Here is a 57,299-nt window from a genome sequence, read left to right as displayed (position 1 = left end):
TGAGCACCAGCAGGACCGTGCCCAGCAGCACCGCGTTGGCCGCCCCACTCGGGGAGGTCAGGGCCGGATCCTCGCCGATCACCTGGAACCCGGACCAGATCGACGGCAGCACCACCTGCAGTGCGATCGCCGCGGCCGAGGCGGTGACGATCTGGGCCAGGATCATGAACCAGCCGCCGAACCAGCCGATCACCTCGCCGCCCATCCGCCGGGACCATTGGTAGATGGCCCCCGAGATCGGATAGCGCGCGGCCAGTTCGGCGAAGCACAGCGCGACGAGGAACTGGCCGAGGAACACCGCGGGCCAGGTCCAGAAGAAGGCGGGGCCGCCGAAACCGAACCCGAGTCCGAACAACTGGAAGATCGTGGTCAGAATGGACACGAAGGAGAAGCCCGCGGCGAAGGATTCGAACTTGCCGAGCCGGCGGTGCAACTGCTGGTCATAACCGAACTCGGCCAGGTCGTCGTGGTCGCCCGAACTGTCGGACACATCACGTCCCGCCGCGGTAGCGCTGCTGGTCATAGGCGTTTTCTCTCAGGCTCGGGGGCGATGCCGCCAGCTCCTTAACTGTCACTTGATAGATAAGCGCCTCGGCGTGTCCGAGCTGTCACCCACGTGTTTCGTTCGTGTAGCCAGCGGTAAGCATTGCGTTGCCGAATCCTCACCGGACCCGTCGCCTGTCACAATCGCCGACATGGCTGTTGCTCCGTTGGACGACGCTCACCGGCGCATGGCGTCGGCGGCCGGCGAGAGCGACCTGGTGGCGGCCGCCGCGGCAGCCCACGATGCGGTGAAGTCCGTGATCGACACCCGTGTCGGTGCCGCCTCCGTCGCCGAGGCCTGGTCGGCCGTGGCCCGCGCCGCGCTGTCCACCGCGGCGCGGCTGGTGGCCCCCGGCATCGCCTGGTACGCCTCGGGCAGCATCGGCCGCGGGGACGCCCTCCCCGGATCGGACCTGGAAACGCTGGTGGTCCGCGGCCCCGATGTCACCTCGGAGTCGGCCCTGCATCAGGCCGCGCACGTCCACGATCTTCTGGCCTGTTGCGGATTCCGGGCCGACGACAACGGCGCGGTCGCCTCCCGGGTGCGGTTCAACCGCACGGCTCAGGACTGGGCGGTCGGCATCGGCCGGTGGGCCGCCGACCCCACGGCCGATCGGGGCGTGGTGATGATCGGCCTGCTGGCCGACGCCGTCCCCGTCGGTGACGGACCCGATATCCGCGATCAGGCCGGTATCGCGGCCCGGGCGCAGCCCGCCGCGCTGGCGGCGATGCTGCAGGACTCCACCTTCGCCCGCGCCTACGTCCCGTCCCGGCTGCGCGTACTGACGTCCAGTGACAGTCGCATCGACATCAAGCTCGCAGCCGTCGACCCGGTGGTCCGCATCGCGCGCTGGGCCGCACTCAGTTGCGGATCCGACGCACTGCCCACCGCCGACCGGATCGCCGCGGCGGCCGGCACCCGCTACCTCGACGCCGACGATGCCCGGGTGCTCGCGAAATGTCACGCCATCGGGTCCAGCATCCGCTGGCGGGTGCGGGCCGCGCGCTGGCCGGCCGCCGGCGGCGACTCGGCCGGTTTCCCCGAGCGGGTCGAACTGTCAGAACTCTCACCGCAGGACCGCACCGCCCTGCGCAGCATCGGCCGCGAACTCACCGGGGTCCGGCGCAAACTCGACTACCTGGCGTCGACATCGACGTTTTCGACATGGTGACCGAGCCCGACGAAGCCGAGCGTCATGCCCTGGCCCAGACTGTTGCCGCCGAGACACGATGATGCTGAGCACTCGTCGTACCGGCGAGAGTCCAAACACTTCTGACGCGAAGTATCCGTTGGTATTTCTTGACACCGAGACCACCGGCCTACACCGGGACCGGCGGCCGTGGGAGATCGCGATAATCCGTCGGGTAGAAGATAGTCACTCACGCCTACTGCTATGTGTCGACATCGATGATCTGGATATTCAGAATGCTGACCCAGTTGGCTTGAGGATCAGCGGATTTCAGAAGCGCCATCCGCAAGTTCGGCTTCGACCACGACATTTCCCGAGGGTGTACCGAGCAGGTGACGCTGCAAGAATCGTGCAACACTGGACGGAGGGCGCGACGGTCGTCGGTGTGGTGCCAAGATTCGACACAATATGTCTGGCGGACATGCTCAGCCGTAGCGGCCTCGAGCCTTCCTGGCGACCGGACCTCGTAGATGTGATTACTCTCGCCAGAGCTGCCGTTGAGGCGAGCGGGCAGCAACCCAATCCCGACTTCGACTGTCTCTCAAGACAGTGCGGAGTGAAACCGCCGACATTCACCCAGCGCCACACCGCGCTGGCCGATGCTCGCTGGGCTATGCGTTGGTACGACAAACTCGCATCGTCCTGACTGCGGACGTTCACCGTGACGCAGGAGTCCGTTACCGAAACACTCTGACTGACGCAGAATCACCCTCGATATGCGGCTCGTCGCCGGAGCCTTCTTGCAACGGTTCCCAGCTAGCCAGCCTCCTCAGTCTCACAGCCGACCTTCGTTGGGTTTGACGCTTCACGGTTTGGAGCGCAATACCAGTGCGATCGTTCAGGCTGCAATCCACCTGCGCGGCGACTCCGTCGTCAGCCAGTAGTGGCAGAGTCCGGCATCGTTACTTCCTCGAAGTCGTTAGGCCAGTGCCTGTTGCACTCGTCCTAACTGTTGGGCCGCCACCCATTTCACTGCACGTTGCACGAGCGCGGCATCTTCTTCGCAGAAGCATGGCAGGTCGGCACACGCCGCCGTAGCTACTCTTTCGAACCGTCGTCGGCCGGATGCAGCGTCACATCCGAATCGCGGGAATGTGTCTTCATCGCTGGGCCCGCCGAACGGTGCCCAGGTCAGAAAGAAGTGAAGCAGGTGCCGGTCGAACTCGTTAAGTGCCCGGGCTTTCACCTAAACCTCCTCAGCCGCGGTAGTGGCTGCTTCGCTGCGCTCTGCGACTTTGCGGTCAAGCGAGGTGCGCGATCGGTGGTTCCAACGGTCGATGTCGACGGCCTCACGAAATGGGTGACGCTTGACTTCTCCGTGGCTGCCCCGTGGCCATCCGATGACGACGTGGCCGGCGATCACCCAATCATCGGGCACACCGACAGCCTGTCGCAGGAGCTGCTCTCCCCCATAGGCGGCCCAACTGGTAGGGCAGGCACCTAATCCTTGCGCGCGGGCGGCAAGCAGGAAGTTCTGCATAGCCGGGAAGATGGAGCCGCCCAGGAGGAAGTCGCTGGTGGCTGGCAGTTTCTGCTGGACGAAGAGTACCGAGGTGTGTTCACCCGCACGGTCGTGCAGGTCGTATATCGCGCGATAGGACCGAGCACGAGCGCTGCGGTCGGCGGCATCGGGACGGCTCATGCCGTAGACGGGCTCGATAACGGACAGAGCCTGGACCGCCGCACGGGCGACCGCCGCCCTCAGCTCGGGCGACCGCAGCACCACGAAGCGCCAGCACTGCGCGTTGGCACCCGAGGGAGCCCACGTCGCGGCTTCCAGGCACCGGTCCAGTGTGTCCTCATCAACAGGCTCTGAGGTGAACCGGCGGATCGAACGCGCGGTGGCCATGACCTCCCAAATGTCACTACTCATAGGTGGGCTGTCTATTCGGGTAGGCCGATGGTTTTGATGGCCAGATACTCCTGGTAACCGTGTGGCCCGTTGCGGTAGCCCAGGCCGCTCTGTTTGGTGCCGCCGAAGGGACTGGTGATCCCAAAGTGACTCTTGCCGTTGATGGTCACGTTGCCGGTCCGCATCTGCTTGGCGATAGCCATTGCACGATCGGTGTCTGCGCTGCTGACTTCTCCGGAGAGTCCGTAGATTGTGTTGTTGGCGATCGCGACGGCCTCATCGTCAGTGTTGTAAGGCGTGACGGTGAGGACTGGGCCGAAGATTTCTTCCTGGGCGATGTGCGCATCAGGGTTGACATCGGCGAGCAAGGTGGGCTGGGTGTAGTACCCGGCACTCAGACCCTCTGGGATGCCACCGCCGGTGAGCAGGCGCGCACCAGATTCCACGCCCTCCTTGATAAGCCCGAGAACTTTTCGTTGTTGAGCCGCACTGATTTGGGGACCCTGCATGATGCCGGGCATCCAGGGGTCTCCGACAGGAAAGTTCTCCATCGATGTCTTGAGGATCGCCAGGCCTTCGTCGTAGCGGCTGCGTGGCAACAGAATTCGGCTGGGCAAGATGCAGCTTTGTCCTGACATCACGCATGCCATCATCGCGGCCAGTGGCAGTGCCGAGTTGAAGTCGGCGTCATCAAGGACGATGTGGGCCGACTTCCCTCCGAGTTCGAGCAGGGTTTTTTTGACCGTTGGCGCGGCGGCGGCCAGGATGGATCGGCCGGTGGCGGTGGATCCGGTGAACGTGATCATGTCCACCCGCGGGTCAGCAGTCAGCGCGGCGCCCACTTCGTTGGCATTGGAAGTGACGACGTTGAAGACCCCCGGCGGGATATCGGTGTGTTCGGCAACGATGCGTCCCAGTTCGGTTCCCGACCAGGGGGTCAGCTGGGCCGGTTTGAGCACCACCGTGTTGCCCGCCATCAAAGCCGGCACGGTTTCGGCGATGTTGAGGTAGAACGGGACGTTCCAGGGCGTGATCGCTCCGACAACTCCAACCGGTTCGAAGTGCAGTTTGCGCCGAGCGGGGCCGAGATGTGTGTCGTGGATACCCGTGTCTTGCAGGTATTCGAAGGCGCGGCCGTGCTCGGCCCAGTGTTTCACCTCAGCGATCGGGTCTTCGATCTGGCTGCCGGACACCGACACCGGACAACCAACTTCGGTGATCAGGACGCGACGAAGGTGCTCTTTCTCGCGCTCCAGCGCCTCATGGAGCTGGGTCAAGCAGTGATACCGAAAATCGACGTCGCGGGACCAGTCGGTGGTCTCGAACGCATGGGCGGCGGCGGCGACGGCACGGTGCATGTCGGCGACCGACCCGTCGGATACCTGGCCGACGACTTCTCCGGTAGCCGGGTGCTCGACGTCGAACAAGGACTCATCATCAGTGATGTGTAATTCGCCACCGATGAGCATCCTCGGGTCGCCCGCTAAGATCCCGGAGTCAGTGTCAACTGCCATCATTTTTGCCTATCTACCTTGGATTTCGAATTGGCTACCAGCGCGCGGGCGCCGGGGTCTCGATGGTCAACGGGCGCTGGTAGGACAGGTCTGTGCGATCCCGCGTCCCGACTAGGTAGCCCTTTTCCGTGAAGAAGCTTGACTGCAGCACTCTCGCATCCGCCAAAAACATTCCTTCGACCGTCGATCGACGAACAACTATGCGCCACTGGCCATCTCGGCGTTCAAGCCGGTCGATGTATCGACCGGTGATGAATTGTGCGCTCTTGCCGTCGGTTCCGATGAGCACGACGATGACGTAGCTTTCCGCGTGCGCGGTGTCGCCGGCGATTTCGCAGGTGTGCGTGGTGATGTTGTGGGTGTGCACGCGGGAGGTTTCGGCGTGAGTCGCATTGGCCCAGCCTCCATACTCGGGTCCCGCGTTGACAGCATGACCGTGCTCATCGACACCATCGCGGTGGTAGGCGGCGGTGATCAGATCGATGTCGTGGCGGTCGCAGCCGCGAGCATGTCGAGCTACGCAGTCCAGGATCTCGGTGCGATCCAGCAGGTAGCGCACATCGCGCTGCAGCGTGTCCAAGGTGGCATCGATAGTCATCGGACTCCTGGTATGTCGGGTGGCTTATACCGCGCGCCGTGGGTGCGGCGGTGACGATGAAATGAGACTATACGACCGTACAGCAGGAGGCGAGTGTCAAAATGCTTATACCGACCGAACGGGGAGACCATGCCAGCATCGTCGCGACGGGTGGGTGCCGCCACCTCCAAGACCAGGGATAGCTTGTTGGACTGGGTGGAGAAGATGATGCTCACCGAGGGCTATGCGAGCGTGAGCTATCGCGCACTGGCGACAAAAGCCGGGGTCACGCCCAGTCTGGTGCAGTACTACTTCCCGACTTTGGACGACATCTTCATCGCCGCGATCCGGCGGTATTCCGACCGTGGCATCGCCCATCTTGGCGCCTTGCTTGACCAGCGTGCCGAGGATCCGCTGCGCGCGGTTTGGGAGTACAGCTGGGAGGAGGCCAGCGGCGCCTTGATCACCGAGTTCATGGCTCTGGGCAACCATCGCAAGTCGATCCGGGCTGAGATCGCCAAGGTCACCGAGACGGTACGCACAATGCAACTGGAGGCACTGGTCGCCAAGTTTGGCGCTGATGCCCGACCGGTCGGTGATCTGTCGCTGCCTGCGCTGCAGATTCTGTTGTCCGGCCTTCCCAAGTTCCTCAATCTCGAGGAAGGTATCGGCGTGAAGTCGGCGCACGCCGAGGTTACTGAAGCCTTTGAGCGCTACTTGGACGCGGTGGAGCCGCGAGTGGCACCTCCGAAGAAGAAGGCCTCGCCGCGGCGGCGTAAGGCTCCAGCTGCGGGATAGCAGGTCGATCACCTACTCGCGCGGAAGACCCAACACTCGTTGGGCAATGATGTTGCGCTGAATCTCTGAGGTTCCTCCTGCGATCGTCGCACCGAAACTGCGCAGATACCGGGTGAACCAGCTGGTCGTGTAACTCTCCAGATGATACGGCGAGAACGGGCTTGTCATGGCGGGATCACGCAGCGCCTCGGCCCCGTGCCCGTTGAAAGCCGCATCGGCAGCGGCTTGAATCGCTTCGGATCCCATCAGTTTCAACACTGACATCGTCGAGGGGTCTCCCACTCCTCGCGTTGCGCGTGAGAGTTCTGCCGAACCCATCAGGCGCAGCGCCCAGTCATCCATGACCAACTTCGCATAGGCATCGCGGTCCAGATCGGTGACCGGAACCCAGTCATCGATGAACTCTTTGAGCCGATCAGCGTAGCTGAGCCACAGCAGAGTGCGCTCGTGTCCCAACGACCCGTTGGCAACGAGCCAGCCGCCGTTGAGTTCTCCGACGAGATTCTCGGCGGGCACGTGCACATCGGTGAAGAACACCTCGTTGAAGTCGACGTCGTCGAGTCCGCACGCGGAGGGGAACGGCCGGCGGGTAACGCCGGGCAGATCCGTGGGAATGAGCAACACGCTGATGCCCTTGTGTTTTGGGGCATCCGGGTCGGTCCGAACAAGGGTGAATAGGACATCGGCGTCATGCGCTCCCGATGTCCATACTTTCTGTCCGTTGACCACAAAATGGTCGCCGTCGCGAATTGCGCGTGTACGCAAGGATGCCAGGTCAGACCCCGCACCCGGCTCGCTCATTCCCAATGATGCAGTCATCTCGGCACGAAGGATCGGGATGGCCCAACGGCTCTGTTGATCTGGCGTGCCGAAGTGGATGAGCGAAGCGGCAATGATGCCCACACCTTGCGGATTGAATGTTTGGTAGATGCGCCGCTTGGACAGTTCCTCGAAATAGACATACTGCTCGATGACAGTGGCGTTGCGACCGCCGAACTCGGGTGGGTACCCGGGCTGCAGCCACCCGTGATCGAACATGAGCCGCTGCCATTGACGCGCCCAGCCGGGCACGTGCGAGCTGGACGAGGGCCGCTCTGCGCACGCCAGCAGCGCGTCGGGCAGATGAGCATCCAGGAACTCCGTGAACTCGGCACGGAATTCCTCCACGGTCTGATCGAATTCGAGCTGCACCACGTCTCCTATCGTCGAGAGCTCACCATTGACAACGTTTAGAACGACAACGCTTCACGAGGGGTGCGCTGCCGCGCTCAGGTCGCCAAGCACCTGTCTCAGGTCGGCGAGCAGTACCGGTGGCACCTCGAAAGGCTTGTCCTCCAACGCCTTGGCGGGTATTGACACGTGAACGGTGTCGATGATGCGGGGGCCGGCGATGCTCAACGCCTTTCGCGTGTCGTCGTGGGCCCACACACCGCCGTACTGGCCCAGGGACGTGCCTACTACCGCTGCCGGCTTGCCCTTCAGCGGGCTACGGCCGTACGGGCGCGACAGCCAGTCGATGACATTTTTCAGCCCGCCTGGGATGGTGCCGTTGTATTCGGGGGTCACGACGAGCAGCGCATCGGCGTGCGTGGCCAGTGAGCGCAGTTGCACGACGGCGCCCGCCACCTCGGCGTGGTCGAGATCCTCGTTGTACAGGGGCAATTCGGCGATGTGTTCAAAGGGTTTCATCGTGACGCCGGGCGGTGCGTTCGCGGTCATGGCCTCAGCCAGCCTTCGATTGGTCGACGCCGCACGCAGACTGCCGACCAATACCAGGATCGTGGTGGGGCAAGATTTGGCGGTCATCCGTTGCTGAACATGCCGCGGTAGCCGTACGCCGGGTGACGTTGGCTGATGTCGGCGGTGGGAGATTCGAATAACTTCTCCCGCAGCGTTCCCGGCCGGTACTCGTTCTGCATCAAGCCTTTGTCTTGAAGCACCGGAACCAGGTGTGTGAAGAAGTCGTCGTAGCTTTCGGGCATCAATGCGTTCATCACCTGGACACCGTCGACGCCGGCTTTCTGGTACTCGGACAACCGTTTGGCGATGGTTTCCGGAGAACCCACCACCATCTGGGGCAGCGACAGCGAGGTCAGGAAGTCTTTGATCGTCGGCGTGGCGCCGTCGGGCCAGGCATTGATCACTGACAGGAACGCACCTCGTATACCCGGGATCTCATCGATGATGTCTTCCAGCGCCGTGGCGGGGTCGTAGCGGCCCAGATCTAACCCGCTGAGGCTGGCGAAGTAGGCAGTCTGAGCTTCCGCGCTGCGGAACTCTTCCAGTTCAGCCCATTTGCGATAGGCCTCTTCATCAGTCGATCCGATGATGAACATCATGCCCTGCAAGAAGAGGATGTCGCCGTCTTGTCGGCCACGCTCGCGCGCCAATCCGCGGACCGTATCGACTTGCTGGGTAATGGTTTCCAAAGTCATTGCGGAAAGGAACATCAGTTCAGCGTGGCTGCTGGCGAACTCCAGGCCCGCCGGCGATCCGCCCGCCTGGGCCAGCACCGGGGTGCGCTGGGGCGAGGGCTGCATGAGGTTGAAGCCTTCGACGCTGTATCGCTTGCCCTCATGGTGAATGTCGTGAATTTTTGTCGGGTCTGCGTAGACGCCGGCGTCGGGATCGTTGACGATGGCATCGACATCCCAGGAGCCTTCCCAGAGTTTGTAGGTGACATCGACATACTCCGCGGCCCAGGCATATCGTTCCTCATGCGACGGACTGGTGGGCAATCCCAAGTTGCGGAAGGCTTTTTCGTTGGCTGAGGTGACGATGTTCCATCCGATCCTGCCGTTGCTCAGACTGTCCAGCGTCGACACCGCGCGCGCGAAGACAAACGGGTGATGTTGAATCACCGAACTCGTGTACAGGAAGCCCAGATCGGTGGTCTGTTGGGCCATGGCCGGGATCACCATGGTGCAGTCCCCGATCGGCACGTTCATCGCCATCTCGAAGATCACGTCGCGCGAACCGTTGTATTCACCTTGCACACCGATCACATCGGTGAAGAAGAACGCGTCAACCTTCGCTGCTTCAGCCTTCTTGGCCAGATCGACCCACAGATCGAAGCTGCTGAAGTCTCGGTTCCGGGCGCGTGGGTGGCGCCAAATGCCGTGAAAATTATGGCCGATCGAGTCCATCAGCAACAGGGTGAAGATCATGCGCTTGGGCATGGGTACCTCATTTCCGCGTGAGCAATGAATGGGATGCTGTACGAATGTATGGCATTAGTGGGTGCTGTCTGACGGAAATCTGGGATCTGGGCTCCCGCTACGGCTTCCAGGTTGCGAGCAGCGCCGGGATTTCCCGCGGCGGTGTGGAGCGTTCCAGGGCTCCGGAGGCGGTTTCCTCGCCCCAGCGGTACCGGACACCGGCTTGGTGCAGTGCGGCCAGCGCGTTGTCGGAATGAGGATCGCCGAGGTTGAAAACCGACACGGTGGTCACGCCGTCGATGTTCACTGTTCCCAGCTCTGACTCAAGCACCAGCGACACATCGTCGCCGATCTTCGGTGCAGCTGAAAGCCACGGCGCCCGGACGACGCGTGCCGGAACGAGTTTGCCGTCGCCGTTGAACACATAGCCCTCGTTGTAGGTGCCCGTGCCATCGGGGTTCGGCCGGTAGGCGACATAGCCGAACCCGCGACCGCTGGGAAACGTAGCCGATTGTTGACAGTGCCCCCAGAAGCCGGCCATGTCGCGCGGGCCCTGGCGGCGAACGCGGGTGCCGCTTCCGCTGAAGGCATGCTCCTCGCCATCGACGCGGACATACCCTTCGGCGCGGAAGAGTTGTTCGAACCGATTTCCTCCCATGAATCCGCCTTGTACGGCGGACTTGAGGTGTTCGGCAGCGGCCACCGAAAGCGAACCATTGAGCCAGGGTGGGGCGACCATGGTGGCGCGCAGATGAAATTGCAGATGCGCTGGCCGACCGCCTCGGTCACCGGCCAGCAGCGCCGCCGTGGTGGTGGCCGTCGCCGTGCCGTCGAACGTCGCTGTCGACACCGCGAAGGGTTCGACACAGTGAAACCGCAAGGGGCCGGCGCCCAGAACGCTGGCCGATCCGTCTGCGGCAAGCGGTGAATGTCTTGGGCCGGATTGTCGGACGCGGAAGACTCGCCCGTCAGCGAACGCCAGATTCACCTGGTATTGATGTTCGGCCCATTTCGCGCCGACGGCTTCGATGCCGATCCTGGGCAGTCCGATGAATCCGCTGTCGTCGTAGGCCCAGAAACTGGTGGAATCGCGGATCTCAGGCGCGGGCGGGTCGACGAGAAAGTACTCGCGATCCGCACCCAGGCCGCCGCTGAGATCGATGCTCATGGGCGCGGTTTGGCTGCCGGCGTCGGCCATGGCGCCCGGACAAAAAGTCCGCCATCGAGGTGAATGACTTGGCCGGTGATGATGGAAGCGCGGTCAGACAGCAAGAAGACCACGGCCTCGCCGATCTCCTCGGCAGTCGGCGAGCGTCCGAGGCAATTCAGCTCCGCTGCTGCCGCTCCGACGGGCCCCTCCAGCACAAAGGGCAGCACGGCGTTGGCGCGGATGCCTTCGCGGCCATACTTTCCGGCAATGAAACGGGTCACGGCGTTGAGGCCGGCTTTGGAGACTTGGTAGCCGAATCGGGTGTCTCCGGCCACAATCGAGGCCGCTGACGAGGTAAGCACGAACGATCCGCCGCCACGCTCGATCATGGCGGGCACCGTACGGCGGGCAATGCGCACCGCAGAGTTCAGATTCACCTCCATGGAGGTATCCCAGACGTCGTCATCGATGTCGATGGAGGCTTGCCTGTTGTCGTAGAAGGCAGCGTTGAAGAACACGGTGTCGATGGCGCCCAACTGGGCGCGGGTGGCATCGAGGGCTGCCTGCACCTCGTCGTCGCGGGTGAGATCGCAACGAACGGCGATCGCGTCCCCGCCCGCCGCCCGAACCTCGGCGGCGATCTTCTCGGCAACCTCAATGCTGCGAGCGGCCAGGGCCACCCGCGCGCCTTCGCGTGCGGCGATGTGGGCGGTGGCAGCTCCAATCTGTGGGCCGGCGCCGGCCAGGAAAAGTACACGCCCGCTCAGTATTCCGTCGGTCACAATTCAGTCCAGAGTCTCGGAGGGGATGTCGAAGAATTCTTGGTAGGGGCGGGCGCGCTCGCGCCACTCCTGCGGGTCCAGGCCGGTGGCCGCAAAGGTATAGCGGTGCCCGCCGCGCCTGTCGTGCTGATCTGCGGCCAGAAAGTCGGTGGCGCGGCGGTGCACGTCGTCCGTGAACGGCATTCCCAATTCGTTGTAGACGTGTTCGACGGTGCCGACCTGGTCACGCATGAAATCGGCGAATCGGATGTCCACGACTCGGGAGGGGTCCACCGTGCCATCGCGGCGCGCCATCACCGACCGGTTCAAGCCGTCGATGATGCGCTCAGCCCACTCGCGGGCGATCTCGGTGGGGTCGACGTGATTGCTGGTCGTGCCGCGCAGCGTGGTGTACATCGAGGTCACCGAGGCGATGATGCGCAGCGGATCGCGATGCGTTTGCACTAGCAGCGCACCAGGGTAGGCGGTGTTCAGTTCACCCAGGGTCCAGATGTGACCAGGCGACTTCAACACCCATCTTCTAGCCGGGTGTCGGGATTGCAGATGCTGCAAAAAGGTTCGGTGCCATTCGTAGGCAGGGCGGTGGTCGGCCTCATCGAAGACCCAGTCCGCGTAGCTGGGGACGCGGTACTCGGTGGCGAACAGGATGCTGCGAAAGGCGGAGGTGGTCAGGCACACGCACTCCTGCCCTAGCTGCGCCCCCATGGGGTGCATGCCGAACAGTTCAGGCATCGCCGCTCCGACGGCACCGATGCGTGCGTTGACAGCAGCGATGCGCGGGTCCGTCTCGTAGGTAGCAGATTCCGGTGGCGGACAGGGCCGTTCCACTTCCCATGTGAGAGGCACCCTGGCGGCCGGATCCTGAGCCAACAGGTCATGCAGGATCGTGGTACCGGTGCGCGCCTGACCCACAATGACTACCGGTGGGGTAACTTCGGCCTGCGCGATCTGCGGGTGAGTCTTGCGGTAGGCCACGATGCCCAGGCGTGCGGTGAGCAAGTACTTCAGTTCTTTCTGCGCCGCGAGCACACCGACGGCGTTGAGTGCCGCCTCGTGAGTCAGGGCGTCTACCAGTCGCCGCAGCCCTTCGTGCCAGTCGTCGGAGCCGAAGTCCTCAAATCCGGTCGCCACCATCGCCGCGTCGATCAATCGGTCGACGTCGATCGTCTCCGCACAAACATCCGAGCCCATGCACGGCACTGTACACCCGTACAGCATGGGTGGGAATAGTGTCGGTCTGTCTGGTGAACAGGCGAGGCGCCTGCTCGGCTCGTGGCGACCTTCGAACCAGTGGAGGCGAGCAGCTCAGGGAACTACGACTACCCGCATGCGACCCAGCCCATCGACACCGGTGAATGCTGATTGCGGAGCGTCGTTGCGGTGCAATCTGATTCGCACGGCGGGATAGTAGGTGCCCGGCGTCGAGTAACTGGCGGTGTGAGTCAACAGGTGCTGCCTGTCGACCGCTGTGTCGATGGGGGCGAAGTGGCCGTCTCCAGTTGCATCCCATGCGGCCTCGGTGATCACACCGGCCTCCGGTGGAAGCGTGACGGTGGCATCGAAACGAACTTGCTCACCTACGTGCGCCATCGCGCGGCGGTCGCCCTTGACGGTGAGGTCGACGATCGGTTGCACCCCGCCTCGTTCGTCGGCGCTCGACGGATGCACTTGGCCGTCAGTGACCGTGTAACGGCTGGAGCCAGGGGGCGCAACGCCGTCTTCAGCCCATGCTGCGACGTCGAGCAGCGCGCGTTCGATTACTCCGGTGTAGTCGATGAGCCGCGGTGTGCGTTGTGGTGCAATGTGATCGGCGTCGTCGCTGTACCACAACCGGAAGTTGTCGTCGTAGTTGTCGCCGAGCGCGCTACGGACTTGATGGGCGTACCAGTCGCCGTGCCAGGGAAACGCATCGGTATCGAGCAGGTTGCTCACAGCGATGACCTTGCCGTGAATTGCGCCGGTGTGGGCGCCCCCTTCGCTGACTTGCTGGGAGATGGTCGCTCCGGCCAGTAGTGGGCGCTGCGGGTACCGCGCGCTGCCATCGGGGTTTCGGTATTGGTCATAGGGGGCGAATCCGGCGCTTGCGGCTGGCAGTTGGTGGCGGGGATAGCTTGTTAGTGCCACATACCAACTGTTGTTCAGATGCACCCGCGCTCCGACATGTAGCGCCACGCGAGTGGCTTCGGGAGTGTCTTGGCCGACTATGAGCGTCCGGGCAAGCGGGTCCCACTGACCCATCACCGCGTCTGCCTCCCCTGCCCCGGCCGGCGAAACATCGACGCCGCCTTGATACCCGCGGTCGACAATGCCGTCGACCGACATGAGCGTCCGACCCTCGCGGGTGTCCACCCCGGTGATGGTGACCGTCTGATCGATTCGCGCGTCGCGGATTCGTTTCCCCAGCGCAGAGTTCTCTGTGCCCAGGTATCCGGGCTGGGTCCAGAAGTCGTTGCTGAACCCGGGGTCCATGTGTTTGATCATGGAGGCGAAGCCGAGCAGACCGTCGGGTGCGTCTAGGCCCAGGACGTAGCGGCTGTCCTCCCACGCGCGCAGCGGCACGCCGAGGCTGGTCACCTCGTGGAACGCTGCGCGTTCTGCCTCATCGAGACCGTCGTAGGGATTCCCGTCGCCACCGGGTGCGACCGCGTCAGCGATCTGGGCAGCCTTGTCCCGCAGCAGAAGCCGGGCGTACGAGCGAATGAAGAAGTTGTTCGGAATCGATGTGGGATCCCCGACTATGAACGGCACGCCGCCTGCCCAGACCCCGTCGGTGTTCTCCATCGCGGCGATCGTCTGGTAGGAACCACCACTGCCGCCCCAGATGTAGCCATGGATCGGTGCATCAGTCCCGTAGTAGCTACCGGCGATTGTGCGGGAGAATCTGGCCGCCGCCGCGTCCCCACGGTATCCGGCACTGGCATTGGTCTGCACCGCGTAACCACCACTAGCCTCGGCGAATCGTAGATTGCGCTCGGTGATCTGTTCATCTTCGAGCGGGTAGACATTCTGGAAGAAACGGCCATGCCAGTGGTCACGGGTGGGCAGGTAGACCGCGAACCGAACCTTGGTGCCCTCGAAGTGTCCTTTCACGCGGCGATGGACGATCGGTTCCGTGAGGTCGTCCTCTGCGTCGATCACGGCCGTGGCGAACTGGGGGTCGAGGCAGTCTGAGACGATGCGCATGGCGGTATCCCCTTCCGGTGTCGCGCATTCAGTTAACGCTGTCGACGGGGTCGTACACGCCGCAAGGCACAGGACGATCACCCCGAGCAGCGACGCAAGTTTCATGACAGGAACAGCTCGGAGAGTTCGTCGAGCAAGGCCAGAGTGCGCGCGACGTCACTGCCGGCGGGCAGAGCATCGGCGATGAGCTGCTCCATGGTCATGGTGCGGTCCTGGACCGCCTGCACCAGCTCGGCGCTCGGTGCCACCAAAGTGCGGCGGCGGTCACTGCCATCGACGGTGGTGGTCAGCAAGCCCTGTGCGGCCAACGTGGCCACACATTTAGAGACGTAGCCCTGGGTGAACCCGGTGCGGGCCACGATGTGGCGAATGGTGCTGCCCGGGTAGAGAACGACGTCGGTGAGGATCAATTGCTCCGCCGGGCCCGGCATGTCGTCTCCTGGTTGCGGCTCGACTTGTTTGGACAGCGCAATGAGCCGCTTGCCCAGGCGGTGCAGCTTCTGGCGGTCCACCGCACCAGGATACATTCCTAGAAATGCATTCCTAGTGATGCATCTAGGGCGCTAGCTGCGTGCAAGCTCGCCAAGCAGCGCGAGAGTTCGGCGCGCCGATGCCCGCCGCGCATCACGGTCGGCGCCGACTGCCACCGGCTGGGCCCAAATATCGGTTGCCCCGGCATCGAGCAGACGTTGCAGGCCGTCGCGCACGGTTTCCTCATCACCGACGATGGCCACATCGGCTGCCGAAGATCCGCCGCCGGCTTGGATGATCCGTTGGTAATTGGACATGTTCGCGTAGCCCGACGAGGTCGCGGCCACGGCTCGGCGGGCTTCATCGGCGTCGGTGTGCACTGCCACGGGGAGGCCGGCCACAATGCGGGGGGCCGGCGCCTCGGCGCGGGTGGCAGCTTCGCTGAGCGCAGGTGCAATTCGTTCCTCGATCGCCCTGGCGGCGGCCATCCACAGCACTACGCCGTCGGCGTGCCGACCGGCAATGCGGACCATCTGCGGCCCCAGGGCGGCCACAAGAACCGGGACCCGGTGCTCGGTCTGAGCCATCCGCCCCTGACCGTGCAACGACCAGTGCGCGCCGGTGAAATCGACAGCTTCTCCACGCAACAGCGCGGTAGTGAGGCGCAGATACTCCTCCGTGTTCTCCGCAACGCGGGTATAGGACAAACCGAGCACATCGCGGACCACAGGCGCATGTGACGGGCCGAGCCCCAGAGTCAGTCCCGGCCGTCCCATCGCGTTGGCCGCCGCAGCCACGCGATTAGCTTGCAGCAACGGATGGCACGGGTAGGTCTGCAGCACCGCCGTGCCCAGCTCGATCGATGTGGTGGCCCTCCCGGCCAGAGCCATGGCCACCAAGGGATCTCCTGCTACGCCACTGGCGTACCACAAGGCACTGAAGCCATCTGACTCTGCTTGAACGGCTTGGGCCACGATCTTGTCGACGGTGGCCCCGCCGCCGGTCAACCCGATGCGCACGCAGTTCCCCTCAACGCATCGTATGCGCGTACTGCGTGTGCGGGTGCACACCGAACATGTCGCGGTAGGACGGGGGCTGGCGCCCGTCCTCGTCGACGATCCCATACTTGACCGCCAGTTCGGCCCCGATGAGAGTCTGGCCGCTGACCTGCATCAAGTCCGGGTCGTTGTACAGCGCCCAGATGACATGCCCGGTCAGTTCGGGTGTTTCGGCGGTATCCAAGATATGACCGAACTTTTCGGGCTTGGCAGCGATGATCGCGCGTACCCGGTCGGTCAGAAGTGACCCCATCCAGATGGAGACCGCTGCGATGTCAAATTCACGCAGGTCGAAGGCCATGTCGGCGGCCATCTTGTCGGTGGCAGCTTTCGGGACTCCGTACGCCGGGCCGAAGGCGTAGTGGACTGCACCCGATGATGACGAAAAGGCCACCAGCCCTTTACGTTGCGCGAGCATGAGCGGGGCGGCATAGACGGTGGCGGCGTAGCTGCTGCGCAAGCCCACATCCAAGGTGTCGATGACATTGAGCGGCTCTTCCCAGAACTTCGTGCGGCCCATCATCTCGTCGCGGATGATCGCAGCGTTGTTGACCAGGATGTCGACGCGGCCGTGGTCGCGGCGAATCTGCTCGAACAGCGCCTTGACCTGCTCATCATCGCCGTGGTCGACCGCCACGGCGATGCCGTGCCCGCCCGCGGCGGTGACCCGGGCCGCGGTCTGGTCGATGGTGCCGGCGCGTGGGTCGGCAGAGCCGTCGCGGGTGCGGCCGGTGACATAGACCGTGCATCCATGGCTACCCAGCGCGTGCGCGATTCCGGCGCCGGCGCCGCGGCTGGCGCCGGTGACCACGGCAACGGGCGCGTCCTGTGTGTGCTCGTCGATTCCTGGGGCCATCAGTCGGTGATCTTCGCTGCTTGTTTGGATTCGGTGATCGGTCGCGCCAATCCCTGCTCATCGCAGATGATTTGCAGTTTCTGCACGGTCTCGGCGACGCCGGGTCCCAGCCGTTTGCCCGGGGTGAAGGTGGCCGGCAGGTGCCGCATGCCCTGGATGACGCCGATGGTGTCGTAGTGCACGGTGCCCTCGGCCACGCATTGGTAGTCCGGCATCCGGTCGAGCACGGCGGTGAGCATTGATTTGAACACCGTGCGCGCTACGTTGGAGCCGATGCATCGATGCACACCGAGTCCGAAGCTGAAGTGCCGGTTACCTTTTCGATCCATGACTACCTCATCGGGGTCGGTAAACACGGCCGGATCGCGGTTGGCCATCGCCCAGGACAGCCATAAGCGGTCACCCTCTTTGAGCACAGAGCCGCTGACTGTCATGTCTTCGGCCACCGTCCGCGCGTCGCCCGGCGCGGGGGTGAAGTAGCGCAGGAATTCTTCGGTGGCCGGGTTCAGCAGCTCGGTTCGATTGTCGCTGAGCCGGGTTCGCTGCTCGGGATGCTCTGCCAGCCACTCCAGTGCATGGGCGGTCAGCGCGGTGGTGGTATCGAAACCTCCACCGATGAGCAGGTTGAGCATGCCGAGCAGTTCGATGTCCTCCGGCGCTTCGCCATCGATCCGTAGTCTCGCCAGGGCGTCGATGATGCCCGGGCGGGGCTGTTCACGGATTTCGCCGAGGTTGGCGAACAAGTCCATCCCCATGGCCATATACAGCTCGCGCACTCGGGGCGCATCAGGAGAATCGGGCGGCGTGTACACCGACGCGTGCGCTGGTTCGTTATAGAGCGTCCATTTTTCCAGCCGCACTCCCAGCATGGCCAAGGTGAGCACTGCAGGCACGACGTTGGCCAGGTCGTCGACGAAATCGATGTGCCCGCTTTCGATGTGGTCATCGATGCAGGCCCGCACGATCTCGTCGACGAATGGCTCCCAGCGGCGCACTGCCGCCGGTGACAGATACGGGTTGAGCGCGGTGCGGTAGTAGCGGTGCTCGGGGTCGTCCATCTCCAGCATGCCGCCCCGGAAGTTCTCTGCTTCCACCATCAGCGGTATGGAGATTCCCTTGTAACCCCGGCGCTCGTTGCGCACGTCGTGGTCATTGGAGATGTGGGGGCATCGTGCCAGTTCGAACACCTCCTGGCTGCCCGCCGCGACCCAGTGCCCGTCGTAGGTATCGGTCCACGCGATCGGGCACCGCTGCTGCATCTCATGGGTGATATCAAGGAAGTGTTCGCGGTAATCCGCCGTGTGACGGTCGAAGTGATACCGCGATGGCTCGACAGGGGTCGAGGGGTCCATCGACTGGTCAGAGAGGGTACTCACGTCAAATCCCCGATCGTCGGCCGTGGGCGGCGCGCGCGGAAACCACGCGCTCGACCAGAACTTCAATGGCTTGCTCTGGGCAGGAATGCACTGCTTCGAGCACTTGTTCACGATGCTCGTCGGCAACCTCTTCAGTGACCGCTCGCGCGTGGCCGTCCACATCGTCGAGTTCGAACGACTGCGGCGCGATCATCGCGCACAGCGTGTGCCCCTGACACCGTGCGGGATCTACTCTGACGCGCACATTCACCTCCCACATCGATTGCTGAGCAACGAGATTCCCTGCGGCAGCAGATCTGGACTCATCACACGACAGCCCCGCCGTTGACTCCGATCACCTGTCCGTTCACGTAGCCGGCAGCCTCAGAACATAAGAACGAACACACCGCAGCAACGTCAGCGCCAGCGCCGAGACGACCCGCTGGGATCGCCATGGTGAGGTGCTCAGTCGCGGGCAGTTTGCCCTCCTGCTGCTGCTGACGCAGCATCGGCGAGTCGATGACGAATGGCGGCACAGTGTTGGCTGTGATGCCCTTGCGCGCGTAGTCCAGGGCGAGGGTTTTGGTCATCGCGATGACCCCGCCTTTGGTGGCCGAATAGTGCCCCTGAGCAGGGGCGCCCTGCTGGCCGGCCGCCGAGGAGATCGTCACGATCCGGCCCCAGCCGGTAGCGACCATGTCAGACACTGCGGCGCGGGCACACAGAAACGTCCCAGTGAGATTCACCGCCATATAGCGGTTCCACTCGTCCAGCGTAATTTTGTCGAACCGGGTGAATCCCGCGATCGCAGCACTGGTCACCAAAATTTCGACCGGGCCGAAAGTGTCACGGACAACATTGAATCCGTCGATTACCGACGACTCATCCGATACGTCCACAGCCACCGCGGCCGCCTTACCGCCGGCCGACTGAATCTCGGCGACTACCTTCTCGGCGGCTTCGACGTTGACGTCCATCACCGCCACCCGATGGCCGTCAGCGGCCAGTTGCACACTGATCGCTTGCCCCAAACCGGACCCACCGCCGGTTACCACTGCTGTTCGGCTCAACTCACACCATTCCTCGACTGTGGCCACCATCACTGATGCTGTACGCATGTATAGCGCATGCCGTGACGCCACACAAGCTCGGCTGCACAACGGAGCCGGTTGCGGCAAGCCGCGTGCAGCCCCTCCAGGCGCCGCAAGACTGTTGCCCACGGCACAGTTGGTCCTATACAGTCGTACAGCAGGCGCGTATTGTGCGCATGAATGTCCGCTGCCGAGGAGCCGATGTTGACTGATTTGTACTATGACCCATGGGATTTCGACATCGACCTGGATCCCTACCCCACCTATCGCCGACTGCGCGATGAGTGCCCGGTGTACTACAACGAGCGCCACGATTTCTGGGGCATCAGCCGCTATGCCGATGTGGACGCCGCGCTCAAAGACACCGCCCGGCTCAGCTCGGCCAAGGGCGACATCCTCGAAGTGGTGATGACAGACCCGGTGATGCCACCGGGCATCTTCATCAACGAGGATCCGCCACTGCACACGATCCACCGCGCCATCGTGTCGCGAGCCTTCACGCCGAAGAAGATGCGTGCGGTCGAGGAGAAGATCCGCGCGTTCTGCGTCGCCTGCCTCGATCCGCTGGTCGGCGGGGACCGATTCGACTTTGTCGAGGATCTAGGCGCCGAGCTTCCCATGCGGACCATCGGCATGCTTGCCGGCATTCCAGACGCCGAACAGCCCGCGGTGCGCGAGCACGCCAACAACGTCCTGCGCAACGAGCCGGGCAAGCCTATGGAGATCAAGAAGGACCGGTATTTCACCGGTGAGATGTTCGGCGAGTACGTCGAATGGCGGGAGAAAAACCCGTCCGATGATCTCATCACCGAACTGCTCAATGTCGAGTTTGAGGACGAGAACGGTACAACGCGCAAGCTGACCAAACAGGAACTCATCGTGTTCCTGGCCGTCGTGGCCGGTGCCGGCGTGGAGACGACCGGACGCCTGTTCGGCTGGATGGGCAAGGTGCTCGCCGAGCACCCCGACCAGCGCAAAGAACTCGCCGGCGATCACTCACTGATTCCTACCGCAATCGAAGAGCTGCTCCGATATGAACCGCCCGGGCCCCACGTCGCCCGCTACATCACCACCGACGACGTGAGCTTCCAAGGCCAGATCGTGCCGGCGGGCAAGCCACTGCTGCTGATGCTCGCCTCGGCCAATCGCGACGAACGCCACTTCGACGACCCGGACACGTTCAACATCCATCGCAAGCCCGGAGGCCACCTCACCTTCGGCCGCGGCCCACATTTCTGCGTCGGTTCCCCCCTGGCCCGCCTCGAAGGCAGGGTGGCACTGGAAGAGGTGCTGAAACGGTGGCCCGAATGGGAGATCGATATGTCGGGAGCCCGACGGTCACGCACATCGACGGTGCGCGGCTGGGACAGCATGCCCGCGGTGGTGTCCTGACATGACTGCAGCATCTCGCCGCGTCGCAGTCATTACCGGCGCTGCCCGCGGCCAGGGACGCAGCCACGCAGTGACCCTGGCCGGCGAAGGGTTCGACATCATCGCCGTCGACCGCTGCGCCGACATCGAATCGATCCCCTATCCACTGGCGACCGCCGACGACCTGGACGAGACCGCCCGCTTGGTCACTGAGGCAGGCGGGCGCATCAAGACGGTCGTCGCCGATGTCCGCGACCTGGATGCACTCCAAACCGGAATCGATGCCGGCATCGCTGAATTCGGCGATATCGATGTGGTCGTAGCCAACGCCGGCGTGGTGGGTATGGGATTGTCCGATCCCCTCGATGCCCAGGTGTACCACGACATCGTTGAGACGAACCTCAACGGCGCCTGGCACACGATCGCGACGACAGCGCCCTCGATGATCCGCAAACAGGCCGGCGGGTCGATCATCCTGATCAGCTCGATGCAGGGACTGGTCGGACGCGGCGGCGACGGCAGCGCAGCCACTTTCGCCTACGCGGCGTCCAAACACGGTGTCGTCGGCCTCATGCGCTCAGCTGCCTACGCTTATGCACCGCACCAGATCCGGGTCAACTCGATTCACCCGACCGGGGTGGCCACTCCGATGATCTTCAATGAGCACATGGCCCGCGTGTTCGAGGCCAATCCCGAGTCCAGCGCGATGTCGGGCAATCTGTTGCCCGTCCCGTTCGTCGAGCCTATCGACGTCACCAACGCCGTGTTGTTCCTCATCAGCGACACCGCCCGCTACATCACCGGCATGACGCTTCCCGTCGACGCAGGATTCGCCGTTAAATAGCGGCACACAGCACAAAGAAGGTGGGCCCCGACAGTCACTGTCGGGGCCCAACTTCATGCGTTCATACCCCTGCGGGACCCGGGGCGCCGTGCATGTACAGCGTTTGGCCCGAGCAGAAACTGGAGGCATCTGAGGCGAAGAACAAGGCGCCGTAGCCGATTTCATCAGGCTCGCCGAGCCGACCCAGTCCGTTGGTCATGGCGATCGCCTCGGGATCGAGACCGTACCGTGCCGCATCGTCGGTCAGCGTCGCAGCTCGCACCGCACCCACCGCGATCGCATTGACACGTACGCCTTTCTTGGCCCAGGCGGCCGCCATCGAACCGGTCAGGTTGTTCACGGCGGCTTTTGCCGCGCCATACGGGGCTGCTTGAGGCATTGCCAACAGGCTTGCGCCCGAGGAGATGTTGACAATCGATCCTTTGCCCTGAGCGATCATGGGCCGCGCCGCGGCCTTCGACAGGTGCCACACGGCTTTGAAATTGAGCGCGAGGACCTTCTCGAACTCCTCTTCCTCGAATTTCATGATCGATTTCGTTTCCGCACCGCCGGCACAGTTGACCAGGATGTCAACTCGCCCGAGCTCGTCGACCGTCTTGTCAATCAGCGCATTACAGGCATCGGCGGTGGTGACGTCGGTCGAGATGGGAAGGGCCCGTCGCCCCAGATCGATGACCTCTTTCGACGTGGCCTCCAGCGGGTCGGGGCGACGTCCCGCCAGAACCACGTCAGCACCATGCTGCGCGAGCACAAGTGCCGTTCCGCGGCCGATTCCGGTGCCGCCACCGGTGATGACGGCCACGCGGCCCTCTAATGAGAATCGGCTGGTCATGAAACTCCTTGGGGATTCAGGCAATGGCCGTTCCGGCACGCCGGAGACGGGCCACATGGGCTATACGATCGTATAGCATCGGGCAGCGTGCGCATAGCCCATGCCCCGCCATTGATCAGTCCTTGTGGATGACGAACAGCGTTCCGGGTTGTAGAAGGAAGTCGGTGGCGTTCGCACAGATGACAGCGGTGACGGGAGATCCGCCGTACTGCCCGCCGGCCTCGATGTTGCCCGACACGTTGGCCTTGACCGGGTGGTCAGTCGGACAGTCCGCAGATGGGCCCAGGACGGTGTTGGCGATGTTCACCAGCTGAAAGCTCTTCCCGCTCTCAAACGGTGCGAACCACTGGATCGTCTCGGTCCCCGGCGCCGTGCGCACTGTCTGCCCAGCTCCGTTGTCCTTGCTCCTGGACGTACATCCCGAGAGTGCGTGCGGCCATTGCGTATTGGGCCCGGAGAACCCGGCACACTGGATCCAGACGTCGTTAGGAACCCTCGGGTCGGCCATTGCCTGGCCGGAGGTCGCCATCGCTGAGGCGATCAATGTTGTTGACGCAGTCACAGTCAGGGCAGTCCTCAATGTCACAGTATTCACGAGCATGTCCCATCTCTTGCGATACATGCGAGCGCGTTTCGGCTCGCACTGCGCCAAGGTCCCATCAATAGCAGGCGCTATACGACCGTATAGCTAGAACGCGAGTGAGCGCAGGCGAATCGTGTGAACGTATTGCGATAGAGACGTTCTCGCGGACCAGATCGGCGACCGATCAAGCATTCTGGCGGATCAGTTCGGCCGCGCGCCACGCCACAGCCATGATAGGACCGTTGAGGTTGCCGGCCACCATGGTGGGCAGCACCGAGCAGTCCACCACACGTAGACCTTCTACGCCGCGCACTTTGAGCTGGTCGTCGACCACGTCTTCGCGGTCGGGTCCCATCGCGCAGCTGCCGGCCGCGTGGTAGCCGCAGTAACCGCCAGTGAGCACAGAGTCCACGAGCGCCTCGTCAGAGTCCACACCCGATCCGGGATAGGTCTCGTGGCTGATGCGCTCGGCGATCGGCGACTGATCGAACAGGTCGCGCATCCGCCGAACCAAGTCGGCAGTGGTGCGGCGATCATGTTCGGTTCCAAGGTAGTTCGGGTCGATTCGCGCCGGAGCGTGCGGATCGGCACTGGTGATCTCGATCGAGCCGCGCGAGGTCGGGCGCAGCATCATGCCCAGGCAGGAGACACCCGCCTGTCGTTCGATGGCCACCGGTTCACCGAGGTTGTAAGGAGGGATGGTCCACGGACCCAGCATCAATTGCCCATCCGGACGTTCGACGTCCGGCCTAGATTTGGCGAAACCCACGATGTCGAACGAGGGTGCCGCCAAAGGGCCTTTTCGGGTAGCCAAGTACTTTGCACCGGTAACCGCCTGTCCGAACGCACTCGACAGCAGGCGGTTGTAGCCGAGATCTTCCTTGAGCTGAAAACGCAGTGTGGCACAGCGGTGTTCGCGGAGACCTCTACCGACCTTGGAGCGATCCAGGTACACCTTCACCCCGGCGGCGGCGAGAACTTCTCGTGGACCGATCCCCGAACGCTGCAGCAGGATCGGAGTATTGAGACTGCCGAGGGCGACAATGACTTCCCGGGCGGCTCGGATCGTCGCGGTCGCACCTCGGCGTGCGACATGCACCCCGACCGCTCGACCCCCCTCGAAAACCAGCTGACGCACTACCGTGTTGGTCTGCACGGTCAGGTTGGGCCGACGCATCGCAGGCTTCAGAAATGCACTTGCCGCGCTGACGCGCCGGCCACTCCTGATCGTTGAGGTGGCGTATCCGATGCGTTCGCAGTCGGATTCATTGATGTCTTGAACCCTGCTCAACCCCAAATTGGCTCCAGCGGCGACCATCTCCTCGCATAGCGGATCGGGATCCTGAGGAACCGAAATGTGCAGCGGGCCACCCACGCCGCGGGTAGCCGACGGGCCGAATGCGTTGTCCTCGAACCCGGTGAAGATCGGCAGCATCTGGTCCCAGCCCCAGCCTTTGTTGCCCAACTGCTCGATCTCGTCCCAGTCGGCGCGCTGGCCCCGGTTGTAGATCATGCCGTTGATCGAACTCGATCCGCCGATCACCTTGCCGCGCATCCACTGCTCGGAATGCCCGTCTGGTCCGAATGGAACTGTCTGGTAGTGCCACATGTGTTTCGGACTCTCGAACAGCTTGCCCGATCCCTTGGGGACAACGAACAGTGGATTGCTGTCGCCGCCGCCGGCCTCCAGCAGCAGGACCTGCACTCTGGGGTCCTCGGTAAGGCGATTGGCCAGTACGCAGCCGGCAGACCCCGCTCCGGCGATGATGTAGTCATAACTGGCCATCTCGTATCCCTTCTACCTGCGCGCCACAGCTGCGCTGTACGACCGTACAACATGTGACGGTCGACACGCCACCAGGTCAGTCAGTGCGGCAGAGGTGGGACGTCACTGGCGTCCACCCCGTCCTCCACTTGGAGATTCCAGCTGTTGAACGCCATCGCCAGGCAGGTATATGTCCCGACAATGAACGGAAGCTCGACCAGTTGGCGGTTGTCCAGATGAACGGCCAGGCGTTGCCATGTGGCGTCGTCAATGCGGTAGCGGTCGAGAAGCTGATCGGCTGCGGCTACCAGGTCCGCCTCGAGCGGCGACCACTTGGCGCAGCCCCCGTCGATGACCCCCTGGATATCGAGTTCGTCCAGGCCATAGTGCTCCGCTTGCAGTACGTGATGGACCCACTCGTACTGCGCCCCGGTGCGCCAGGCGACGCGCAGCAGCATCAGTTCGCGTTCTCGATGCCCGATCGCAGGCTTGCTCAGCAGCACATTGCCGAGTCGGTTGAACGCCGCGGCCAGTCCGGGGTAATGCACCAGCGTCGCGAGTACATTTGGGGCCGCACCCGCCCTCTGAAAGGCCTTCACACCGGCGGTTCCGAATGCGGAAGCGACTGCGGCAGTGGCCTCCTCGTCCCATTCCGCGATGGGCAGCGGCGTGATCCTCGGGGTTGACTCAGAATGATGCTGCGACGTCATAGGCACACTGTACTGTCGTACAGCACCGGTGCTACGTTCGATATATGACGCTCACCCCCGAATCAGCAGGCACAGCCCCCGGCCGCGGTCGACTCGCAGGCCGGCGCATCGTAGTCGTCGGTGCAGGATCGCGACCTTCGACCGACCCTGAGGTCACAGTGGGCAACGGCCGGGCGATCGCGGTGTTGTCGGCCAGGGAAGGCGCGCAGGTGGTGTGCGTCGACATCGATGAGGCTCCCGCGAAGACAACGGCCGACTTGTGCGCAAAGGAGGGCAGCCAAAGCCTTGCAGTAGTTGCCGATGTGCGAGACGCGGCTGCCTGTGAGCGCCTGGTGCACGAGGCTCACGAGAAAATGGGGGGTCTCGACGGTGTTGTTGCCAACGTCGGGTTCGGGTCGGGCCAGGGACTTGCCGGCACTACACCCGAGGTGTGGGATGACCTTTTTGCGCTGAACATCCGATCCCACTTTCTCGTCGCCCGGGCTGCGATGCCGCTACTGGCCGATGGCGGCGCCTTCGTGTTTATCGGCTCGGTTGCCGGGGTGAAAGGCGGTACTCGATTGCCCGCCTACGACGCGTCCAAAGCGGGGTTGTTTGGCCTCTGTCGGCACGTCGCCCTGGAAGGCGCTCCCCGCAGCATCCGGGCCAATCACGTGATACCCGGCCCGGTTGACACCCCTCTCGGTCGGGTCGGGGACGCCACGGTCGAGCGCCGAGCCAAGATCCGTTGGCCGCTAGGACGCCAGGCCACGGCATGGGATATCGCCTACGCCACGGTTTTCATGCTCAGTGGCGAGGCCGCCTACATCACGGGTCAATCTTTGGCCGTTGATGGCGGCATTACCCAGTTCGGGTAGCCCACTGGCGCCGGTGCTCCACGCCACGGCGTTACGAGCTCGTTGAGACTGCGCTATACCGTAGAGGGAAGCGCACTTACACACGCCCAACCGATCATCCTTGCAGCTCGGCAAACATTTCAACCTGTACCCGAGAAGTGAGAGTAGGCAAGTTCATCTGTGGCACAGCATATTTCATCAATGATCAAGCATCTGCGTCGTGGCGCTTACGCCGTCGTCACCACTTCGCTGATGCTGTTGCCGTGCGCTTCACCAGCACTTGGTGAGCCAGATCTTCACAACATGCCGGAGGCACAACAACCGCCGGCGGTTGTTGGCTTTTGGGCCGGGGAGGACGTCGCCTCCCCGCAGGGTCGGCAATCGCCAAATCAAGACAATTACTACGAGCCAACCTATGAAGGAGCGCTCACGCCCGAGACTTGGGCTGTGCTCGCCAAAGAACGTGTGCCGCTGTATCTCAACGTTCGGTACGGGCGCGACTTCGGGCCCGTCCCGACGGGTGTAGACAGCACAGCCGCCGACCTGGTGCGCCACGCGAATCAGCTCAATGTACCGGTCATCGCCTGGCTCGTTGTGCCGGTCGAGAAGGGTTACTGGGCCAGTGAGACCAATGCCGCGGAGATCTTCGATGCGGTGCGAGAGTGGGCGTCTTGGAAGGATTCCGAGCGGTTGCAGTTCGAGTCGGTGGCGCTAGACCAGGAATTTTCCTGGCAGGATCTGCCAACCTACGTCGAGAATGTGACGGCAGCCGATACCGGCCGGCTCAACTCGTGGTTGCGTGCCAACATCGATCCGACATCGCAATGCAGCGCGTTCCAGACGTACGCACAACTCGTGGAGTGGGCGAAGTCTCGCGGAATCTCCGTAAACGCGGCCGAGGCACCGATGGTCGCCGACGACCTGCGTGATGGAGATCTGGCCTTACAAGATGCGCTCAACATCGCAGGCTCCTCATCCGGTTACGACCAGCTCTATCTCATGGCCTACCGCAGCGCAGTAGCGCAGGCTGGAACTGACCCCGGCTCAAGCTATCCGGCTTCGTACTACGCCGATATGAGCCAATACTTCGGTCCAGCCGGTCAAGTGTCACTCGGGATCGGGGGCCAGAAGCCCTACGACGATCTCACCACCCTGACACGCGACGTTCGTATGCTCTCCGGGTTGGGCGCAATGCGAATTCCGATTTACTCCCTGGAGACGACAGTCGAAAGATTCGGCGCGCCCGGCGTGCAAAAGATCGTCGAGGCCGCCCGGGATCCCCTGGTCGGCGCCGAGCTCGAAAAGGCAGTGCATCCGACGCCGATGTCCGAGGCCGCTCGGCAGGCCAGTCAGCAGCAGGATGCAACCGCCGGGGAACTCACGCTAGAAAAGGCTGACCAACAAGGCCATCCGCAGACACCGAACGCATGGCCAAACGGCTGCACCTGAACAATCGAACGCCACCGGGGCCGGTTCAACCAGCCCCGGTGGCGATCACTAGGCGAAGAGCTCGCTCCGTTCTTCGGTCCAAATTCCCGCTGGCGCACTTGACAATCCGGCCTCCTTGAGCGTCAAGATCCCTGCCGGAGCTGCCGCTACGTCGAAGGCAGCGTTCACCGCCGGCAGCGCGGTCATCGTGTCCCACTCATGATTGCCCCACGATTTCGGCGGGATGAAGCGGATCCGGACGTCGACGTCGGGCTCCCCCTTGATGACCACGTGGTAGTGGTCGTCGTCGAATTCCCACCCTTCGTTGAGTTTCTTGGTCAGATACCAGGCGACGTTGGACTGCAATACCGTCTTGCCGTTCACTTTCCCGTTCCACCCGGCCCGAATGGCCGCGATCGTGTCTTTCTCCATCGCGAACCATCCCAGGTCGACGCGCTCCGAGGCCGTCGCATAGTCGACAAAGAACTCCATGTCATCGAGTGCATAACCCAACGCTGTGCCCATGCGCTGCACCGAATCGTAAAAAGTGCTCAGCCACATCTTGGCCACCTCGATGACTGCAGGCGTGGCCTCCATCAGCGAGAAGCCGAGGGCCTGCCATGTCTCGGGCGATTCATACACCGACACGTCGGCAGATTCAAAGACCGAAACCTGCTGTACGTCCCGACAAACCGCGGTCATGTGCGCGGTCATCGAATTGATCCACCCCGGATTGACGCCTGTGACATAGAACGAGCTATCGCCCCGACTACACGCATCGGCAATTCGATCCCGAGTCTCTCCTTGAATACCACCCACGTTGAGGAACAGATTGGTGCTGATCACATCGAGCCCACTTTCCAGCAGACGGACGGCGTGATCGACGTCAGCCATGAACGGGGTGTACAACACGGTGTCAGCGTCCAGCGCTATCAAGTCGTCAACGTCAGTCGTGGCAAGCACCCCAGTATCTGGACGTCCGCACAAAGCGCCTGCATCCACCCCGGCCTTGTCAGGTGAGTAGGCGTACAGACCGGCGAGTTCAAGCCGCGGATCATCGAGAATCGCTCGGGTACTGAGCTTCCCGACCTTCCCCGTCGTCCACTGGATTACGCGCAACTTCTCCATCAGCCCTCCGAATAGCCTTGTTCGCAGATTGTTCCCGCGTGCGACTAACCATAGCTGTACGACCGTACAGCGCGCTGAGCTTTCAGACGAAACCCAACACGGCGATGATCATCTCCGGACGGGCTCGTTGATTAGACCGAGTAATGCACGATCGCCGCTTCGTGCTGCACCTCTAGGGTGTTATCCAACTCCGAGTCCGACGTCAGCGACCCGCGGCCGCGATCGTCGTCCGCAGGCTACCGGCCGCTCTCTCGGCATGAAGGGCAATGGGGTTCCCACCTGCCATTGCCTACCACGCCGGGGAACGAATGTTTGCCTGATCCGCTAGAGCATGGAGGGCCGGACCAACAGCGCCAAACCGGGTAGAGAATCTACGCCTGGGCAGGCGAACCGCGCATCGTCGAACTCCGCAAGGGTGACAGCTCTTTCGGCCTGTGCGCACGCATTCCACACGCCCTGGAGGCCCTGCACGTCGAGATCGGCAGGCTCGCCGACGAAGGCAGCGAGATCGACGACGGCACGCTGTCCTACCGGCTGGCCCGAATCTATGCCGACTACACCCAGATCCATCCGTTCCGAGTGGTTCAGTGCGTCCCGTGATTCGATGCCGTTCCGCCGCGACGGGCGCGCCGACCCGCGGCCGTTCCTGGCCGTGCTGCGCGGACGGCTACGGCCACAGAGGATAGTGGATGCCGATGTCTGATGACCTTCCCCCGCACGGCGTGGCAATCAGCGCCGATGAGGCTGACGAGCTTTGGGACCCATGGTCTCCGGCCGAGGTGGCCCGCCGGTTGTCCGGTGTCGATGCTCCGTGGTGTGTGGCCGCAGGATGGGCGATCGACCTGTACCTCGGTGATCCGCCGCGGCCACACGCCGACATCGAGATTGCCGTCCCCCGCCGGGACTTTCCGCAGATCGCCGCCGCACTGGACGGATTCGATTGGGACGTGGCGGGTGCCGGCCGGTTGTGGCCCTACCCGGATGTGAGCGATCACCCCGCCCTACACCAAACCTGGTGCCGCGACCCGACCACCGGGCGGTATCACCTCGATGTCTTCCGCGAACCGCACACCGGAGATCAATGGTTGTGCCGGCGCGATCCGTCGATCACGTTGCCCTACCGGGAACTGATCGGCATCCGCGACGGAATCCCCTACCTGGTGCCGGAAGTCGCGCTGCTGTTCAAGGCGCACCGCACCGCGACCAAAGACGAGCAGGATTTCCGCCGCACGGCACCACGACTGACGAGCACAGGACGAACACGGCTCCTGAGCTGGCTGACCCGGCTCTACCCCGACCACCCCTGGTTGACTCGACTACGGACTCAGGGATTCGGATCCGCCAGGTAGCGCTGTACGGTCGGCCCCATCCAGGCGACCAGGTGCTCGGCACAGCCGTCGCCACGGCCTCACCCTGGCTGTGGTTCGGCGCGCAATACGAGGCCTACCGCCGGCACGTGCCCCGCTGGATTCCGCGGGTCACGCCGTGGGCCGGATCCTCAGTCTAACGGGTCGGAGTCGCGATGCGCTTCAAGCAACTTCAACCACACCTCACTGATGGTCGGGAAGCATGGCACCGCATGCCAGAGTCGTTCGATGGGGACCTCGCCCGCTACCGCGATGGTGGCCGAGTGCAGCATTTCGGCGACGCCGGGACCGACAAAGCTGGCCCCGACCAGGATTCCGCGTTCGAGATCTACGACGAGCCTTGCCTGCCCGGTATAGCCGTCCGCGTAGAAGTTCGCTCCGGGAACGGTTTGACCGATGTTGACATCGACGGCCTTGACGCGACTTCCCTGCCGGGCTGCCTGCGCGTAGGTCAATCCCACCGAGCCGGCCTCCGGGTCAGTGAAAAATGCCTGTGGCACCGCAAGGGTGTCCGCCGTGGCGCGATGCGGACCCCACTGTGATGTGTCAAGCGGAAGTCCTTGTGCTCGTGCGCCGATGACGTTGCCGACGATCCGCGCCTGATATTTGCCCTGGTGAGTCAGCAAGGCGCGATGATTTGCATCGCCTAGCGCATACAACCATTCGCCTTCGACCCCGCGGACAGTGCATGAGTCGTCGATGTCGAGCCATGATCCGGGCAACAGACCGATCGTCTCCAGTCCGATGTCGGCAGTGTTCGGCGTACGTCCGGTGGCGAAGAGAATCTCATCGACTTCGAGACGGCCGCCGTCACTCAGGATCACTTCCACAGGTTCGGCCGGCGACGTGCGCCGCAGCTCGGTCACCGTCACCTCAGTACGCACATCCACCCCGGCAGCCGAAAGGCCCTGACGGACATGGTCACCGACGAAAGCCTCCATCTTGGGCAGTAGGGCAGCAGAGCGCACCAACAACGTGACTTCAGAACCGAGGCCGCGCCAGGCCGTCGCCATCTCCACTCCGACTCCCCCGCCACCGACCACCGCCAACCGTGGGGGGACCTCACTGCTGTCGGTGGCTTTGCGGTTCGTCCAGGGCTTCGCTTCGGCCACACCGGGTATGTCGGGTAGCGCCGCCGTGCTGCCCGTACATACCGCCACCGCGTTGCGGGCCGTCAAAACTTGTGGATCCCGGCCAGACGCGGCCACCGTGACACGGCGCGGGCCGTCGAGACGTCCGTGCCCCCGGATCAGGTCGACGCCCATGGCGGAAACGGTGTCGGCCTGACCAGCGTCATTCCACTCGGTCACGTAACGGTCCCGACGGCCGAACACGCCCTTCGTGTCGATCGGGTCCGAAACCGCCTCGCGCGCACCGTCTATGCGTTGGGCGTCGGCGATCGCGAGTACCGGACGCAAGAGCGCCTTGCTCGGAACGCAACCCCAATAAGAACATTCACCGCCGACGAGTTCGCGCTCGATGACTGCAACGGTCAGGCCGGCGGCATGGGCCCGCGCTGCGACGTTCTGCCCCACCGGACCGGCGCCCAGAACGATGACGTCATAAGCACCAGTGTCGGGCATGTGTGATTCGGAGGTCTGGATGGTCAATGGTCAATCCGTTCCGTGTGTCGTCGTAGGGGGATAGTCACGTTCCTGCAGGCGCCAGGAGTTGCCGTCGGGGTCAAGGAAGTCGGCGAAGCTCGCGTAATCCGACCGGTTCGGATCAACACCGGGCCGGAAGCAACCACGCCACCCGCCGTCGGCGTCTTTGTGCACGATGTCGCCGACGGCGACACCGCGTCCGATGAGCTCATCCCGGTAGCCTTCGATATCGGATACCACCAGGTAGATGCCGCGTAGGCTGCCCGGCATCGCGTCCGTCAACCCGACTCCGAACTGTATTGACGTGCCCGACCCGGGCGGCGTCAGTTGGACGACGCGAAATTGAGGCGTCGGTGCATAGTCCACATCGAGTACGAATCCGACCTGGTCCCGATAGAAGTGCAGCGACCGGTCGGGGTCGGCCACCGGGACGGTGACGACTTCCAGTTTGGCCTGGATCGTCACCGGTCGCCTTCTGACCGGCCGAGAACCTCTGCGGGGTCCAGGCCGCGGTCAAGGCCGTGTGGCATGACGTTCTGGCCAGGCTCCAGTTCCAGCTGCCGACCGTCGAGGTATACATCGACCTTGTCGGGCTCGAACGAGATGAGATTGCGCACTCGGGCAACCTCTGTCCACGCATGTGTATACGACCATGCCGCCCGGTGCCGGTCGCCGACGTCGTAGTAATCAGCCAATCCCTTGTAGGGACAGAACGTCTGACCCTCAACCGGTTTGAGGGCGGATTCGTCGATATCCTCGCGACGCACGTACCAGCGGGCGGCAAATCCCGATTCATATAGCGCCAGCGGCTGGCGCGTCTCGGCGATGACCCGCTCACCGTCACGCACGACCAGGTGCCGTGACGTCGATCGGATGTCGATACGGTGGTATGCGTCGGCGGCGTGACCGACAACGCGCTCATCCTCTTCGAAGAACGCGTCCATCGCCCGCCAAGCGAATGCGAACCGGTCCTGGAGAACACCCGCGTGCGAAGGGAGAGAACTGAATCGCCAGGCGGCCCGTTTGACCGAGCGATCGGCGGACCGGGCACTGAACCACTCCACCGGCCCCAGCTCGGGGTGATCAGTGACGACCCCTTCGACATCAAGGACTCCCGGACTGAGGTCGTCCGCAGGAAAGTAAGCGACCGGGTAGCGGCCCGGCTCGTGCAGCAGTACAACGTCTTGACTGTCGGCAATCCACTTGTCGCCCAACTTGACCCGCATTCGACGCCGTAGCGGCTCAGCGAACAGTAACCGTTTCGGCAAGGGTTCCGGAGTCAGAAATTGTCCGACCGACCCGGAGGCCAGTGGGCCCTGCTGCCAAGCCAGTCCCATCGAGTCTTCCCCGCTCTCGAGTTGGCCGCCCGCATCGACCGATCGCAGCCTGCAGACAACATATTTCGCCCATTGGGTCTTATAACCCAATATTCTGGGTCACACCACCCACTTTTGTCCAGGGTGAATCCGCAACCCGGACAGAACGTCCTGATCGGTTAGGCCTTGGCAGTGCGCCGGGAAGGCACTCGCCCTGAACGCTTCTCGGGTGCCAGGGCAAAGGATGCGACGTAGTCGACCGCCGCTCCCACCACAGCACGGAACGGCTCGGGCCTACCGGTGGCGAAAGCCAGCATGGTGCCACCCTGATGTGCAGCCACAAGCGCCACTGCCAGGTGATGCGGGTCGGCTTGCTCAACGAGTTCGCCATTGCTGCGCATCGCACTCAGCCCGGCGCAGAACAGGTCGATCCACTTCTCGTAGCCGGCGGCCAGGTCATCAAGGACTTCGGCTTCTTCGAGAAGCTCGCCGGTCAGTGAGCCGTAGATGCACCCGCCACGGAGATAGACCGTCTCCAGTTGGCGTTCACACGCTTTGGCCCAGGCACGAATCGCAGCGAGGCTGCCGAGCGCCGCCAGCTCCGGCTGCCGGTGAAACTCAAGGACATCGTCTGCGCGTGCCGCGATCACCTGCCGGGTCAGGTCCCGCTTGTCGGTGAAGTAGTGGGCGATCTGCGACCCGCTCACGCCGACGGCCCGGCGCACATCATCGAGACTGGTGCCGCCGACCCCGTCGCGGAACATCAGTTCAGCGGCACCGTCGATGATGCGAGCCCTGGTCGCCAGGCCTTTACGCGTGAATCGCTGCGAGGCGTCATCAACCACAACCGTCGGCTTGCGCCGGTCGCGTCGCCGACGCGGAGGACGTGCGACCCGCTCGGCGGGATCAGCGGCAAACAGGCGCAGGTAATTGACCACAAACCTGAGCGTGTCACTCAGCGGCCACTCCTGGCGGTAGGCGAATGTGAGTGTGCCCGCACCCTGATGGCCGGCGACGACAACCATCGCCAGCGCCTTGGGGTCCGCCGATGTCACCAGCACCCCGCGATCCAGCATGCGCTGAAACGACTGCTCCAGCTGGGAGATCCATTGTTCATACCCGGCGGCCAGCGCCTGCCGAGTTTGCTCGTCGGACTTCATCAGCTGCCCCGCCAGCGCGTGGTAGGTCGGCGTTCCGGTGTAGCCGATCTTGCGCAGGTAGCGCATGTTGAGGTCGAGCCAGCGCTCGAAGTCGTCGAAGGTGTCCAGCCCACCGAGCATCGGCTGGCGGTGGAAACCGAGCACGACCTCCATCTGCCTTTCCATCACCGCCCGGATCAACGCCTGCTTGTCGGCGTAGTAGTGACTGAGTTGCGAACCGCTGACCGAGGCGACTTGCCTAACCTTGTCGAGGCTCAGCCCGGACAGCCCATCATCGAGGATGACCCGCGCGGCGGACTGCAGAATGCGTTCGCGGGTGGCACGGCCCTTGGCCGTAAATCCTGTGGAAGGGCCTGCTGTGTACATTTGCCGATCAGTTTACCGCCCTCCCATATGCTGAGATTGACGTTTGAGGCGGAGGAGCCCGGAACGTCACCCAGACCGCTGATCCGTCTCGCGATTGACGTCACCCATGGGCGGTGCCATATTGGGATGGAAAACCCAAACTGCCTGGCCACCTGCCCTTGCCGCCTGGCGACACGTCAAGCGCGCAGCACGGCATCGGGAAGGAGCGGCATGCCACGGCTGCTTTCTGTGAATGTCGGAATGCCCAAAGATATTTCGTGGCAGGGCAAGACGATCCATACCGCGATCTACAAAGAGCCCGTCGAGGGACCCGTTCAGGTCCGCCGCCTAAATGTCGACGGCGATGGACAGGGCGATCTCAACGGTCACGGCGGCGAGAACCGGGCGGTCATGGTTTATCAGGCCGAGTCGTATGACTACTGGCGGCGCGAGTTGGGGCGCGATGACCTGTCACCCGGGCACTTCGGCGAAAACTTCACCGTATCCGGACTGCCGGACGACACCGTGTGTATCGGAGATCGATATCGGATCGGCGATGCCGAATTCGAGGTGACTCAACCTCGCGTCACCTGTTTCAGAGTGGGTATGCGCCTCGGAATAGCGGACATGCCGCGACTTCTGGTCGCCCATCACCGCCCGGGGTTCTACTTCCGGGTCGTCACCGAAGGACGGGTCTGCGCCGGCGATCAGATCGTCCAAACCCGGCAGGGCCGACACCGATTGTCGGTCGCGGCGGTCGACGCAATGCTCTACCTTCCAGATCCCGACAAACACGGCATGCGCCTGGCCGCCGAAATCCCTGCATTGAGCCCTGGATGGGCACAGTCGTTCCATGAGCTGCTGTCGGCGGATCCCCCCGCCGAACCCCAACCGGCTTGGCGGGGTTTTCGTCCGATGCGCATCGGCGCCATCCGCCGCGAGACCAGCGACGTGGCGTCATTCGAGTTGCGAGCGGACGGCCTCCTCCCTGCTCCGCTGCCGGGCCAGTATGTGACTATCCGCATCGCTGCACCCCGGCAGCCCCCGGCCCTACGCAGCTATTCGCTATCGGGAGCCCCAACGGGTGACAGGTACCGAATCAGCGTGAAGCGAGAGCCTCACGGCTTGGTCAGCCAATGGTTCCATCACACGGCCACCGTCGGCACCTCTGTGGACGTCGGGGCCCCGCACGGGGATTTCCGGCTTGTCGATGCCCCGGGCCCGCTCATCCTGATGTCGGCCGGCATAGGTGTCACGCCAGTGCTGGCGATGCTGCATCACCTGGCGGCCACGTCCAGTTCCCGACGGGTCATCTGGGTTCACACCACGCATGACGAGTCCTCGCACGCGTTCCGCGACGAGATCGCCACGTTGTTGACGGCACTGCCGAATGCCGAATGGCATGATTTTTACAGTTCGGCGGCGGGCGGACGGCTTGGCGACGTGCAGATCGCCGCGCTCGCGTTGCCGGTTGACGCCACCGCATTCCTCTGCGGACCGTCGGCTTTCATGGAAGACATGGCCGCTGCGCTGACCGCTGCCGGAATCACGCGCATCCACTCGGAATTGTTCGGTGCCCGGCAGGCCGTCAATCCAGGATCCCTGCCGACAGCGCAGGTACGTCGCCCGCACCCTCCAGCCGGTGAACCCGGAAGCGGCGCCGCGGTGACCTTCGCCCGCTCAGGGCTGACCGTGCCCTGGTCGCCGCGACACCGCACCGTGTTGGAACTGGCCGAGGCCTGCGACGTCCCGACGCGGTACTCCTGCCGGAGCGGCGTATGCCATCTCTGTGTGACCGAGGTGATCACTGGCAGCTTCGATTACGTGACCGATCCACTTGCCCCACCCGCACCAGGGTCGGCCCTCATCTGTTGCGCTGCGCCCGCCAGTGATCTGGTCTTGGACCTGTAAAACCGCCAGGGCAGTCGCAGCGACGCGAGGGTCGCTCTCACGCTCGGTCGACCGCACGCCGCCCCTCTGCCCGCACCGGGTCAGGACGCAGATAAAGCACCAGGCAGGCACAGATGAGGATCATCGCCGTCGCCGGGAACCAAATCGCCACTACAGCGGAAGCGCCGAAGACCCCGATCGTGACAACCGAACGCATGCGCAGTAGGCGGCGCAGTCTGGCGGAAGCCGCCTCGTGCGACGGTTGGTCCACGGCCTCCCAACACAACGCCACATAGGTCACGTTGACGACAACAAAGATCAATGCGTACAGGGCGACGGGGGCCGACGCCAGTTGAGTATCCGCGATCCACTCCGTACTGAAGGGGATCAACGACACCGCGAACAAGTGTAGGAAATTGGACCAGACCAACCGGGCCGTCGTTGGCTGCGCATAGCTCAACAGATGGTGATGGTTCATCCAGACAATCGCGATGAACAGGTAGCTGACCGCATAGCTGAGCGCTGTGGGCCACAGCGTCAGTAGCGCTCCAAACGTGTCCGCGGACGGAGGTTTCAACTCCAACACCAGGATGGTGATAAGCACTGCGAACACGGCATCGGAGAACAAAGCCACCCGCTCCGGGCGTGATCGCTGCACAGCCAACGCGGCACCCTCCGCTCCCCCGGGACCCAGTGACGCCCGAATCATATCCCGATTGGGTCACCTAACCCAATACTTCCTCCAAAAATGCGGCCGGACGCCGCGGACGGCGCATTCTTCGACATCGGTCGCACCAGGACTGCCACATCTCCTTCGCCCGGGTGGTTATATTGGGTTGCGCAACCCATTTTGTGGGTTACATCGATCCACAAAACCCATCAGCACGACCAATTGGCAGGGGAACCACCATGACGACATCGGCAAACCGGACGAAACTACTTGATGCAGTCCATATTTCGACGATCGACACCATCGCGGCGATCGTGGGCCGGTACGGGCTCGTAGTGGTCATCGGGTGGATCGGCGCCCTCAAGTTCGCGGACTTCGAAGCTCATCAGATCCAGCCCCTGGTTGCACACAGCCCGTTCATGGGTTGGCTGTACAACTTTCTTCCGGTCTACCCTTTCTCTGCGCTGCTCGGCGTATTCGAGCTGACCGCGGCCACACTCATCGCGATCAAGCCGATCGCACCGAAGCTGTCGATAGCCGGCAGCCTGCTGGCGATACTGCTCTTCCTCGCCACTGTCAGCTTTCTGTTCACCACTCCGGGTGTCACCGAACCCAAGGGCGGCGGGTTTCCCGCGTTGTCATTGACCGGCGAGTTCCTACTCAAAGACATTCCACTGCTCGGCCTTTCCTTCTGGACGCTGTCCGACTCCATCAAATCCGCACGTCAGCGAGCAACCGCAGCTCAGCAGTAGCTCGATGCGTCCGAACGGCCGGGCCGAGACCTTGTCCGCCCGGTCGTTCGCCCCGACGGTCAGTAGCGGCCGATCGCAATTTCGCATCACCCTGCGTGGATCTCTTCAGGCAGGTCAAACTGGGTTGGACACTCGCAGCGGCTCCCGCCCGGGATTACCCGGGTGTGAGCTCGCGTTGTCGCCAGAGACCGCGACTGAAAGTGAGAACCGTCGATGGGCACCTCTCTGCACCTCGCCGTCGCACTCGATGGCACCGGCTGGCACCCGGCATCGTGGCGCGAGCCGCTGGCCCGCCCCGCCGAAACGCTCTCCCCGCGCTACTGGACCGACCTGGTCATCCAGGCCGAACGCGGCCTGCTGGATTTCGTCACGATCGAGGACGGACTCACCCTGCAGTCCGATCACCCGTTCCGCCCCGATGACCGCATCGACCGGGTGCGCGGCCGTCTCGACGCGGTGCTCATCGCCGCGCGTGTCGCGCCCCGCACCCGACACATCGGGTTGGTGCCCACCGTCGTCACCACGCACACCGAGCCGTTCCATGCGTCCAAGGCCATCGCGACACTCGACTACGTGAGCACCGGCCGCGCCGGGGTACGGGTCCAGGTGTCCTCTCGTCGGGATGCCGCCGCGCACTTCGGCCGACGCGCACTGCCCGAGGATCGTGCCGTGCTGACCACCGAATTGTTCAGCGAGGCCGCGGATTACGTGGAAGTGCTGCGTCGCTTGTGGGACAGCTGGGAGGACGACGCCGAGATCCGCGATGTGGCCAGTGGCAGGTTCGTCGACCGAAACAAACTGCATTACATCGATTTCGAGGGCGCGTCGTTCTCGGTGAAGGGGCCGTCGATCACCCCGCGGCCGCCGCAGGGGCAACCGATCGTGGCCGCGCTCGGCCACGTCGACCCCGCCTACCAGCTCATCGCGGGCAGCACCGACGTCGGGTTCGTCACCCCGCACAGCGCCGACGAGGTCACTGCCCTGGTCGACACCATCGCCGCGCTCCGCCCCACGCAGGCTCCGCCGGTGCGGGTATTCGCCGACCTGGTGGTCTTCCTCGACGACACGATTGATGCGGCGCAGGCCCGACGAGACCGTCTCGACGAGCTGGCCGGTACCGAATACCGCAGCGACGCCGAGATTTTCGTCGGAACACCGAGTCAGCTGGCCGACCTGTTGCAGGCCTGGCACACCGCCGGCGCCACCGGCTTCCGGCTGCGCCCGGCGTCCTTGCCGCACGACCTGCAGCAGATCACCGATGCACTGGTCCCCGACCTGCAACGCCGCGGCTTGTTCCGCGAGGCTTACGAAGCCTCCACGCTGCGTGGCCTGCTCGGCCTCACCCGCCCCGCCAACCGCTACACGACCGTCTGACACGGATCAGGAAACGCCCATGAGCAAGCCCGTCAAGCAGATTCATCTGGCCGCACATTTCCCGGGGGTCAACAACACCACGGTGTGGAGCGACCCCAAATCCGGCAGCCACATCGAATTCGATTCGTTCGTCCGGTTCGCGCAGACCGCTGAACGCGGCAAGTTCGACTTCTTGTTTCTGGCCGAGGGCCTGCGGCTGCGCGAACAAGGCGGCCAGATCTACGACCTCGACGTCGTCGGGCGCCCGGACACGTTCACGGTGCTGGCCGCGCTGGCCGCGGTGACCGATCGGCTCGGTCTGACCGGCACGATCAACTCGACGTTCAACGAACCCTATGAGGTGGCACGGCAATTCGCCTCGCTGGACCACCTATCCGACGGCCGGGCCGCCTGGAACGTCGTCACCTCCTGGGATGCCTTCACCGGCGAGAACTTCCGCCGCGGCGGCTTCCTGCCCGAAAACCAGCGCTACGAACGGGCCGAGAGCTTCCTGGCCGCCACCCACACGCTGTTCGACTCCTGGCACGGTGACGAAGTCGTCGCCGACAAAGACCGAGGCATGTTCCTGTCCGACCCGGCGGCCGGCGAGTTCGCCTACCGCAACGATCATTTCGACATCAGCGGCCGGTTCAACGTTCCCCGCAGCCCCCAGGGGCGTCCGGTGATCTTCCAGGCCGGGGACTCCGACCGCGGGCGCGAGTTCGCCGCGGCGGCCGCCGACGCCATCTTCTCGCGATACGGGACGCTGGAGGATGGTCAGAAGTTCTATGCCGACGTCAAGGGTCGCCTGGCCAAATACGGCCGCCGTCACGACCAATTGCTGATCCTGCCCGCAGCTACCTTCGTCCTCGGGGACACCGACGACGAGGCTGCCGACCTGGCCCACGAAGTGCGGCTGGCCCAGGTGTCCCCCGCCACCGCGATCAAATTCCTCGAACAGCTGTGGAACCGCGAACTTTCCGATCACGACCCGGATGGGCCGTTGCCCGCGGTCGACCCGGTGGTCGGTGAGAACACCATCGCCAAGGGCCGGGCCAGTGTCCGGATGCACCGCGACCCGATCGCGGTCGCCAACGAATGGCGCGCCAAGGCCGAGGCACACAACCTGACCACCCGCGAGCTCATCGTCGAGGTGACCGGGCGGCAGAACTTCGTCGGCTCGGCCGCCACGATCGCCGAATCCATAGACCATCTCGTGCAATCCGACGCCAGCGACGGCTTCATCCTGGTCCCCCACGTCACCCCGGACGGGCTCGACCCGTTCGTCGACCGCGTCGTCCCGCTACTGCAGGAGCGCGGCGTGTTCCGTACCGACTACGAGGGGACGACCCTGCGCGAGCATCTGGGGCTGGCTCTGCCCGAGCTCTCCGGACACGGGGAGCACACGGCCGCAACGGGATAGCGGCTACTCGTCTGCCTCGTCGGGTTGGCTGCGGTCCTTGTACTCCCAGCTCGCCCCCGCGGTCAGCGTGCCGGGCTCCAACTCGGTGCGCCCGGCGTCGCGCACGTGCACCGTCTGCGCGAGGATCTCGTCGGGCTTGCCGCCGATCACGATGACCGGGTGGTCGTACTCGATGCCGTAGAGCTTCAGCGCGGCATGCACCGCGTGCGCCGCGGCCTTGCCGCGGGACATCTTGGCGTTCGAGTTGACCCTGATGACCAGCCGGCGTTCCGGTTCGGCGTCTTCGGCGTCCATGGGTAGCAGACTAAAGCTTGATCCAGAACTTGTCGTACCCCTCTGCGATGATGGGGTCATGCCTTCCACCGCAGCCACTTTCGATGTTGCGGAGAGTCCTGCGCAGCGCCTGGAGAGGTTGTTCGCCGAGGTATCGGAGCTGATCGGTCAGCGCAATGCGATCGACGGTCGCATTGTGGAGATCGTCGCCGAGATGGACCGTGACGAATTATGCGGTGCCACCGGCGTCCGATCGATGGAGGCGCTGGTGGCCTGGAAGACCGGTGTGACCCCGCGCAACGCCGAGGTGGTGGTGGCGATCGCGCGGCGGCTTGACGAGTTCCCCCGGTGTGCGCAAGGGATGCGGGAAGGCCGGCTGTCGCTGGATCAGGTCGGGGTGATCGCCGAGAAAGCCGCCGACGGATCCGATGAGCACTACGCGGAGCTGGCCGCGGTCGCGACGGTCACTCAGCTGCGTACCGCGGTCAAGCTGGAACCGCGCCCCGAACCAGACCACAAGCCGGTGCCGGGTCCCGACCCTGGACGGTCGATCACCAAGACCGAGGATGGTACGTACACCACCTACCGGATCCGGTTGACCCGGTTGGAGGCCGCCAGGTTCGACGCGGCCCGCCAGGCTCATCACGATGGGTTGGTCGCGGATTGGAAACACGATCACGACACCGAGTCCGATGATGCGGACGATGTTCAGGCGCCGCCGTTCCCGAACGGTGTGGATGCGTTCATGAGTGTCATCGAGGTCGGCTGGGATGTGGAGGCGGCGCGTCGCCCGCATGGACAGCACACCACCGTGGTGGTACACGTCAACCTCGACACCGGCGGCGACAAATCGGTCGCCGCACTGCATCTGGGCCCGGTGCTGACCGAGGACGAACGACGTGAGCTGCTGTGCGACGCTACGTACGAAACCTGGTTTGAACGGCACGGTCAGGTTATCGGCGCCGGGCGCACCACCCGGCAGATCAACCGCCGGCTACGCCGGGCTTTGGAGCATCGCGACCGCTGCTGCGTGGTGCCCGGTTGCGGGGCAACCCGCGGTCTGCACGCCCACCACATCATCCATTGGGAAGACGGCGGACCCACCGAACTGGACAACCTGGTGCTGGTCTGCCCGTATCACCACCGGCTGCACCACCGACGCCTCATCACGATCACCGGACCCGCCAACCGGCTGGTGGTCACCGACACTGCCGGCAGACCGCTGCACGGCGGATCGTTGGCCCGTCCTCCGACCACACCCCCACCCGATGTCGCGCCGTGCCCCGGCCCGACCGGGGAACGCGCCCACTGGTGGTGGTACCCACCCTTCCAACCCCAACCACCGCCGGCAATCAATTAGCCGCGCGAGCACCACGCTTCACGGTTCGTCCGAGGCCACTTCCCTGAGGAACTCCCCGCCGTGGATGGCGGCCAGCAGCGAATTCTCCGAGGTGCGATTGGCGGTGAACAGCAACTCGTCGCCGGCTTCGAGCACGTCGTCGGGCTTGGGAAAGCGCACCTTGTTGCCGCGAACGACAGTGACCAGCGCGGTGTCGACCGGCAGGTCCAATCGGTCCACCCGCTGACCGACGACGGGGTTGTCTTCGGGCAGTGTGAGTTTGGTCAGTTCCACCCGCCCCCCGCGCAGCGTCATCAATCGCACCAGGTGCCCGACGTCGATGGCACCCTCGATGCCTGCCACCAGGGAACCCGGCGTCGACACCGCGACGTCGATGCCCCAGTCCTGTCCGAACAACCACTGGTTTCGGATGTCGTTGATGCGGGCCACCACCCGCGGCACGCCGAATTCCGACTTGGCCAGCAACCCGACCACGAGATTGGATTTGTCGTCACCGGTAGCCGCGATCAGTACGTCACACGTTTCGATGCCGGCCTCCTCCATCGCGGAGAGTTCGCAGGCGTCGGCGAGCAGCCAGTCGGCGCCCGGCACGGTGTGCGGCTCGTATCGGCGGTGCAGCTGCTCGATCAGCAGGACCTTGTGGCCGTTCTCGACCAACTCACGCGCAACGGAGCGGCCCACATTGCCCGCGCCGGCAACCACTACTCGCATATTCCGTTCCGCCACCCAACCATTTTCGCCCATTCGCACGGCGCACTCACGGGCCTTCGTCCTGATTAACTGATTCCCGATGAGTCTGAACCAGCTGTACCTGACCTTGCTCACCGGCGGCGTCGTGCTGCTGGCGAGCATCATCGGCACGCGGGTGGCGACCCGGATCGGGTTCCCCAGCCTCCTGTTCTTCCTGCTGGTCGGCATGGTGCTGGGCGTCGACGGGATCGGGCTGGACTTCAACAACGTCGAACTGGCCCGCAACGTCTGCACCACAGCACTGGCGATCGTGCTCGTCGAGGGTGGCCTGACCACACGTTTCTCTGATATCCGCGGCGTGCTGGCACCCGCAGGCGTACTGGCCACGGTCGGCGTGCTCATCAGCACCGCGATCACCGCCGTCGGCGCGCATCTGCTACTGGGCATGGACTGGCAACTCGCGCTGCTGCTCGGGGCGATCGTCTCCTCCACCGACGCGGCCGCTGTGTTCTCGGTGCTGCGGATCCTGCCGCTGCCCAGACGGCTGGCCGGCCTCCTGGAGGCGGAGTCCGGTTTCAACGACGCGCCCGCGGTCATCCTCGTGCTGACGTTCAGCGTGGTGCCGTTCGTGTTCCACCCCGAAGGCGCGATCACCGATCTGTTCTACGAGCTGATCACCGGTGCCCTGCTGGGCTTGGCCGTCGGGTTCGCCGGCGCGTTCGCCTTACGCCGCATCGCGCTGCCCGCCTCGGGTCTCTACCCGATCGCGACCTTCGGGCTGGGTTTCATCGCGTTCGCCGCCGCGGGCAGCGCCCACGCTAGTGGTTTCATCGCCGCGTACCTGTCCGCGGTGGTCCTCGCCAACTCGGGTCTGCCGCACAAGTCGGCCACCCGTTCCTTCGCCGAGGGGGTCGGCTGGCTGGCCCAGATCGGGCTGTTCGTGCTCCTCGGGTTGCTGGTGAACCCGCACGATCTGGCCGGCGACGTCATCCCTGCGATCGTCATCGGGCTGGTGCTGCTGCTGATCGCCCGACCCGTGTCGGTGGTGCTGTCGCTGGCCGGATTCCGGATCCCGCTGCGCGAACAGCTCTTCCTGTCCTGGGCGGGGTTACGCGGTGCGGTGCCGATCGTGCTGGCCACGTTCCCGATCGTCGCCGGCGTGCCGGACAGCTACCGGCTGCTCAACATCGTGTTCGTCCTCGTGGTGATCTTCACCCTGATACAGGCGCCCAGCATCCGATTCGTGGCCAACGCGCTCGGGCTGATCACCCGCGACATCACCCGCGAGATCCAGGTCGAAGCCGCACCGCTGGACGTGCTCGACGCCGAGCTGCTGACCATGACCGTGCAACCCCATTCCCGATTGCACAACGTGACGATCCTCGAACTGCGGCTGCCCGATCCAGCGGTGATCACCCTGATCATCCGCAACGGCCGCACGTTCGTCCCGCTACCGGACACCCGTATCGCCGTCGGCGACGAGCTGCTCATCGTCACCACCAGCAAGACACGGACCGCAGCCGAGGCCAGGCTGCGCGCGGTGAGCCGGCGCGGCAAGCTCGCCTACTGGTTCGACGAATACGGGCTCGAGGACTGATACCGGGTGTGGCATCGAGCACATCCGTGCGCGCTGATTTGAAATGCAACCCTCCCCCAGGGGTAGAGTTGCCGTCGATGTAGAACGTGGCCATCGCCTCGCCCACACGGGCCCACCTCCGGCGCTTCCAATTGAACGTTCTGACAATACTTTTCACGCAGTGACGCGTGGATCAACTGTGCCTACTTGCCGCGCTGAGTCGCCGCGCGGACTTGAAACGGAGTTGTGTTGAATCGATCGACCGATACGGTGACGCCGCGCGAGCAGCAGTCGGTACTGGCCGCACTGCGTTCTCCCCGCCGGCTGCGTACCGAGGTTCTCGCCGGCCTGGTGGTGGCCCTTGCGCTGATCCCCGAAGCGATCTCGTTTTCGATCATCGCCGGCGTGGATCCGCGCATCGGCCTGTTCGCCTCGTTCACGATGGCGGTGACCATCGCGCTCGTCGGTGGGCGGCCCGCGATGATCTCCGCCGCGACCGGAGCCGTCGCACTGGTGGTGGCGCCGCTGGTACGCAGTCACGGCCTGGATTACCTGATCGCCACGGTCATCCTGGCCGGAGTGCTGCAACTGATTCTCGGCGGCCTGGGAGTCGCCAAGCTGATGCGGTTCGTGCCGCGCAGCGTGATGGTCGGCTTCGTGAACGCCTTGGCGATCCTGATCTTTTTGGCCCAGTTGCCGCATCTGCTCGGCGTGCCGTGGCTGGTCTACCCGATGGTCGTGGTCGCCATCGCCGTCATCGTGGCGCTTCCGAAATTGAGCACCGCGATCCCCGCACCGCTCGTGGCCATCGTGGTGCTCACCGCGGCCGCCGTCGGATTCGGCTGGTCGATTCCCAACGTCGGTGACGAAGGGCAGCTGCCGTCGAGCCTGCCGTCCCTGCTGATCCCCAACGTCCCGTTCACCCTGGAAACACTCGGTGTCATCGCGCCCTACGCGCTCGCCATGGCGGTGGTCGGCCTGTTGGAATCGCTGATGACGGCCAAGCTTGTCGACGACATCACCGACACCCACTCCGACAAGTCCCGCGAGGCGCTGGGCCAGGGTGTGGCCAACATCGTCACCGGATTCTTCGGCGGCATGGGTGGCTGCGCGATGATCGGGCAGACCATGATCAACGTGAAGGCGTGCGGCGCGCGCACCCGGATTTCGACATTCCTGGCCGGCGCGTTCCTCCTCGGCCTGGTCGTCGGGCTCGGCGATATCGTGGCCCAAATCCCCATGGCGGCACTGGTCGCCGTGATGATCATGGTCTCCGTCGGCACCCTCGACTGGCACAGCATCAACCCGAAAACACTGCGGCGCATGCCAAAGAGCGAAACCGCCGTCATGCTCGCCACGGTGGCGGTCACCGTGGCGACCAGCAACCTGGCCTACGGCGTCGCCGTGGGCACGCTGATCGCCATGGTGCTCTTCGCCCGGCGCGTCGCTCATTTCACGGAGGTCGTCGACATCGACCACCCGGACGAGGACACCCGCGTGTATGCGGTCCGGGGCGAGTTGTTCTTCGCCTCCAGCAACGACCTGGTCTACCAATTCGACTATGTCGGCGATCCCGAAAACATCGTCATCGACATGAGCCAGGCGCACATCTGGGATGCGTCCACCGTGTCCACCCTGGACGCCATCACCACCAAATACGCTGCCAAGGGCAAGACCGTCACCATTGTCGGGATGAACGAGAACAGCGCAGAACGTCACGCCCGGCTCAGCGGTCAACTGGCCGCGGCGCACTGAACCGCCAGGGGGAATCGTTGAGCAGTCTGGATCACCTTCAGATCGGCGAGGTCGCCGCACGAACAGAGTTGTCCATCAAGACGATCCGGCACTACGACGAGGTCGGTCTCGTCGTGCCCTCGGCTCGGTCCGCAGGTGGCTTCCGCCTCTACACCGCCGACGACGTCAACCGGCTGCTGGCGATCCGCCGGATGAAACCGCTGGGCTTCAGCCTCGATGAGATGCGGCAGCTGCTGGATGCCCTCGACACCCTCAACTCCCCCGCCGCGAACACCACGCAGCGCGCTGCGGCGACCAGCTATGTGGCCGAATGCCATACCCGAGCACAAGAATCCTGCGTGAAGCTCACCCGGCAGCTGGCGTACGCACAGGAGCTGACCGAGCAACTGGCTCACTACCGCTGAGCCGTTTGATCTGCGGGCAGGCGGGTATACCGCGCGCATGCCGATGTCGAGACCTTTTGCGGTCCTGTTCGACGTCGACGGAACCCTCGTCGACACGAACTACCTGCACGTTCATGCGTGGGTGCGCGCGTTCCGCGAGGAGAACGTCGACGTGGACTCCTGGCGGATACATCGCAGTATCGGCATGGATGGCAGCACCCTGGTGGCAAACCTCTCAGGCGACGCAAGTGATGCTGTGCAGCAACGGCTCAAGGACCGCCACAGCAGCCTCTACAAGGACAGCGCGGACCTGATCGTGCGCCTCCCGGGCGCCCGCGAACTGCTGCACCATCTGGCCGGCAACGGGGTGCAGGTGGTGCTCGCCAGTTCCGCACCGGAAGACGAACTCGCCATCACCCGAAAGGTTCTCGACAGCGACGACGCCATCGTGGCGGCAACGTCGTCGAAGGACGTGGACACCGCCAAGCCCGACCCGGGCATCGTCAAGGTGGCCCTCGAACGGGCCGGCGTATCCGCCGATCGGGCGGTCTTCGTCGGTGACGCGGTGTGGGACGGGGAAGCCGCCCGTCGCGCCGGCGTGCCGTTCATCGGCCTACGTTCCGGTGGGGTCGCCGACTGCGAGATCGAAAAGGCCGGTGCGCAGGCCGTTTTCGACGATCCGCTCGAACTGCTACAGCATCTTGACGGGACGGCCATCGGGACTCTCATCGGCGAAGCTGTCCATTCTGCGAAGTGAGCGCGGCGGGCGCGTCGACTTGACCGCGGGCGTCGAACGTGTGTTCTAATATCTGCGACCGCCAGCCCGCCCAGCGCAAGCGATGCTTAGAAGGAGTTCGCCGTGACGATGACTGTAGACACTGAGGCGCCAGAAACGTTGACCATCGACTCCGACACTCCCGACACGTTGATCTCCTCGGCAGAGAGTACGCCCGAGACCGACGCACCTGCCTCCGAAGCGCCCGCCGACGAGAAGCCCAAGCGGACCCCGGCCAAGAAGGCACCGGGCAAGAAGGCCAAGACCATCGAGCTGACCCTCACCGTCACCGGCACGGCCGACGGCGAATGGCACGCCGAGCTCAAGCAGGGCACCACCTACCTTGCGCGCAACGTCGCGGTCGCGGCCGCCGCAGTGTCCCGGGCCGCCAAGGAACTACACGAGGACCTCTCCACCCCGATCGATGAGGTGATCGAGGCGGCCCGCTCCGAACAGGCTGCCAAAGTGGCCGCCTTGGAAGCAGAACTCGAAGCTGCGCGAAAGGTCTTGTCCGACTTGGCATAAGGCGCAACCCCGGAGCGTCCGGCCAAAGTCGCCTACCCGTAGGCGGGATAGCGATTCTCCCAGATCGCGAGTTGCTCCGCGCGGTGCCGGCGGACGATTCGGGTCTCGGGGCCGAGCAGCATCGTGAGCCCGCCGACCCCGTCATAGCGATCCCAGGGCTCTCCCCCACGAACGAACGCCAGCCACAGTTGCTGAACTACATCCGACATCTGGAGGGCCGCCTCGTCGGCACCGGCCAGTGCGGGCGCGGCGTCCAGCGTGCCGAACAGCAGGGGCAGACACGAATCGTGGCAGGCCCCGAACCCGGCGCGCGGAGAAGGCCACTGCAGTTCGTAGCGAAACACCGGGTTGCCGCGCTCGGCGTGGGCCCTGACGAACTGCTCGGTAGGCGCGGTGAAGTGGTAATCGGTGACCATCGCGCTGGCGACATCGCGAAGCGTGTGCTGGTCGGCGCGGTAGGTAGCCACCACCGCGCCCGGGTCGTGACCGTCCCCGGCGAGTGCCCGCGCCCTGTCGTGCACGTACTGCTCGGTGAAGACCCGCTCATCCAGCGCCGCGTCGAAGATCCGCCATTCGTCGCGCGTCGTTCCGGCGAGGATGGGCGTCTCCGGCATGGCGCGGGTGCGCGCGACCACCAACGGGTGATCGACGATGACGTCGCCGTCGATGCAGGGATGGAACGGGCCCTGCGGCGGCACGAATCCGGTGTCGATGCGCCTCTGTGCGGTAAGGATCTGCTCGACGTCCGGTTCTCGGCCAACCGATGAGATGACTTTCTCAGCCACGGCCGCGGCGGCTGCGGTCGAGCGGACGCGTTCCAAACCGCCGCTTTGCAGAATCGCGCGGTCGAAGAGGCGGCACCCGCCGGCGAGCAAGGCCGATACCGCGATCGCGCCCGAGGACTGCCCCGCCACCGTGACGGCGTCGGGGTCGCCGCCGAAAGCGCCGATCTGCGCGTGCACCCACCGCAGCGCGTGGCACTGGTCGCGCAATGTCAGGTTGGTGGAGTCGGCCCCGTGCCAATCCGGCGCGTAGAGCGAACCCAGAACCCCGAGCCGGAAATTCACTGTCACCACTACGATGTCGCCGCGCCGGGCCAGTCGCGCACCATCGAGCAGCGGTGCCGAACCGTGGCCCTGAGCCTGCCCGCCGCCGTGCAGAAAGACCAGCACAGGCCGGCGGTGGTCGTCGACCGCGGGGGTCCAGATGTTGAGGGTGAGACAGTCCTCGCTCATGGTCAGGCCGCGCTTGGCCAGCCGCTCGGGCGCGATGTCCTGCGGGGCGATCGCGCCGAACGCTATCGCCTCCCGCACGCCGGTCCAGCAAGGCACGGGTTGTGGTGGACACCAACGATGTACACCCGTCGGCACCGCCGCGTACGGCACACCACGGAAGACGATGACGTCGCCGTGCCCGTCGCCGCGCAGTGCTCCGTACGAGGTGTGCGCGACGGCGGTCACGAGCGCTCGGTCAGCGGATAGTTCTGCGCCATCTCACCGTTGAGTATCCGGGTCAGAAAGTCGCGGCCCTTGAAGCTCACCACCTCGACGCGCAGTCCGCTGCGCGGGTCGCGCAGGAACGCCACCCCGGCACCGGTGCGCTCCAACTCCCAACCGTCTGCCTGCAGCCGGGCGACGTCGTCGCGCCAGCGCTCCGCGTAGTAGCCGAGGTGGTGCATGCCGCCGGACTTCGGTTCGGCGAAGATCGAATCTAGATCAGCGACAACTTCGATCAGTTCGAGGTACGGCGGGCCGGACGCGGAGAACGCGATGCGTACGGTCTGGTCGTCCGCGGACCCGTCGGGCCGGGTGAAGCCGCTGCGCATCTCGAACGGTGGCGCCCAGGAGATCTGCATGGCTGCCGACACAGAGTCCATGGCTGTCGCCAGGTCGGGTACGAGGTGGCCCACGTGGTAGACGTTGTCGAAGGCCGACGCGGCGAGCGTGTCGAGTCTGGGGTCCATGTCAGATCCTGTACCTGCGGCGGATGGCGTCGAAGCGAGCGTGCAGTTGCGCGGCGCGTTCGTCGGCCGTGACGCGCCGGGTTTCGGCCGGCAGCACGGTGTCCAGCTCGGTCAACGGCACTACGGTGGTGCTGACGTCGGGCACCTGCCTGCTGCCGATGACACGCATGGTGAGATAGCCCTCACTGAAACGTTGGGTGTCGATCCAGTTGTGCACGCCGGGATCGTTGTGGGCCAGCACCATTCGCACACGGCCGTCGGAGTCGATCGCCGATCTGCTCGGGGTGTGGCTCACCGGCCGATACAGGTAGTCCATGCTGTTCCAAAATGCTCCCATGTTGGTCAGCATCCAGAACTCGCTGTCGTCGGCGAACTCGAAGAGCAGCGCTTCGTCCGGCCCGAGGCGCCATGGCATGGTGACGATGAGCCGGCCGCGGCGCGCATCGCGTTGCTCAGCCGTGCCGGCGAAGCGCGCGCCGGGAAAGACGTTGGGCTCGGGCTCGCCGAACAGCGAGCCGATCTGCAGTTCGCGGTCCGGCCAGTCGGTCATCGCCCCGGTGAGGAAGTCGCCGGCCCACTGCATCGACGCGATGAGATCCTGCGGGGTCGGAACGGGACGTGGCTCGTCCATGTCGATGCGTTCGATGCTGAATTGCGCCGAGCGCTCCGCCCAGGAGTCGAAGCCCTGCCGCATGAAGAGCTTGCGTGAGCCCGCTGTCGTGGGCAGCCAATTCGGTTCTCGCCGTTCCCCTCCGACGTAGAGCACGAAGCTGCCGTCGGGCTCGGTGACAAGCTCATCACCGGTGATGTTCGCCTCAGGGGTATCCCCGAAGGGCTCATGCAGATTGGGGTGATCGGCGCCGTAGTAGACGTCCTTTTCCGGACGCGGCCCCTGCACGGTGAAGTTGATGAAACGCGCAGTCCCCCGATCACCTTCGACGCGATACGTCGATGCGCCGTCGATCCAGGCCTGTAGATAGACGAAGTCGGCGTTGTCGCCGCCGAGCTTGCGGCTCGGCCCGCAGAACGGATGGATCATCGGATAGCGGGTGCTCTTGGTCTCCAGGGCGAGATCGTATGCCTGCCCGAGATTCTGCGTGAGGTAACGGAAAGCGTCGGCGCGCTGCAACGCATTCGGCGGCGAGGTGTCCTTGAACGCCAGATCTCCGGCGACCTTGAGCCGGTCGCAGAAGTCGTGCCACGCCGCACGCAGCGCCGCGTCGTCCGCGGTGTCGCCGAACGCCATCAGTGCCTCGTCTCGATGTCGATGCCGAATCGCTCGCGGTATCCGGCGAACTCGTCGTGCAGCTGCTGTACGGGGACCGGTAGGACGTCGGTGGAGTAGGTGAACTTGCCGTACCGGTCGCTGCGGTTGGTGACGAGGTAGTCGCGCATCGCCTTTTCGGCGGCGGCGGTCAACGGAAGTCCGGCGAAGTCGTAGAAACCCCCGATCGCGGCGACCGGGTCGGCGACGAAGTCGCGGTAGCGGACGTGGTGGATACGCGGGTCGTCCACCAGCGGGTCGGTGAGGTAGGCGTGGAAGTTCGCCCGCGACCCCTCGATGGTGTCCTTGGCATACTGCGTCCAATCCAGCGCCCCGGCAAGACTCTCGTTGATCCGCCCGAAGGCCACGATCTGGGAGGCGAGCACCTGCACCGGGTCACGGTGTACCCAGACGATGCGCGCGTCGGGGTAGGTGTCGAAGAGCGCGCGCAGGCGTCGGCCGTGAAAGCCCTTGAGCACCCAGCGTTTCGGCGGGCGCGAGTGTTGGATGTGTTGCAGCATCATGCGGTGCAGCGCGTATTGCGCGCGATGGTCTTGGCCGAAGTTCTGGATCGTGAGCGGGACCCGCCACCAGGCGCTCGGGTTGGTCGCACGGAAGTCGAAGGCCCACGTACGTTCACACTCGGGCAGCCCGGCACCGAGCAGATCGTTGTACGGGTGGCTGACGATCCACGGCGGGATGCGATCGAGGATCTCCCGCCAGTCGGCATCGGCCTGCGCGCGGCGCGGGTCGTCGACGCCGGCTGGGCCGGGTGGTGGCGAGGGATACATCACCTCCCAGAACCGCAGCGCGCGGGAATCCTCGTCCTCGGCGAGCAGGGCATGCAGCAGCGTCGTTCCCGACCGAGGCTCGCCGGTGGCGAAGAGCGGGGCCGTGATCGGTTCTGCCTGCAGCGGCAGGCGGGCATGGTCTGCGATGAACCGCAGGCGGCTCGTGAGCAGTCCGTCGATCGTCAATGCAGCTGCCCGCGAGCCGGTTTCGTCGAGTTGGGCGCTGTTCATCCTGTCGACGACCAGTGCCACGCGGGCGGGCAGGGTTTCGTCGCCGAAGTCGGTGAGCCCGGTCGACTTCTGCGCGGCGGCGATGAGGACGTCGGTGTCCAAGGTTGTCATGGTGTGCTTCCTGTGAGCTTCAGCAATTCGTCTTCGACCTCGCGAACTTTGCGTGCCGACTCGGCGGCGTAGGCCTGCCCGGCCATTCCGCTGTAGTCGAGCACCGAGACGACTTGGGCACCCGCCTCGGCGAATTCGGCGATCTGCGTGGCGACCTGCTTCGGCGTCCCGTGCGGAACGACGGACAGGATCGCGGCCGGGTCGACCTGTTCGAAGAGCCGGAGCAGTCTGTCGCGGGTCAACACGCGTGGGTCGATGTCCTGGATGCCGCGCCAGTGCTCCCCCATCGGATGGCGGTGACCGGTGGTTCGCAGCGCGTCTGCCGTCAGTTGCAGCACCAGCGACTTCACGAGCGGGCGTTGCACAATCACGCTCAGTTCGTCGGGCTCACCGATGAGGCAGACCACCATCTTCGCGGGCGTGATCGCCTCCGGGTCGCGCCCGGCCTGTTCGGCCGCCTCCCGAATGCCGGCCAGCTGGTTGGCATAGCTCTCCGGCCCGGCGCTGCCCGTCGGCCACCAGCCATCGCCGAATTCCCCGACCAGCCGCAGCATGCGGGGGCCGTTGGCCCCGATCCAGATGGGTGGCGGCCCGGTGTGGTGCAGCTCGGTATCCAGCCGGGCGTGCTCCAGCGTGAAGTACTGCCCAGCGAAGTCGATCGGTCCGTCGGTGTTCCACAGCAGCCGGATCAGCCGGAGTGCCTCGGCGAACCGACTCACCGCGCACCGGTGGTCGAAGCCGTATGGCGTCAGGTTCTCGCGCTCGCCGGCGCCCAGTCCCAGGATGAACCGGCCGTCCGAGAGATGGCTGAGGGTCAGTGCCGACTGGGCCAGCATCACCGGGTGGCGTCGAACGGTGTCGAGAACGCTGGTGGCAAGCCGGGTGCGGGTGGTGCGTGCCGCGACGGCACCGGCGAGACTGAGGGTGTCCAGGTAGCGGTGCGGTGACGGCGACAGCTCCGCGAGGTCGGTGAACTCGGCCGTCCAGATCGAGTCCGGCCAGAAACTCACCAGGTGATCGGGCAGCCAAAGGGAGTGGTAGCGGCCATCATCGAGGTCGCCCAGCCCGCTGAGATCGAGCGGCAGAGTTGTCCGAAAGAACGAGGCCAGCTCCAAGGGCATGCAGGGCAAGCTACCGCAGGATGACGGCTGCGTCACCGATTTGCTGGGCATCTGCTCAGCATTGCCTGATCCGCAAACCAAAAAACCCGCCCCGACCGAAGTCAGAGCGGGTTTTACAAACGTGGAGCTAAGGGGATTCGAACCCCTGACCCCCACACTGCCAGTGTGGTGCGCTACCAACTGCGCCATAGCCCCGTTTGTCGTGCCCCACGAAGTTACACCACCGCTACCCCAGGTTCAAAATCGCTGGTCAGGGGACCTCTCCACCGGCCTCCGGGCCGAGCGCGCGGGCCGGAGTGTGCTCGGCGGAGGGCCGTCCGCGGGTCTCTGGAGCGAAGATCCAGCCGACGGCGGCGATCAGCAGGATCACCCCGCTGATCACGAAGGCCCACGAGAACGACAGGTACTGCGCGATCAGCCCGACCAGCAGTGAGCCGCCGACCGAACCGACGTCGGCCATCATCTGGAACGTCGCGACGGCGGTGCCGCCGCGGGCCTTGTTGCCGATGATGTCGGCCACTGCGGCCTGCTGAGGTGCGGTGAAGATTCCGGTCGAGAAACCCGCGATGTAGGCGCTCACGAGAAACAGCGTCAGCCCATCGGTGAACCCGACCATCACGGTCGAGATCCCGGCCGCGGTGAGCCCGACGATCAGCAGCAGGCGTCGTCCCACCCGGTCGGAGAGGTAACCGCTGGGAATCACCGCGGACACGTTGCCGACGGCGAAGGTGGCTAGCGCCAGTCCTGCCATCCCGGGGCCGCGATGGAGCACGTCGACGATGAACAACGGCACCAAGGCAATTCGGAGCCCGAAGGCCGACCACCCGGTGGCGAAGTTCGACAACAGCGCCGCCCGGTAGGCGCGGTTGCGCAGCGCCGTGCGGACGGTCACCGTGGCACCTTCGTCCGGCGCGGGCGCGGCCAGCGACGAGTGCCGCAGGCTGATGAACACCACGGCGGCCGCCACCAACAGCGCGGCGCCGTAGATCACGAACGGGGCGCTCAGGCCGAGCCCCGCGGTGAGGCTGCCGAGAACGGGCCCACCGACCGATCCGACCAGGAATGCCGAGGAGAACATGCCGGCCACGCGGCCGCGGGCGTCCTCCGGGCTGACGCGGATCATCAACCCCAGCGCCGAGACGAAGAACATCGTCGAGCCGACGCCGCCCAGCGACCGGAACAGCAGCAGCTGCCAATACGTCTGCGCGAACGCGCACGCCCCGGTGGTCACGGCGACGATCAGCAGGCCCCACACGTAGATCCGGCGCTCCCCCAGCCGCTGGATCAGCACCCCGGTGGCCGGCGCGAAACACAGCCTCATCAGCGCGAATGCGGTGATGACGAAGGTCGCGGCGCTGATGCTGACCCCGAAGTGGCGGGCGTAGGCCGGCAGCACCGGCGCCACCACGCCGTAGCCGAGCGCGATGACGGCGTTGGCGACGATCAGGACCCAGACTTCACCAGGCAGCTTCGACTTGGTGTCGCTCTGACAGTCGTCCTCCGTAAGGCTCACCCAATGACTGTATTAACCACGTCCTTGGCGGCTTCCTGCACCTCCGCAAGATGGTCGGGGCCGAGGAAGGACTCGGCGTAGATCTTGTAGACGTCCTCGGTTCCCGACGGCCGCGCGGCGAACCAGGCGTTCTCCGTCGTGACCTTCAGGCCGCCCAGCGCCGCGCCGTTGCCCGGTGCAGAGGTGAGCTTCGCGGTGATGGGCTCACCGGCCAGTTCGGTGGCGCTCACCTGCTCGGGCGACAGTTTCGCCAGCCGCGCCTTCTGCTCGCGGTCGGCCGGGGCGTCGATGCGCGCATACGTGGGCGACCCGTAGCGTTCGGCCAGTTCGGCATACCGCTGCGACGGCGTCGACCCGGTGATCGCCAGGATCTCCGAGGCCAGCAGCGCCAGGATGATCCCGTCCTTGTCGGTGGTCCACGTCGACCCGTCGGTACGCAGGAACGAGGCCCCGGCACTCTCCTCGCCACCGAACCCGATGCCGCCGCCGATCAGACCGTCGACGAACCACTTGAACCCGACCGGCACCTCGACCAGCTTGCGATCCAGCCCGCCCACCACCCGGTCGATGATCGAACTGCTCACCGCGGTCTTGCCAACCGCGGTGGCCGCAGGCCAGTTCGGCCGGTGGGTGTAGAGGTAGTCGATCGCCACGGCCAGATAGTGGTTGGGGTTCATCAGCCCGCCGTCCGGGGTGACGACGCCGTGCCGGTCAGAGTCGGCGTCGTTGCCCGTGGCGATCTGATACGAGTCCCGGTTGGCGATGAGCGATGCCATGGCATTCGGTGAGCTGCAGTCCATCCGGATCTTGCCGTCGGTGTCCAGGGTCATGAACCGCCACGTCGCGTCCACCAGCGGGTTCACCACGGTCAGGTCCAGGTCGTACCGCTCGGCGATCGCGCCCCAGTAGTCCACACTGGCCCCGCCGAGCGGGTCGGCACCGATGCGGATGCCTTCGGCCCGGATCGCGTGCAGGTCCACCACATTGGGCAGATCCGAGACGTAGGCGTCGAGGTAGTCGTGACGCTGCGCCGTCTGCAACGCCCGCGACAGCGGCATGCGTTTCACGTCCTTGAACCCGTCACGCAGGATCTCGTTGGCGCGCTTGGCGATCCACCCTGTCGCATCGGTGTCTGCGGGGCCGCCGTTGGGCGGGTTGTACTTGAAGCCGCCGTCGCGCGGCGGGTTGTGCGACGGGGTGACGACGATGCCGTCGGCCAGGTCGGTGTCGCGGCCGCTGTTGAAGGTCAAGATCGCGTGGCTGACCGCGGGCGTCGGGGTATAGCGGTCGGCCGAATCGATCATCGCCACAACATCGTTGGCGGCCAGCACCTCGAGTGCCGAGGCCCAGGCCGGTTCCGACAGGGCGTGGGTGTCGCGGCCGAGGAACAGCGGGCCCGTGGTGCCCTGCGCGGCGCGGTATTCGACGATGGCCTGGGTGGTGGCCAGGATGTGGCCCTCGTTGAACGCGGTGTCCAGACTGGAGCCGCGGTGCCCGGAGGTTCCGAACACCACCTGCTGCGCAATGTCATCGGGGTCGGGCCGCCGGGTGTAGTAGGCGGTCACCACCGCGGCGATGTCGATGAGATCCTCGGGTTGAGCCGGTTGTCCGGCGCGGGGATTGGCAGCCATGGACCCGATTGTGCTCCCGATCGGATGTCGGTGCCCGGCACTCACACACCAGACGCCATACTTTTACTTCATGTTTGGCCATGACCCCCGAGAATTGGCCGCGGTCTTCGTCGGCGGCGCCCTGGGCACGCTGGCGCGCGCCGGACTGGCGGTGCTCGCCGCGCCTCAACCCGGCCATTGGCCGTGGCCCACGTTCATCGTGAACATCGTCGGCGCGTTTCTGCTGGGGTACTTCACCACGCGACTGCTGGAGCGGCTGCCGGTGTCGAGTTATCGCCGGCCGCTGCTGGGCACCGGGGTGTGCGGCGGGCTGACCACGTTCTCCACGATGCAGGTCGAGACGGTCACGATGCTCGAGCACGGAAACTGGGCGCTGGCTGCC

General features: G+C 64.6%; 56 protein-coding genes and 1 tRNA gene (1 of these 57 cut by a window edge). 19 read left to right on the top strand and 38 right to left on the bottom strand.

The window, feature by feature from the left end; genetic code table 11:
* Positions 1 to 523, bottom strand: the beginning of a protein-coding gene (locus TX88_RS12375) for an amino acid permease (protein ID WP_044517127.1). The gene continues 1,019 nt to the left of window position 1, outside the view; only the first 523 of its 1,542 coding nucleotides appear in the window; the start codon lies at positions 521 to 523; its stop codon lies beyond the left edge, outside the window.
* A gap of 172 nt (positions 524 to 695) precedes the next feature.
* Between TX88_RS12375 and TX88_RS12370 the strand changes: the two genes are divergently transcribed.
* Complete coding sequence (locus tag TX88_RS12370; protein WP_044517125.1) at positions 696 to 1,715, top strand: putative nucleotidyltransferase substrate binding domain-containing protein; 1,020 nt, start codon at positions 696 to 698, stop codon at positions 1,713 to 1,715.
* Positions 1,716 to 1,776: 61 nt separating this feature from the next.
* Positions 1,777 to 2,379, top strand: coding sequence for a hypothetical protein (locus tag TX88_RS35640; protein ID WP_084622001.1), 603 nt, complete (start codon positions 1,777 to 1,779; stop codon positions 2,377 to 2,379).
* A 540-nt stretch (positions 2,380 to 2,919) separates the two neighbouring features.
* On the opposite strand, the gene TX88_RS12365 is transcribed toward TX88_RS35640, so the two are convergent.
* From TX88_RS12365 to TX88_RS12355, 3 genes are read right to left on the bottom strand one after another with little or no spacing between them, the layout of a single operon-like run.
* The gene (locus TX88_RS12365; RefSeq protein WP_084622000.1) at positions 2,920 to 3,582 is read right to left on the bottom strand and encodes a nitroreductase family protein; all 663 of its coding nucleotides are present in this window, start codon (positions 3,580 to 3,582) and stop codon (positions 2,920 to 2,922) included.
* Positions 3,583 to 3,617: 35 nt separating this feature from the next.
* On the bottom strand, positions 3,618 to 5,102 hold the full coding sequence (locus TX88_RS12360) for an aldehyde dehydrogenase family protein (RefSeq protein WP_044517124.1): 1,485 nt from the start codon (positions 5,100 to 5,102) through the stop codon (positions 3,618 to 3,620).
* Positions 5,103 to 5,133: 31 nt separating this feature from the next.
* On the bottom strand, positions 5,134 to 5,697 hold the full coding sequence (locus TX88_RS12355; protein ID WP_044517122.1) for a nuclear transport factor 2 family protein: 564 nt from the start codon (positions 5,695 to 5,697) through the stop codon (positions 5,134 to 5,136).
* Between the two features lie 129 nt (positions 5,698 to 5,826).
* On the opposite strand from TX88_RS12355, the gene TX88_RS12350 reads away from it, so the two are divergent.
* Entirely contained in the window at positions 5,827 to 6,474 is a 648-nt protein-coding gene (locus tag TX88_RS12350; protein ID WP_044517121.1) for a TetR/AcrR family transcriptional regulator, read from the top strand.
* Positions 6,475 to 6,486: 12 nt separating this feature from the next.
* Here TX88_RS12350 and TX88_RS12345 read toward each other — a convergent pair whose 3' ends face one another.
* The 13 genes from TX88_RS12345 to TX88_RS12285 form a co-directional block, all read right to left on the bottom strand.
* Positions 6,487 to 7,665 (bottom strand): acyl-CoA dehydrogenase family protein, encoded by a 1,179-nt coding sequence (locus tag TX88_RS12345; protein ID WP_044519353.1) that lies wholly within the window; start codon positions 7,663 to 7,665, stop codon positions 6,487 to 6,489.
* Between the two features lie 54 nt (positions 7,666 to 7,719).
* Positions 7,720 to 8,280: an NAD(P)H-dependent oxidoreductase gene (locus tag TX88_RS12340; protein ID WP_044517120.1), complete on the bottom strand. Its 561-nt coding sequence runs from the start codon at positions 8,278 to 8,280 to the stop codon at positions 7,720 to 7,722.
* On the bottom strand, positions 8,277 to 9,653 hold the full coding sequence (locus TX88_RS12335; protein ID WP_044517118.1) for an NtaA/DmoA family FMN-dependent monooxygenase: 1,377 nt from the start codon (positions 9,651 to 9,653) through the stop codon (positions 8,277 to 8,279). Before TX88_RS12335 ends, TX88_RS12340 begins: the two co-directional genes overlap by 4 nt.
* Positions 9,654 to 9,750: 97 nt before the next feature.
* Positions 9,751 to 10,800: a DUF7064 domain-containing protein gene (locus TX88_RS12330; RefSeq protein WP_044519352.1), complete on the bottom strand. Its 1,050-nt coding sequence runs from the start codon at positions 10,798 to 10,800 to the stop codon at positions 9,751 to 9,753.
* Positions 10,797 to 11,564 (bottom strand): SDR family NAD(P)-dependent oxidoreductase, encoded by a 768-nt coding sequence (locus tag TX88_RS12325; RefSeq protein WP_044517117.1) that lies wholly within the window; start codon positions 11,562 to 11,564, stop codon positions 10,797 to 10,799. The genes TX88_RS12330 and TX88_RS12325 overlap by 4 nt, the downstream gene beginning before the upstream one ends.
* Positions 11,565 to 11,567: 3 nt before the next feature.
* Positions 11,568 to 12,755 (bottom strand): sulfotransferase family protein, encoded by a 1,188-nt coding sequence (locus tag TX88_RS12320; protein ID WP_044519351.1) that lies wholly within the window; start codon positions 12,753 to 12,755, stop codon positions 11,568 to 11,570.
* 114 nt (positions 12,756 to 12,869) lie between these two features.
* Positions 12,870 to 14,747 (bottom strand): Tat pathway signal sequence domain protein, encoded by a 1,878-nt coding sequence (locus tag TX88_RS12315; protein ID WP_110917929.1) that lies wholly within the window; start codon positions 14,745 to 14,747, stop codon positions 12,870 to 12,872.
* Positions 14,748 to 14,848: 101 nt separating this feature from the next.
* Positions 14,849 to 15,259 carry a MarR family transcriptional regulator gene (locus tag TX88_RS12310; protein ID WP_044519350.1) on the bottom strand — a complete coding sequence of 137 codons (411 nt, stop codon included), beginning with the start codon at positions 15,257 to 15,259 and terminating at the stop codon, positions 14,849 to 14,851.
* Positions 15,260 to 15,310: 51 nt separating this feature from the next.
* A complete protein-coding gene (locus TX88_RS12305) occupies positions 15,311 to 16,237 on the bottom strand; it encodes a TIGR03564 family F420-dependent LLM class oxidoreductase (protein ID WP_044517113.1) in 927 nt (308 codons plus the stop codon).
* A 10-nt stretch (positions 16,238 to 16,247) separates the two neighbouring features.
* Positions 16,248 to 17,132, bottom strand: a complete 885-nt coding sequence (locus TX88_RS12300) for an SDR family NAD(P)-dependent oxidoreductase (protein WP_044517111.1) — start codon at positions 17,130 to 17,132, stop codon at positions 16,248 to 16,250.
* On the bottom strand, positions 17,132 to 18,484 hold the full coding sequence (locus TX88_RS12295; protein ID WP_044517109.1) for a cytochrome P450: 1,353 nt from the start codon (positions 18,482 to 18,484) through the stop codon (positions 17,132 to 17,134). Before TX88_RS12295 ends, TX88_RS12300 begins: the two co-directional genes overlap by 1 nt.
* A gap of 25 nt (positions 18,485 to 18,509) precedes the next feature.
* The gene (locus TX88_RS33315; protein WP_084621889.1) at positions 18,510 to 18,752 is read right to left on the bottom strand and encodes a ferredoxin; all 243 of its coding nucleotides are present in this window, start codon (positions 18,750 to 18,752) and stop codon (positions 18,510 to 18,512) included.
* Positions 18,753 to 18,813: 61 nt separating this feature from the next.
* Entirely contained in the window at positions 18,814 to 19,557 is a 744-nt protein-coding gene (locus TX88_RS12285) for an SDR family oxidoreductase (protein ID WP_044519349.1), read from the bottom strand.
* A gap of 225 nt (positions 19,558 to 19,782) precedes the next feature.
* On the opposite strand from TX88_RS12285, the gene TX88_RS12280 reads away from it, so the two are divergent.
* Both TX88_RS12280 and TX88_RS12275 read left to right on the top strand, forming a co-directional pair.
* Positions 19,783 to 20,970, top strand: coding sequence for a cytochrome P450 (locus TX88_RS12280; protein ID WP_044519348.1), 1,188 nt, complete (start codon positions 19,783 to 19,785; stop codon positions 20,968 to 20,970).
* Position 20,971: 1 nt separating this feature from the next.
* Positions 20,972 to 21,793, top strand: a complete 822-nt coding sequence (locus tag TX88_RS12275; protein ID WP_044517106.1) for a mycofactocin-coupled SDR family oxidoreductase — start codon at positions 20,972 to 20,974, stop codon at positions 21,791 to 21,793.
* Between the two features lie 61 nt (positions 21,794 to 21,854).
* Here the strand turns inward: TX88_RS12275 and TX88_RS12270 are convergent, their stop codons facing one another.
* The 4 genes from TX88_RS12270 to TX88_RS12255 all read right to left on the bottom strand — a co-directional run bounded on the left by TX88_RS12270 (position 21,855) and on the right by TX88_RS12255 (position 25,683).
* Positions 21,855 to 22,625 (bottom strand): SDR family NAD(P)-dependent oxidoreductase, encoded by a 771-nt coding sequence (locus TX88_RS12270; protein ID WP_044517104.1) that lies wholly within the window; start codon positions 22,623 to 22,625, stop codon positions 21,855 to 21,857.
* Between the two features lie 115 nt (positions 22,626 to 22,740).
* Complete coding sequence (locus TX88_RS12265; protein WP_044517102.1) at positions 22,741 to 23,004, bottom strand: hypothetical protein; 264 nt, start codon at positions 23,002 to 23,004, stop codon at positions 22,741 to 22,743.
* Between the two features lie 388 nt (positions 23,005 to 23,392).
* A complete protein-coding gene (locus TX88_RS12260) occupies positions 23,393 to 24,994 on the bottom strand; it encodes a GMC family oxidoreductase (protein WP_044517101.1) in 1,602 nt (533 codons plus the stop codon).
* Positions 24,995 to 25,074: 80 nt separating this feature from the next.
* Complete coding sequence (locus TX88_RS12255) at positions 25,075 to 25,683, bottom strand: carboxymuconolactone decarboxylase family protein (RefSeq protein ID WP_044517099.1); 609 nt, start codon at positions 25,681 to 25,683, stop codon at positions 25,075 to 25,077.
* A gap of 44 nt (positions 25,684 to 25,727) precedes the next feature.
* Between TX88_RS12255 and TX88_RS12250 the strand changes: the two genes are divergently transcribed.
* Positions 25,728 to 26,540: an SDR family NAD(P)-dependent oxidoreductase gene (locus tag TX88_RS12250; protein ID WP_044517098.1), complete on the top strand. Its 813-nt coding sequence runs from the start codon at positions 25,728 to 25,730 to the stop codon at positions 26,538 to 26,540.
* 180 nt (positions 26,541 to 26,720) lie between these two features.
* On the top strand, positions 26,721 to 27,968 hold the full coding sequence (locus TX88_RS12245; RefSeq protein WP_162563130.1) for a hypothetical protein: 1,248 nt from the start codon (positions 26,721 to 26,723) through the stop codon (positions 27,966 to 27,968).
* A 48-nt stretch (positions 27,969 to 28,016) separates the two neighbouring features.
* On the opposite strand, the gene TX88_RS12240 is transcribed toward TX88_RS12245, so the two are convergent.
* Entirely contained in the window at positions 28,017 to 29,078 is a 1,062-nt protein-coding gene (locus TX88_RS12240; protein WP_209447051.1) for an NAD(P)H-dependent amine dehydrogenase family protein, read from the bottom strand.
* 321 nt (positions 29,079 to 29,399) lie between these two features.
* Positions 29,400 to 29,645, bottom strand: a complete 246-nt coding sequence (locus TX88_RS34235; protein ID WP_044517092.1) for a hypothetical protein — start codon at positions 29,643 to 29,645, stop codon at positions 29,400 to 29,402.
* 119 nt (positions 29,646 to 29,764) lie between these two features.
* On the opposite strand from TX88_RS34235, the gene TX88_RS12230 reads away from it, so the two are divergent.
* A complete protein-coding gene (locus TX88_RS12230; protein WP_244438413.1) occupies positions 29,765 to 30,424 on the top strand; it encodes a nucleotidyltransferase domain-containing protein in 660 nt (219 codons plus the stop codon).
* Positions 30,425 to 30,573: 149 nt separating this feature from the next.
* On the opposite strand, the gene TX88_RS12225 is transcribed toward TX88_RS12230, so the two are convergent.
* The 4 genes from TX88_RS12225 to TX88_RS12210 form a co-directional block, all read right to left on the bottom strand.
* Entirely contained in the window at positions 30,574 to 32,025 is a 1,452-nt protein-coding gene (locus TX88_RS12225; protein WP_044519346.1) for a dihydrolipoyl dehydrogenase family protein, read from the bottom strand.
* Between the two features lie 30 nt (positions 32,026 to 32,055).
* Positions 32,056 to 32,505, bottom strand: coding sequence for a VOC family protein (locus TX88_RS12220; RefSeq protein ID WP_044519345.1), 450 nt, complete (start codon positions 32,503 to 32,505; stop codon positions 32,056 to 32,058).
* Positions 32,506 to 32,507: 2 nt separating this feature from the next.
* A complete protein-coding gene (locus TX88_RS12215) occupies positions 32,508 to 33,383 on the bottom strand; it encodes a DUF427 domain-containing protein (RefSeq protein WP_044517090.1) in 876 nt (291 codons plus the stop codon).
* A gap of 158 nt (positions 33,384 to 33,541) precedes the next feature.
* Positions 33,542 to 34,888, bottom strand: coding sequence for a TetR/AcrR family transcriptional regulator (locus tag TX88_RS12210; protein WP_044517088.1), 1,347 nt, complete (start codon positions 34,886 to 34,888; stop codon positions 33,542 to 33,544).
* A 210-nt stretch (positions 34,889 to 35,098) separates the two neighbouring features.
* Here TX88_RS12210 and TX88_RS12205 point away from each other — a divergent pair, with 210 nt between their 5' ends.
* A complete protein-coding gene (locus tag TX88_RS12205; RefSeq protein WP_044517086.1) occupies positions 35,099 to 36,778 on the top strand; it encodes an MOSC and FAD-binding oxidoreductase domain-containing protein in 1,680 nt (559 codons plus the stop codon).
* A 37-nt stretch (positions 36,779 to 36,815) separates the two neighbouring features.
* On the opposite strand, the gene TX88_RS12200 is transcribed toward TX88_RS12205, so the two are convergent.
* Positions 36,816 to 37,415 (bottom strand): TMEM175 family protein, encoded by a 600-nt coding sequence (locus tag TX88_RS12200; protein ID WP_244438510.1) that lies wholly within the window; start codon positions 37,413 to 37,415, stop codon positions 36,816 to 36,818.
* A 251-nt stretch (positions 37,416 to 37,666) separates the two neighbouring features.
* On the opposite strand from TX88_RS12200, the gene TX88_RS12195 reads away from it, so the two are divergent.
* From TX88_RS12195 to TX88_RS12185, 3 genes are all read left to right on the top strand, one after another.
* Positions 37,667 to 38,179, top strand: coding sequence for a YkgB family protein (locus tag TX88_RS12195; RefSeq protein WP_044517084.1), 513 nt, complete (start codon positions 37,667 to 37,669; stop codon positions 38,177 to 38,179).
* Between the two features lie 213 nt (positions 38,180 to 38,392).
* Complete coding sequence (locus tag TX88_RS12190; protein WP_044517082.1) at positions 38,393 to 39,553, top strand: LLM class flavin-dependent oxidoreductase; 1,161 nt, start codon at positions 38,393 to 38,395, stop codon at positions 39,551 to 39,553.
* Between the two features lie 19 nt (positions 39,554 to 39,572).
* The gene (locus TX88_RS12185) at positions 39,573 to 40,955 is read left to right on the top strand and encodes an NtaA/DmoA family FMN-dependent monooxygenase (protein WP_044517081.1); all 1,383 of its coding nucleotides are present in this window, start codon (positions 39,573 to 39,575) and stop codon (positions 40,953 to 40,955) included.
* Between the two features lie 3 nt (positions 40,956 to 40,958).
* Here the strand turns inward: TX88_RS12185 and TX88_RS12180 are convergent, their stop codons facing one another.
* Entirely contained in the window at positions 40,959 to 41,249 is a 291-nt protein-coding gene (locus tag TX88_RS12180) for a hypothetical protein (RefSeq protein WP_044517079.1), read from the bottom strand.
* Positions 41,250 to 41,307: 58 nt separating this feature from the next.
* Between TX88_RS12180 and TX88_RS12175 the strand changes: the two genes are divergently transcribed.
* A complete protein-coding gene (locus tag TX88_RS12175; RefSeq protein ID WP_044517077.1) occupies positions 41,308 to 42,588 on the top strand; it encodes an HNH endonuclease signature motif containing protein in 1,281 nt (426 codons plus the stop codon).
* Between the two features lie 18 nt (positions 42,589 to 42,606).
* Here TX88_RS12175 and TX88_RS12170 read toward each other — a convergent pair whose 3' ends face one another.
* Positions 42,607 to 43,299 (bottom strand): potassium channel family protein, encoded by a 693-nt coding sequence (locus TX88_RS12170; RefSeq protein WP_044517076.1) that lies wholly within the window; start codon positions 43,297 to 43,299, stop codon positions 42,607 to 42,609.
* 79 nt (positions 43,300 to 43,378) lie between these two features.
* Between TX88_RS12170 and TX88_RS12165 the strand changes: the two genes are divergently transcribed.
* From TX88_RS12165 to TX88_RS12145, 5 genes are all read left to right on the top strand, one after another.
* Complete coding sequence (locus tag TX88_RS12165) at positions 43,379 to 44,875, top strand: potassium/proton antiporter (RefSeq protein WP_044517074.1); 1,497 nt, start codon at positions 43,379 to 43,381, stop codon at positions 44,873 to 44,875.
* A gap of 228 nt (positions 44,876 to 45,103) precedes the next feature.
* Positions 45,104 to 46,609, top strand: a complete 1,506-nt coding sequence (locus tag TX88_RS12160) for a SulP family inorganic anion transporter (protein WP_044519343.1) — start codon at positions 45,104 to 45,106, stop codon at positions 46,607 to 46,609.
* Positions 46,610 to 46,626: 17 nt separating this feature from the next.
* A complete protein-coding gene (locus tag TX88_RS12155; protein WP_044517073.1) occupies positions 46,627 to 47,013 on the top strand; it encodes a MerR family transcriptional regulator in 387 nt (128 codons plus the stop codon).
* Positions 47,014 to 47,056: 43 nt separating this feature from the next.
* Entirely contained in the window at positions 47,057 to 47,749 is a 693-nt protein-coding gene (locus tag TX88_RS12150) for an HAD family hydrolase (protein ID WP_084621999.1), read from the top strand.
* Positions 47,750 to 47,857: 108 nt separating this feature from the next.
* On the top strand, positions 47,858 to 48,292 hold the full coding sequence (locus TX88_RS12145) for a DUF6319 family protein (RefSeq protein ID WP_110917928.1): 435 nt from the start codon (positions 47,858 to 47,860) through the stop codon (positions 48,290 to 48,292).
* Between the two features lie 32 nt (positions 48,293 to 48,324).
* Here the strand turns inward: TX88_RS12145 and TX88_RS12140 are convergent, their stop codons facing one another.
* The 8 genes from TX88_RS12140 to pgm all read right to left on the bottom strand — a co-directional run bounded on the left by TX88_RS12140 (position 48,325) and on the right by pgm (position 56,917).
* Entirely contained in the window at positions 48,325 to 49,752 is a 1,428-nt protein-coding gene (locus TX88_RS12140; protein WP_044517070.1) for a carboxylesterase/lipase family protein, read from the bottom strand.
* Entirely contained in the window at positions 49,749 to 50,255 is a 507-nt protein-coding gene (locus TX88_RS12135; protein WP_044517069.1) for a VOC family protein, read from the bottom strand. The genes TX88_RS12140 and TX88_RS12135 overlap by 4 nt, the downstream gene beginning before the upstream one ends.
* A 1-nt stretch (position 50,256) precedes the next feature.
* Positions 50,257 to 51,501 (bottom strand): DUF1214 domain-containing protein, encoded by a 1,245-nt coding sequence (locus TX88_RS12130; RefSeq protein WP_044517067.1) that lies wholly within the window; start codon positions 51,499 to 51,501, stop codon positions 50,257 to 50,259.
* Positions 51,501 to 52,652 carry a sulfotransferase family protein gene (locus tag TX88_RS12125; RefSeq protein WP_044517065.1) on the bottom strand — a complete coding sequence of 384 codons (1,152 nt, stop codon included), beginning with the start codon at positions 52,650 to 52,652 and terminating at the stop codon, positions 51,501 to 51,503. The genes TX88_RS12130 and TX88_RS12125 overlap by 1 nt, the downstream gene beginning before the upstream one ends.
* A complete protein-coding gene (locus TX88_RS12120; RefSeq protein ID WP_044517063.1) occupies positions 52,649 to 53,773 on the bottom strand; it encodes an LLM class flavin-dependent oxidoreductase in 1,125 nt (374 codons plus the stop codon). The genes TX88_RS12125 and TX88_RS12120 overlap by 4 nt, the downstream gene beginning before the upstream one ends.
* A gap of 122 nt (positions 53,774 to 53,895) precedes the next feature.
* Positions 53,896 to 53,968, bottom strand: a tRNA-Ala gene (locus tag TX88_RS12115).
* Positions 53,969 to 54,023: 55 nt separating this feature from the next.
* The gene (locus TX88_RS12110) at positions 54,024 to 55,286 is read right to left on the bottom strand and encodes an MFS transporter (protein ID WP_044517062.1); all 1,263 of its coding nucleotides are present in this window, start codon (positions 55,284 to 55,286) and stop codon (positions 54,024 to 54,026) included.
* A complete protein-coding gene (pgm, locus tag TX88_RS12105; protein ID WP_044517060.1) occupies positions 55,283 to 56,917 on the bottom strand; it encodes a phosphoglucomutase (alpha-D-glucose-1,6-bisphosphate-dependent) in 1,635 nt (544 codons plus the stop codon). The genes TX88_RS12110 and pgm overlap by 4 nt, the downstream gene beginning before the upstream one ends.
* 70 nt (positions 56,918 to 56,987) lie before the next feature.
* On the opposite strand from pgm, the gene crcB reads away from it, so the two are divergent.
* Positions 56,988 to 57,299: fluoride efflux transporter CrcB (crcB, locus tag TX88_RS12100; protein ID WP_044519340.1), on the top strand; the 312-nt coding region annotated here is incomplete at its 3' end.

It is taken from the genome of Mycolicibacterium septicum DSM 44393 (assembly GCF_000455325.1).
In the GTDB taxonomy this organism is placed as follows: Bacteria; Actinomycetota; Actinomycetes; order Mycobacteriales; family Mycobacteriaceae; genus Mycobacterium; species Mycobacterium septicum.
The sequence above is the reverse complement of the archived record's forward strand: the minus strand, read 5'-3'. Positions and strand labels throughout refer to the sequence as shown.

Bases quoted from the DNA above. Each gene is read 5' to 3' on its own strand.
- TX88_RS12190 (WP_044517082.1), top strand. From the start codon at position 38,393: ATGGGCACCTCTCTGCACCTCGCCGTCGCACTCGATGGCACCGGCTGG.
- TX88_RS12320 (WP_044519351.1), bottom strand. From the start codon at position 12,755: ATGGGCTCGGATGTTTGTGCGGAGACGATCGACGTCGACCGATTGATC.
- TX88_RS12335 (WP_044517118.1), bottom strand. From the start codon at position 9,653: ATGCCCAAGCGCATGATCTTCACCCTGTTGCTGATGGACTCGATCGGC.
- TX88_RS12295 (WP_044517109.1), bottom strand. From the start codon at position 18,484: ATGGACCCCTCGACCCCTGTCGAGCCATCGCGGTATCACTTCGACCGT.
- TX88_RS12215 (WP_044517090.1), bottom strand. From the start codon at position 33,383: ATGGGACTGGCTTGGCAGCAGGGCCCACTGGCCTCCGGGTCGGTCGGA.
- pgm (WP_044517060.1), bottom strand. From the start codon at position 56,917: ATGGCTGCCAATCCCCGCGCCGGACAACCGGCTCAACCCGAGGATCTC.
- TX88_RS12170 (WP_044517076.1), bottom strand. From the start codon at position 43,299: ATGCGAGTAGTGGTTGCCGGCGCGGGCAATGTGGGCCGCTCCGTTGCG.
- TX88_RS12130 (WP_044517067.1), bottom strand. From the start codon at position 51,501: ATGGCGTTCGGCGACACCGCGGACGACGCGGCGCTGCGTGCGGCGTGG.
- TX88_RS12300 (WP_044517111.1), bottom strand. From the start codon at position 17,132: ATGGCCCCAGGAATCGACGAGCACACACAGGACGCGCCCGTTGCCGTG.
- TX88_RS12120 (WP_044517063.1), bottom strand. From the start codon at position 53,773: ATGCCCTTGGAGCTGGCCTCGTTCTTTCGGACAACTCTGCCGCTCGAT.
- TX88_RS12330 (WP_044519352.1), bottom strand. From the start codon at position 10,800: ATGAGCATCGATCTCAGCGGCGGCCTGGGTGCGGATCGCGAGTACTTT.
- TX88_RS12245 (WP_162563130.1), top strand. From the start codon at position 26,721: ATGATCAAGCATCTGCGTCGTGGCGCTTACGCCGTCGTCACCACTTCG.
- TX88_RS12360 (WP_044517124.1), bottom strand. From the start codon at position 5,102: ATGATGGCAGTTGACACTGACTCCGGGATCTTAGCGGGCGACCCGAGG.
- TX88_RS12205 (WP_044517086.1), top strand. From the start codon at position 35,099: ATGCCACGGCTGCTTTCTGTGAATGTCGGAATGCCCAAAGATATTTCG.
- TX88_RS12255 (WP_044517099.1), bottom strand. From the start codon at position 25,683: ATGACGTCGCAGCATCATTCTGAGTCAACCCCGAGGATCACGCCGCTG.
- TX88_RS12150 (WP_084621999.1), top strand. From the start codon at position 47,057: ATGTCGAGACCTTTTGCGGTCCTGTTCGACGTCGACGGAACCCTCGTC.
- TX88_RS12195 (WP_044517084.1), top strand. From the start codon at position 37,667: ATGACGACATCGGCAAACCGGACGAAACTACTTGATGCAGTCCATATT.
- TX88_RS12135 (WP_044517069.1), bottom strand. From the start codon at position 50,255: ATGGACCCCAGACTCGACACGCTCGCCGCGTCGGCCTTCGACAACGTC.
- TX88_RS12225 (WP_044519346.1), bottom strand. From the start codon at position 32,025: ATGCCCGACACTGGTGCTTATGACGTCATCGTTCTGGGCGCCGGTCCG.
- TX88_RS35640 (WP_084622001.1), top strand. From the start codon at position 1,777: ATGCTGAGCACTCGTCGTACCGGCGAGAGTCCAAACACTTCTGACGCG.
- TX88_RS12210 (WP_044517088.1), bottom strand. From the start codon at position 34,888: ATGTACACAGCAGGCCCTTCCACAGGATTTACGGCCAAGGGCCGTGCC.
- TX88_RS12340 (WP_044517120.1), bottom strand. From the start codon at position 8,280: ATGACCGCCAAATCTTGCCCCACCACGATCCTGGTATTGGTCGGCAGT.
- TX88_RS12175 (WP_044517077.1), top strand. From the start codon at position 41,308: ATGCCTTCCACCGCAGCCACTTTCGATGTTGCGGAGAGTCCTGCGCAG.
- TX88_RS12370 (WP_044517125.1), top strand. From the start codon at position 696: ATGGCTGTTGCTCCGTTGGACGACGCTCACCGGCGCATGGCGTCGGCG.
- TX88_RS12165 (WP_044517074.1), top strand. From the start codon at position 43,379: ATGAGTCTGAACCAGCTGTACCTGACCTTGCTCACCGGCGGCGTCGTG.
- TX88_RS12315 (WP_110917929.1), bottom strand. From the start codon at position 14,747: ATGCGCATCGTCTCAGACTGCCTCGACCCCCAGTTCGCCACGGCCGTG.
- TX88_RS12275 (WP_044517106.1), top strand. From the start codon at position 20,972: ATGACTGCAGCATCTCGCCGCGTCGCAGTCATTACCGGCGCTGCCCGC.
- TX88_RS12230 (WP_244438413.1), top strand. From the start codon at position 29,765: ATGCCGATGTCTGATGACCTTCCCCCGCACGGCGTGGCAATCAGCGCC.
- TX88_RS12125 (WP_044517065.1), bottom strand. From the start codon at position 52,652: ATGACAACCTTGGACACCGACGTCCTCATCGCCGCCGCGCAGAAGTCG.
- TX88_RS12260 (WP_044517101.1), bottom strand. From the start codon at position 24,994: ATGGCCAGTTATGACTACATCATCGCCGGAGCGGGGTCTGCCGGCTGC.
- TX88_RS12185 (WP_044517081.1), top strand. From the start codon at position 39,573: ATGAGCAAGCCCGTCAAGCAGATTCATCTGGCCGCACATTTCCCGGGG.
- TX88_RS34235 (WP_044517092.1), bottom strand. From the start codon at position 29,645: ATGGATCTGGGTGTAGTCGGCATAGATTCGGGCCAGCCGGTAGGACAG.
- TX88_RS12350 (WP_044517121.1), top strand. From the start codon at position 5,827: ATGCCAGCATCGTCGCGACGGGTGGGTGCCGCCACCTCCAAGACCAGG.
- TX88_RS12355 (WP_044517122.1), bottom strand. From the start codon at position 5,697: ATGACTATCGATGCCACCTTGGACACGCTGCAGCGCGATGTGCGCTAC.
- TX88_RS12250 (WP_044517098.1), top strand. From the start codon at position 25,728: ATGACGCTCACCCCCGAATCAGCAGGCACAGCCCCCGGCCGCGGTCGA.
- TX88_RS12180 (WP_044517079.1), bottom strand. From the start codon at position 41,249: ATGGACGCCGAAGACGCCGAACCGGAACGCCGGCTGGTCATCAGGGTC.
- TX88_RS12270 (WP_044517104.1), bottom strand. From the start codon at position 22,625: ATGACCAGCCGATTCTCATTAGAGGGCCGCGTGGCCGTCATCACCGGT.
- TX88_RS12365 (WP_084622000.1), bottom strand. From the start codon at position 3,582: ATGGCCACCGCGCGTTCGATCCGCCGGTTCACCTCAGAGCCTGTTGAT.
- TX88_RS12145 (WP_110917928.1), top strand. From the start codon at position 47,858: ATGACTGTAGACACTGAGGCGCCAGAAACGTTGACCATCGACTCCGAC.